Below are 48,324 nucleotides of genomic sequence, written 5' to 3'. Positions count from 1 at the left end.
GAGCAGGCTGCGCAACTTTGCGTAGCACGTGACAAGACCGGGGCAGGATGCGCGAGCGCCATCGCGGCTGCCACATACTTCGACAACTGCCCAAACTGCAAGCGCGAAGACTGTGAGGGGCACGGCTACTGGTGCACCCAGCACTTAGAAGCCGCACGCGCGGGACGCTTCCGATGGCACCACAATGACTCCATTGTTCAGATTTCCCGCAGGTCAGAGCCAACCAACATGACCATCGAAGAGCCGGTCTTCTGATGGCCTGGGGACGCATGGACGACGGCTTCGACGACCACCCGAAAATCGTCGCTCTCCTCGACGAGGACGACCTCACCACAGCGGGCGTCGCAGTTGGGCTTTGGACCCTGTGCTGGACGTGGGCGCACCGGAACACGCGCAAGCGCGGTAAGAAGCCTGGCCTTATCCCTGCCGGCCTGCCGCGGCGCTTCTTCGGCCAGGCCGGCAAGGACGCCGTTCAGCTTCTCGTGAAGCACCGGCTGTGGGATCCGAGCGAAGACGGCGGGTGGCTCATCCACGACTTCGAAGACTTCCTGCCCACAGAGGAGACGCGGGAGGCGCGCGCTGAGGCTGGTCGCCGCGGGGCCGCTGCCCGCTGGGCGGGACACCAAAAAGCTACAGAAGCGGACGAAGTGGCCTGCGGCGATGGCAATTTGCCATCCACTTGCCATGAGCCCGCTAGCAAAGCGGTGGCATGCGATGGCTCGCGCGCGCCGGCGCGCCGGGATTCCCACTCCCATACCCATACCCAGACCCAAGCCCAAGAAGAAGATCCTCCTTCGGAGGATCTGTTCGGCGACGCCGCTGAACCCGCCAAGAACCGCGCCAAGGCAAGGCAGACCAAGGCAACGAAGGTCGCCACCCGCATCCCGGACGACTTTCAAGTCCCTTCGGCGATGGTGCCGTGGGCCGCCGAGAACGCCCCCCTCGTCGACTGGCCTACAGAAACCGAGAACTTCCGCGACTACTGGCAGGCCAAAGCGAAAGACGACACCAAGAAGGACTGGATGGCCGCATGGCGAACCTGGATGCGACGCGCTCAGAAGGACCTTGAAGGGCGTGGGGTCACCCGACGGTGGAACCCGGACGCCAACGACCAGGGGCGATCAGGCACCAACCTTGCCCGCCGCTCTCCTCCTCCCCCCGAACAACGTTCAACGAGCTCCCAGCGCGCTGCGGACATCCTTGCCATCGGCGCCCAAATCCGAAACGAATCTCTCAACGGAGGGAACGTATGACCCCCGAAGACACCGCGAAGCTGCTCGCCGCAGCCGCGATGTTCGACTACCGAAAAGCTGATCGCGACGACATCCTCATGTGGCACAGCGTCATCGGTGACCTCGCCTACGACGACGCCATCGAGGCGGTCAGACGGCACTACGCCGAATCCACCGAGCGCATGATGCCCGCCCACATCCGGGCCGGCGTCCGGGCGATCCGCAACGAACGCGCCGAAAAGACGCCGTCGGAGGCGCGTGCACTGCCATCGCCGTTCGAGGACGACGCCGACCGGGCCGAGCGTGGCCGGCGTGGTTCGGCTCAGGTGCACGAGGTGCTGGCGGTGATCGCTAAGCGGATGAAGGACCGCGGCCAAGGCATCCCCGGCGACGCCCTGGAGCAGCTCCGCGAGCTCGCGGCGAGTGATGGGGGCGAGCAGTGAGCGACTGGGACACCGCGCCGCACGATGTGGAAGCTGAACAGGCGGCTCTCGGCGCGATGTTGTTGAGCGTCGACGCGTTGGACGCGGTGTCGGAGATCGTGCACGGGCGGGACTTCTACCGCCCGTGCCACACGACGATCTACGAGGCGGTGGTGAAGCTTCGCGACGGCGGGGAACCGGCCGACGTCCGCACGGTCACCGCGCACCTGGCGGAGACGGGTGAGCTTCAGCGGGTCGGCGGGGCGCCGTACCTGCACACCCTCATTGAGGCTGTTCCCACGATCGCGAATGGGGCGTTCTACGCGCGGATCGTTGCCGAGCGGGCGATATCCCGGCGTCTGGTCGAAGCAGGCCGGGAGATCACGCGGCTGGGCTTCAAGTCCGGCGGCCTCGACGGTGGCGGGGTTGACCTGTCGGCTGCGGTCGACTTGTCCCAGCAGGCGATCTTCGGAGTCAATCACCGCGGCGCCGACGACTACGCCTCCCTCGGCGAGATGCTTCAGCCGGCCTTGGACGAGATCGAAGCGTCGGCGGAGGCAGGGGACGGCATGATCGGCGTGCCGACGGGTTTCACAGACCTCGACCGGCTGTTGAACGGCCTGCACCCCGGGCAGCTGATCATCGTGGCGGGCCGGCCGGGTCTCGGTAAGTCAACGGCGAGCATGGACTTCGCCCGGCACGCGGCGATCCGGGCGAACGCACCTACGGCGATTTTCTCGCTGGAGATGTCCCGGGTCGAAATGACCATGCGGTTACTGTCGGCGGAGGCCCGGATTCCGCTGCACGCGATGCGGTCGGGGCAGCTCACCGACGACGAGTGGTCGAGGCTGGCTCGCCGGATGGGTGCGATCTCCGACGCGCCGATCTTCCTGGACGACACCCCGAGCATGACGTTGGCCGACATCCGGTCGAAGGCGCGCCGGTTGAAGCAGAAGCACGGGCTGAAGCTGCTGGTGGTGGACTACCTGCAGCTGATGAGTTCTTCGACGAAGTCCGAGTCCCGTCAGCAGGAGGTTTCGGACCTGTCTCGTGGTCTGAAACTGCTGGCGAAGGAGATCGAGTGCCCGGTGATCGGGGTGTCGCAGCTCAACCGCGGCCCGGAGCAGCGGACCGATAAGCGTCCGCAGAAGTCTGACCTGCGGGAGAGCGGCAGCTTGGAGCAGGACGCGGACGTGATCATCCTGCTGTACCGGGAGGACGAGTACGACAAGGAATCACCGCGCGCTGGCGAGGCCGATTTCATCGTGGCCAAGCACCGAAACGGACCGACCGACACGATCACCGTCGCCGCCCAGCTGCACCTGTCCCGCTTCGTGGACATGGCCATCGCGTAAGACCTGGACGGGGAGCGGAACGCCGGTAACGCTCCGCTCCCCCGCCTTATCCTCCCCCACCGCCCGAACGGAGATCCGCATGACCGCCGAACTGCTCGACGCCATCGCCGAGATGCGCAAGAACATCAACACCGCCCAAATGCAGCTCGCCGCCATGGTGATGACGGCCTGCCCCGGCCCACACCGGCCGACCCAGCACCGGGATCGGAAGCCGCCGTGGTGTTCTGCCTGCGGCAGGACCGCTGACGGTGTGCAGATCCAGGACGTCAACACGGCCGGCGCTGACGCCACCCGCACCCAGCTCGCCGAGGAGGCATAGTGACCCAACTGACCGACCATGCCGATCAGGAAATCGCCCAACTGATCCGCATCGCCGAGGATGTTCAGCGCGACCCGGCGGAGCGCGCGATAGCGCTACTTACGGCGCACCAGCGATGGGATGTCGGCGGATGCCTTTGCGGCTGGGCCAAGCTCGGCAAGTCGCACGCTGGACACCTGGTGGATGTGCTCGCGCAAGCGGGCTTGCTCGCCGAGGCTGACCATGATGCGACCCGGTGCCAGGCGGAGACCTGGTCGTGGCGGCACTTCAACACCGAGCTGGCCGACGGCTACTGGATCCGATGCTCGCTCGCCGGCCAGCACGACCGGCACAAGGACTCGCACACCGGGCTCACCTGGGTTGAGGGGCCAAGGTGATGGCGCTGTGACCACCTGGCCGACCGTGATGGTGACCGGTCACCGCCCGCAGCACTTGAAGCCTGCGGTCCACGCGTGGGTGCGTTCCGAGCTCGACCGGCTGGCGGTGAAGCTGCGCGACGAGCACGGCATGGCCGTCGGGGTGTCAGGGATGGCGATCGGCGCCGACCTGTGGTGGGCGGACGCCGTGATCTGTGCCGGGGTGAAGCTCGACGCGCACGTGCCGTTCCCGCAGCAGCCCGACAAGTGGCAGAAGGAGGACCGCGACGAGTGGATGCGCCTGTGCCGGGCGGCGTGGACGTTGAAGACCTACGGCGGCTACTTCGACGTGAAGACGCTGCACGCCCGGAACGACGGAATGATCAAGGCGGCGGATGTGGCCATCGCCGTTCACCTGCCCTGGAAGGCATCCGGTGGGACGGCGTCGGCGGTGGAGAAACTGACCGGTCTCGGCAAGCCGATCATCCACGTCAACCCGGCGGCGAGGGTCACGACGATCCGGATGCCGCAACCCACGGCGGCATGAACCGGGCACCCCGCGGTGAACTACAACGCTGTTCTTCGCGCGAAGATCTTCCGTCTGACCTGCAACAACGTCACGCTTGAACACGAAGACGGGTCGCCCGGGACTGCGGAAGCCATGAGTCACTGAAGGTCATCACTCACCCACCGGCCGGGCGCCCGTCACGGCACAGTGCCGTCGCCTTGCCCGATCTGCTGCTGCGGGTTTTGAAGCGGGTTGCTCGGCGGATTCCCCGCTCCGATGGCGGGCAGGTTCGTTGAGGGCAGTTGCGCCGGCGGAACCTGAAGCAGCCGCTTCTTACGCTTACGTCGTCCCGGCTGCTTGTGCGTTTCCCTGATCACCGTGGCCCGGCCGGTCTCGGCGGTGTTGATGGTGGCAATGCCACCGAAGAGCAGCGTGGCAGTGAGCGCCACAAGGGCGATGCTCAGGCTGATTACGCTAGGATCCTCGACGCCCGCCAACCGCTCGATGATGATCGCAGCTATTCCGACGGCCAGCGCCGACACCAGGATGGTCTTCCCGATTCGTCGCTGGATGACGACCCGCCGGTACAGGTGCTGCTCGTGTTTACGCATCCTGAGTTTGCAGGTGCCGCATGGGCATCTCCGCGAGCTCCTACTCACCGGCCGATCGTCGCAGGCGGTCATGCACCGTGCTGGCAGTTCAGCCGAACCCGAAATTGCGGCCCCTGAGGACCACCCACAGCGCTTAAAACGCCCTTCCGGGTGTCCATGTGTGCGCAGACGCCAGTCGGGCGGTAGAAACGACGCTGTGACCGGGATCCTCGACCTCACCGACCGACCCACCGACGGACTGTGCCCATGCGGAGCCGACCCGCGACCCGGCTCCCCGTACTGCTCGTGGGATTGCGAGCCCACCCACATTCCGCGGCATTCGCACCTCCCCGTCGCATCGCGGTTCACGCTGACCCCAGAGCAGGTGAGCCGGCTGACTCACACCGCGCGCACTCTGACCGACGCATTCGCGGCGCTCACCTCAGAGTTCAAGAGGGCCGCCGAGTCGCTAACGAGGTTGCGCCTACCTGGCGTGCCGCCCGCATCCGAGCCCGATCACCCTCTGGCCCGGATGAACGCCCGCCGCCAGAACGTCACCCACGGCCCGCAGCGAGCCCAGCGACCACCGAGACAGTTGCGCAGATGAGACGACGGCGCCGAACCACCCCGACCCGGCGCCGCCCCGATCCTCGACAGATCGCCATGCACGGTACCCGCTACCAGCACAAAGGGCGATCGACTGATGGTGGAAACACGCGAACAGCCCGGCCACTGCATCAACGGCACCACCTGCAAAGCCGCCGACCCGGCCACCAGACAGGGCTACCCGACCAGCGACCCCTACTGCTGGACCTGCCTGCAAGACGCCGAACGCGACATCCGAGGCCTCGTCTACGACTACCTCGACCTGGCCCAACTGCAAGAACCCGCCATGTCACAGGCCATCAACGAGAAAACCCGCGGCAGCAAAGAACCACCCATGCCCCTGGCCGCCCAGGTCGACGAACTCCAAGCCGAAATCGTCCACGCCGTCAGCCTGTGGGAACACGCCCTCCGCGCCGTCACCCACCTGCACAACCCGCACACCTTCGCCCCGCTGTGGCGCACCACCGTCTACGACCACCTCAACCTCACCACCGGGCGAGTCGGGCTCCTCAAAGCCCGCGGCGGCGCCACCGTCCAACGCGCCGTCGGGGTCATCGCACCCCGCCTCGAACGCCTCGCCAACCTGCCCGCCGCTACCGTCTGCCCCACCGGCATCGAATCCGAACCCGTCCCCATGTGCGGGTGGGAAGCCGTTCAGCAACTCCAGAACCTGCACCGCCGGGCCCGCGCCGCCCTCGGCCGCACCACCCGCAAGTTCTGGATCGGCGGGAACTGCTGGACCTGCCACGCCCGGCAAACCGCCGGCGAAGACGGGCCACTGTGGCGTTCCGAACCGAAACGGCCCGAGGACCCCATGGAAGTGCGCTGCTCAGCGTGCGGCGCCGCCCGCCCCTACCCCGACTACGAGGCCTTCATGACCACGCTGGAATGGCCCGAACTCGAGGTGGCGGCATGAAACACCGCGGCATCTACCGCATCGACGAAGAGCAACTCGCACGCCTACTCAAGCTACCCGCGGGGCAGCACGTCACCAGCGTCACCACCAGTTTCGAACGCCTCTCCGTCCTGATCATGGTGGAGGGTGAAGGCCTCCCCGAAGTCCACCCCGGAACCGAACCGCCCATCGTCGGCACCCTCGACGGGCCGTACCCCGCATGAACCCCGACCTCAACCAGCAGCCCCGCCGCGGCATCTGGCCCTGGCCCGTCGACACCCCCCTCGACCGGGCCCGCCGCATCGCCGGCCTCTACCGGGCCCGCCTGAACCTCGCCGCCCCCGACAACTGCGCCGAAGCCGACCAACTCATGCGCGACTACGGCGAAACGTGGATGCTCGACAAACCCGACATCATCGACCCCGACACCGCCCTGACCACGGCGCAGGCCGCCGAACTGGTCAACGTGCCCGTCGCCCGCATCCGCAAATGGGCTGGCCTCAACCATCCGGAGAAACCCGGCGAACCTTTGCTGCCCCGGTTCAAGATGCGCGGCCGGGACCGCACCTACCTCGCCGAACACGTCCTCGCAGCCGCCGCGGCGATGCGCCGCTACCGACACGCGCACGGTGGTTCTTGACCGACGTGTACCGCGCGGATAAGGTTCGTCCTGAGCCACTGTCTTGATCGCCCGCCTGAGCCCTTCGGTTCGGCGGGCGTTTTCGTGTACCCAGTTCCTCCCAGCACCATCGGAGGAACCATGACCGACGAACCGTTGCCGTTCCCCCTGAACTGGCTGAGCGAAGCCGCCCGCACCAGCAAGCCGCTGAGCGTCTGCCCCGACGGGCATCTGCTCGTCCGGGAACGCTCCTGCTGGGCGCCGCTCAAGTTCTCCGCCGACCTGCGTTCGCTGTACTGCCTGCCGGTCGAACATGAACGTGAGGCAGCCGATGGGCACTGACGCAACCGACGCCCTACGCCAGGCATTGCTCGAACTGAACGAGCAGGTCAAGCCAATGCACGAATGGCTCGCCGGTCAGCGCAGCTACTTCCTCGCCCAGGGATACACCGACGACGAAGCCCGCGCCATGTCGGCCGCCGAGTTCGTCACCATGTTCGGCACCCCGATCAACCGGCGGCCCGCCGACGGGTAAGCCTCCCGCCGCATAGGACACCAGAGGCATCTACGGTGCGTCACTGAATGGGCCCTTGGTGATCTCTGTTGCGGGGTCTACACCGGCCAGCATCAACAATCCGTGACGACTGGCGGTGATCGCGACCATGGCAACTACCCCCAGCCAGCCCGGCCATGACAAGCCCAAGTGCGGCGGCAAACGCCGAGCAGCGGAAAGCAACGGTGCCCCCTGCACCCGCCCCGCCGGTTGGGGCACGGACCACCCCGGCACTGGCAGGTGCAAGTTGCACGGTGGGGCCACGCCCAGCCACGTCGCCGCTGGCAAGAAGGCCCTAGCCCTAGCAGCGGTGAACACCTTCGGCCTACCCCGCGAGGTCGACCCCCGCGACGCGCTCCTTGAGGAGATCTACCGGACCGCCGGGGCCGTCGACTGGCTACACCAGCAGGTCGTGAAACTCGAGGCCGAGCAGGTCACCTGGGGCAAAGCGGAAGAGGTCGAGAAGCAGGCCGGTGAGTTCCCCGGCGTCGACACCACCCACAAAGCCTCGGTGAACGTGTGGGTGGAACTGTGGCAGAAGGAACGCAAGCACCTCGTCGACGTTTCCAAGGCGGCAATCGCGGCCGGGCTCGAGGAGCGCAAGGTGCGCCTAGCCGAACAGCAAGGCGCGATGCTCGCCGGCGTCATCAAGAACATCCTCGGCGATCTGGACCTGACCCAGGAGCAGCAGGCGAAGGTGGGCACTGTCGTGCCTCGCCACCTGCGAGCGGTGGCCTAACGGGCAGCCCTGACTGGAGCCAGCGGGCAGTCCTCATCACAGTCGACCTCTTCGCACATCGGGCAGCACATGTCCTGGGCTGCCGTAAGCCCTTCGACCTGTTGGGCGATCTGAATCAGCTCACCGCTGGCAGGTCCGTTGTCGAAAGCTAGGCCCCATCCGGCGAGTTGGCGAAGGGTTGCCGCCACCGTGTTGAGGATCAGAGTGCGTTGGCTTTCCATGTCGCTCATGCTTCCATCGGAGGCGCACGGTGACTATCGCGCCGTCCCCGTGGGAAGCAGCAGCCCGGCTGTTCGAGCCGACCCCGGAGTCCGTCTACCTCGCCGACCCGGTGGGTTGGTGCCGCCATCGGCTAGGTGAGCACCTGTGGAGCAAGCAACGTGCCATCGCCGAGTCCGTCCGTGACCACCGTCGGACTGCGGTGAAGTCGTGCCACAACGCCGGCAAGTCGTGGATCGCATCCCGTATCGCCGCGTGGTGGCTGGACGTTCACCCGCCCGGTGAGGCGATCGTCGTGTCGACGGCACCCACCTACAAACAGGTCCACGCGATCCTGTGGGAGGAGATCCGCGGGGCGGCGAAGAAAGCCGCCGGGCGCGGTGACCCGCTACCGGGCAGGGTGTTGCAGTCGGATGAGTGGAAACTCGACGACGGCACCCTGATCGGGTTCGGTCGCAAGCCCGCCGACACGGACGTGCACGGCTTCCAGGGCATCCACCGCCGCTACGTCCTGGTCGTCATCGACGAGGCGTGCGGTGTACCCGCTCAGTTGTGGACCGCTATCGAGGCGATCACCACGAACGCGGACTGCCGCATCCTGGCAATCGGGAACCCGGACGACCCTGCCACCGAGTTCGCGTCCGTTTGCAAGCCTGGCTCCGGGTGGAACATCATCCGGATCAACGGTTTGGAGACGCCGAACTTCACCCCCGAGCAGGTCGCCGCCCACCCAGAACTGGGTGAGCTGTTCACCAAGCTTGGGCTTGGCCCCACCACTGAGTTCGTACCGGACGCGTTGCGCCCGCTCATGCTCGACCCCGAGTGGGTTGCGGACAAGATCCGCCGCTGGGGTGTCGAATCACCGCGCTTCCTGTCAAAGGTGCTCGGCGACTTCCCCGACATCGGCGAGGACATCCTGTTCCCACCGAGCCTGATCACCGCCGCGCAGGAACGCACCCGTGAACCCGGCCCGCGATCGATCCTCGGCGTGGACGTGGCCCGGTTCGGTTCCGACCGCACCATCCTGGCATTGCGCCGCGGCCCGGTGATGAGGATCGTCGGCGACGGGCAGAAACAAGCCACCACCGCCACGACCGGACAGGTCGTCTCCGCCATCAGCGAGCACCTCGTCGATGAGGTACGCGTCGACGGTGTTGGCGTTGGTGGCGGCGTGGTCGACCAATTGGTGGAACTCGCCAGCCTCGGTGAGGCTTCCGTCGAGATCGTCGACATGCAGGCCGGCGGTGCAGCAACCGATTCGGAGCACTTCGCAAACGCCCGAGCCGAGTGGACGTGGGGTTTGAAGCAGCGCTTCGAGGACGGCGACGCTGACCTAGACCCTGACGACGACGACCTTGCAGCCCAGCTCGGTTCGCTGCGCTACCGGTTCAACTCGCGCGGCCAGGTGGTCATCGAGTCCAAGGAGGACATGCGCAAGCGTGGGCTCCCGTCCCCGGACCGGGCCGATGCCTTGGTGCTGACCTCCGCTGCGGAACCACCTGTTGAACAGCTCGTCGAAGACCCTGACCACGACGAATACGAGATCAGCGCCTACTGATCGCCGGGGGTGCTCGTGTCCCGCACCCGTCTCCGGCATGCCGTCAACGCGGTCTCGGTTGCTGAGGTGTCGCGGCTGCGGGAGCAGGTCCGCCAGCGTGACGACACCATCGACCTGATCCTGGCCGAGTCGTTCGCGGACCTCGAGCGGAACCTGTCGGACCCTGGCTGGATTCGCCTGTCGGCGCAGTTCGAGCAGGAGTTCACCGCAGAGGGCTTACGTCAGATCCGCGCGATCTGCCGGCTCTTCTCCATCAAGAACAGCCTGATCCGCCGGGCAATATCGTTGCGGACCGCGTACGTGTGGGGCAAGGGCGTGGAGATCACCGCCCGCTCCAACGGCAGGAAGCGGCGCGAGCAGGACGTTCAAGCCGTCGTCGAGGCGTTCCTCACCGACTCCGGTAACCAGCGGGCGTTCACCTCCGGCGCCGCCCGGGAGCGGCTCGAACGCTGCCTGGGCACCGACGGGGAGTTCTTCCCGGTGCTGTTCACCCGCCCCACCACTGGTGAGGTGCAGGTCCGCATTGTGATCGCCGACGAAATCACGGAGATCATCTGCAATCCGCAGGACCGATCCGAACCCTGGTACTACCGCAGGGTTTGGGTTCAGCGCACCCTCAACGCCGACGGGCAGACCGTCGACGAACAGGTGGAGCAGCTGCACCCGGACATCGACTACCGACCCAAAACCAAACCCCAATCGTTCGGCCGGATCAAGGTCGCCTGGAACGCGCCGATGATGCACATCAAAGTCGGCGACCTCGAAGGCTGGCAGCGTGGCGTGCCCGACGCGTACGCCGCCATCGACTGGGCGAAGGCGTACACCGTCTTCCTCGAGGACTGGGCGCGGCTGGTCAAGTCACTGTCCCGGTTCGCGTGGAAACTGACCGCAAAGGGCGCCGCGAAACAACGCACCGCACAAACACGACTGTCGGCCCCGGCGCCGCGCAGCGCCGACGGATCCCGCAACGACGTCGGCGCGACCGCGGTGCTGCCCACCGACCAGGCCATCGAGGCGATCCCGAAAACCGGCGCCACCATCGACTCCGAGTCGGGCCGGCCCATCGCCGCCATGGTCGCCGCCGCCATGGACGTGCCGATCACGATGCTGCTCACCGACCCGGGTGTCACCGGGGCCAGGGCAACAGCGGAAACCCTCGACAAACCAACCGAACTGGTCATGGGGCAGCGTCGCGGACTGTGGACCGGTGTGTACAAGCGGATCCTGCAGTTCGCCATCCTCGAGTCGGTGCGCGCCCCCGACGGCCTGCTCAAAGGCACGGTCGTCGTAGACGTGTACGGCCGCGAGTCGGTGAAGCTGAACACCGCCACCGACCCCACGATCGACATCAACTTCCCCGACCTGGACAACGACATGACCGCGGTCGTACAGGCCGTCGCCGCGGCTGCCGACACCGGTGTGCTGCCGCCGGAGCAGATCGCCCGACTGCTGCTGACCGCCCTCGGGGTGCGTGACGTCGACACGATCCTCGAGGCGATGCACGACGACGACGGCAACTTCGTGTGGCCGGACGGCCCGACCCTGCCGCCCTCCCCCGGGCCGCCGTCGATGCAACCCGACGACCAGCCGACCGTCACGGACCCGTCGGCGGGCCCCGATGACGCCCCGGTCGATCCCGAGGACGAACCCGCCGACCCGCGCGACGACAAGGAGCCGGCGTGAACGACCTGTGGCAGCACCTCGCCGACCGGGCCGGCATCACCCACCTGCACGACCACCTGCAACGACTGGAGAAGACCATGGCCAAGCAGTCCGAAGAGCTCGCCGACATCGCCCGCCGGGTGGACGCCCTGCGTGACGCGCAGAGCACCTCCGCCACCGGCTACGAGCCGCCGGTCGTGGAGCCGTCGCCGTTCCCGGAGGGCGCGGACGGCTCCATCGAGAACACCGAGCGCGGCTCGGTCTGAGCGTCGAGGGGGCGTCGTGGCGTTGACCCGGCGCTCCCTCACCCTGCTGCGCCGTCTGCGCCAGGACGTGGGCAGGGTCGCCGATGAGGCGGTCGCGTCGATCGAGCAGACATGGACGTCGGCGTGGCAGCAACTGGCCCCGGCGTGGCTGTCCGCCGCCGACGCCGCCCTCGCTGAGGCGGACCGCAACAGCCGGTGGCCGGCGCCGTGGCGTATCGCCCGACTCCCGCAGGTCGCCTCCGCTGTCCTACGGACCCGGCAGGGGTCCGGGCAGGCGTCCATCGCGTCAGCGCGGCACGTCACCCTCGCCACTACCGCGGCAATCGCCACCGTAGTGGCCGCCGAACCGCACATCGTCGCCGCCCAACTGCGCCGGGCCGCCGCTGAGGACTTCGCCCGCGGTATCCAGCGGGCACGCGTCGATGCTCTCACCGCCGACACCCGCAGACGGGTAACAGTGCTCACCCGGCCGCTCGGCGCGGACGTGGCCCGCAGCGTGGAGCAGGCGTTCGTCCGACGGCCCGCCGACCTCGACGCCGCCCGGGTCGTCGCCCGCATCCAGGTGGTGTTCCAGCAGGGACGACAACGGGCGGTCGCCGCCGCGCAAACCGAAACGCTGGACGCGGCCCGCGCCGCGTCCGCGTACGTCGGGCAGGTCAACGCCGACACTGTCGCCGGTTGGCAATGGCGTTCCGATCTGGGACCGCGAACGTGTCCGGCCTGCTGGTCGATGCACGGCACCCTGCACCCGCTGCGCGAGAACGGCCCGTCCGGGCACGTGTCGTGCCGCTGCACCCGGATGCTGCTCGCCCGCGACCCCGACGGTGGTGTCACCGCGCCGGACGGGCTGGCCCTGTTCCGGCGCATGTCCCGCCCCGACCAACTGACCGTCATGGGCCCTACCCGGCTGCAGCTGCTCGACGACGGCCACATCGGCTGGGCCGATCTCGCGGTGCGGCAGAACAACACCGGCTGGCGCCCCTCGTACGTCCCGCGCACCGTCGCCGACCTGCTCCGCCTTGCCGGACACCGGCAGACCTGAACAGGAGGGCCAATGGTCGAACCCACCGACCTCGCGAAGATTGCCTACCGCGCGTACGGCGAAAGTACCGACTTCAAGAACTTCCGCGGCGAGCCCATGCCCGCCTGGGACGAACTCGGCCCACGCATCCAGAACGCATGGGTTGCCGCTGCTTCCGCTATCACTGACGCCTCCAAGGAGGTGCCGTGACCAGGCCAATTCTGTACGCAGGCGCCAACCCCCTCGGCCTTGACCGCTCCGTCCGCGCCGAGGTGCGCAACGCGCTTCAGCGTTTCGGTCGCAAGGTCGCCGAGTCCACCGCAACCCTCGACCCGCCCGCGCAGCGGACCGCGGTTCGGGAAGCCAACGTCGGCACGGCCAGCACCGCCGGGCCGGGTCGCATGCAACTGCGCCTCATCAAGGCCGGCTGGTCACTCAACGGCAACATGTACCCGGCCGAGGTGCTCCGCAAGGCCGCCACCGACCGGGCCTGGGCCGCCGGTACCCGCTGCTACGTCGACCACGCCTCCGACGAGGAGGAACAGCAGCACCCATCCGGGTCGGTGAAGAACCTCGCCGCCGTCCTCACCGAGGACGCCCGCTGGGACGAAGCATCGCAGTCGCTGATCGCCGAAGCCCGCCTGTTCGAACCGTGGCGGGGCCCGCTCACCGAGATGGCCGACGCGAAAGCGATCGGCATGTCTATCCGCGCCTGGGTGACCGGGCAGCACGGTGAGGCGGGCGGCCGAGAAGGGTTCATCGTCGACTGGGTTGAAGGCCGCTCAGTGGACTTCGTGACCGTGCCCGCCGCCGGCGGTGAGGTCATGTCCGTCCTCGAAGCCGTCGGTGAGAAACCGGTCGTCGAGGCGGCGAACCTGGGTGCGTGGCTGGAGTCCCGGCTGCACCTGGCGCTGACCACGTACGCCGACGAGATGTACGGGGACGGCCGGCTCACCCGCCCGGAACGGATCGTCCTGTCGAACGCGATCGGTGACGGCCTGCAGGCATGGACGGCCCGGGTGGAGCAGGACGCCCCGCAGCTGTTCCAGCGCTCGAGATGGGAAGAGCCCCCCGACCCCGAGCCTGCCGCAACCGACGGCGCCGGGACGGAAGCAGCCGAGGCGACCCAACCGATCGAACCGGAAGCGGCATCCGCACAGCCGCCCACCACAGACGTGCCGGACGGCCCCCCGCCGCCCGCACCCGCACCACCCACCGATGAACAGGAGGAGCCCGTGTCGGGTTCTCAGACCGGCGCACCGCCGGTACAGGCGGGGACGGCAACGGCCCCCGGCAACGCGGCTCCCGTCGCCACCCCAGCAACGACCACTGAGTCCGCGACGTTCGACGCGTCGGCGTTCCAGCAGGCGATGACCGCGGCCATCGAGGCGGCCACCGGTCCCCTGTCGGCGCAGATCGCGCAGATGGCGGCCCGCGAGTCCGAGCGTGACACGCTGATGCGGGCCGCGCAGCACCGCCAGACCGCCACCGAAGCGGTCACCGCAGCCCTGGCCGCGGCCGAGCACGGCGACGTGCGTGAGTCCATTCGTGCTCGGGTGACCAGCCGGGTGACTGCGGCGGTCCCGGCCACCGCCGAGGGCGTCGTCGACACCACTGGTCTCGGTGAGCTCATCACCGCCACGATCGCCGACGAAGCCACTCACGTGCGCCGGGAGCGGGCCAACGCCCTCGCCGAAGCCGGCGTGGGAATGCCCTACGGCATGGGCGGCACGCCCGCGCAGGAGTCGGTCGAGGACGACGGTCTTGAGGACGAGCTGAACGGCCTGTTCAGCAACCTGGGTATGACCTCCGAGGCTGCCAAGATCGCTGCTGCGGGACGGGGGCGCTGACATGGCCAAGAACACCGTGATCATGTGGACGAAGAGCCGGGCGATGGCCTTCACCGACCCTGCCATCCCGCAGTCCGGCGACCCCGGCCGCACCGGCCAGATCCCCGCCGTGGCGCTGACCAACGAAGACAGCAACGGACTCGTCACCGGCGCCGAGGACGGCACCTTCAACCTGTCGGTGAAGGGCGTCGACGGCTCCGGCAACCAGGCCGTCGCCGACGGCGACATCCTCTACTACGTCGACGCCGACACCCCGAAGCTGTCGAAGAAGACCACCGGCGTGCGCTTCGGCTACGCCCGCGCCGCGGTTTCGTCCGGCGCCACCACCGTCATTCCCGTCGAAGTCGGCTACTGAGGAGATCACCTTGACTAGCGCACTCATGGACGCTGGCCTGAGCTCCCTCGGCCAGCTTGACACGTACACCGCCGGGCAGGAGACCGCCTCCACGGAGCGGATCCTCGGCACCGAGGGTGTGTCTCTGTCGCGGCGCACCCGCCGCGCGGCGACCCGCGAATACCGGCAGCGTCTCGGTCAACTGTCGCGCCTCTACAACGGGGTCATGGAGGGCGACCGGCGGGCCATGTTCGCCTTCCAGGAGGCGATGACCCGCGCGGACTTCTCCTACCTGTTCGGCGACATCATCGACCGGCAGCTGCTCGCCGCCTACCAGACCCAGCCGGTGCAGTGGCCCACCTACGCCAAGCGGGGCCGGGTCCGTGACTTCCGCACGGTGCGCCGGTACACCCTCGACGGCGGCGAGGGCGTCCTCGACCCGGTGAAGGAACTCGCCCCGTACCCGGTGCGGGCCGTCAGCGACAACTTCTTCGAGTACGCGGTCGGTAAGTACGGTGACCAGATCGCCGTGTCGTGGGAGACGATCGTCAACGACGACCTCGACGCGATGGCCACCCTCCCGACCCGCCTGGGTAACGCCGCCCGGCGCACCGAGGAGCGGTTCGCCGCGGCCCTGTTCTCCGGAGCGTCCGGCCCGAACTCGACGTTCTTCTCGAACGCCAACCGCAACGTCATCAACTCGACGGTGACCGGTGCCGGTGCCCCGACGAACCCGGCGCTGACCATCACCGGCCTGCAGTACGCGATGCAGACCCTCGGCCAGCAGAAGGACGCCGACGGCGGCCCCATCTACGTCGAGGGCATCACCCTGGTGGTTCCGCCGGCGTTGGAGGTGGCGGCGAACAACATCGTCAACGCCACCGAGATCCTCGCCGCGACGGGCGGCGGCAGCGGTACCGGCAACGACCAGTTGCGGGTGACGAACTGGATGCGCAACCGGGTGTCGGTGGTCGTCAACCCGTGGCTGCCGATCATCAACACCACGAACGGCAACTCGGCGTGGTACGTGTTCGCGAACCCGAACGTCGGCCGCCCGGCGATGGAGCTCGGTTTCCTCATCGGTCACGAGACGCCGGAGCTGTGGGTGAAGTCCCCCAACGCGACCCGGGTCGGTGGCGGTGCAGTGGCGCCGGAGGACGGCGACTTCGAGCACGACGCCGTGCAGTACAGGGTTCGTATGGTCCTCGGTGGAACGCTGATGGACCCGAAGTCCTCGATCGCCAGCACCGGCCTGGGGAGCTGACGTTGGTGCGTGAGCGCCCGTCGCTCGGCACCCCGTTCGGCACTGACGGGCCGTGGCTCGGGGCGATCCTCGACGTCCTGGCGGATCTGCATGACCTACTGGACGAGCGGCTGCCGCGGGCCGGGGAGGGGCGTCCGGTGAAGGTCAACGAACCCGCACCGGAGGTACCCGCGCAGGGGGCGGTGCCGGTTTCCGAACCGGCACCGGACCTGCCGACGCGTCCTGCGGAACCGGTGGCCGAACCGGCACCGGATGAGCCGGACGAGGACGTGCCCGCCGACCTGCCGGAACCTCCCCCGCGCGCCGGGAAGGGTTCCGGGCTCAACGCGTGGCGGGCGTTCGCCGACGCCACCGGGGTCGGCTACGAGCCGGACGCGGACCGCGGCGACATCATCGCCGCCTGCGTGGACGCCGGTGTGATCCCGGCCGAATAGCGGTAGGGGCCGGTCCCGGGGAACGGCCGGCCCCTCACCTTCCTCATCTTTCTTGCCGCTTCGGGCGGCCATGTCTTGCTGCCCGAGGAGGGCTGATGAGTAGTACCACTTTGATCGGTGACGGCAGGGAGCTGCGCATCTGCGATGCGTGCGGCGGCGTCGACGACCACCCGCGTCACGTGATCGACGGCCAGCAGCCTTCCGGGATCGCAATCCCGGAACTGCTGGTTGACGCGATCATCGACAGCTCCCCCCAGGGGGAACGCAGCCGCCTGCTGGCGGATCTGTACGACCGGACGACGTTGCAGCTGCACCGGGACTGCTGCCGTTCGCTGGGTTGCCCGAACGGTGACTGCGACGAACTCACCCAAGGCGCCGAGGAGCTTCGCGGCTCCGATCTCCTCGCCCACCTCGCCGGCCTGCAGGCGAAGGAGGCTCAGCGATGACTGTCGGCCTGGCCGCAACCTCATACGCGAACAAAGTTCTCGATCACATTCACCGGGCGCAGGCCTCGACCGCGCCGGCCGGTAACTACCTGGCGCTGCACACCGGTGACCCCGGTGCGGCCGGGACGTCGAACGCAGCGTCGGTGACCACCCGCGCGCAGGTGACCTTCGCCGCGGCGTCGGGCGGGTCGATCGCGTCGAACAACACGCCGACCTGGTCGAACTGGGCCGGCACCTCCCCGACGACGGTCACCCATTTCTCCAACTGGGATGCGTCGACGACGGGCACGTTCCTCAACAGCTTCGCGCTGACGTCCTCCAAGACGGTCCAGACCGGTGACAGCCTGACCAGTGCTTCTGGCGCCATCGTTGTCAGCCTCGCCCCGATCGCTGCCTGACTGAAGCCTCGTCGCTGCAACCCATCGTGGAGGCGGGGCGGCGGTGACGATCGCGTTCGTCGGCGGAACCGGTGTCTCGACAACCGCGGTCGCTGCCGGCACCACATCGGGCACGGTCGCCTACAACAACGTGGCCGCGGGCCGACGGGCCATCCTTACGTTGACCGCCAAGCCGTCCACCGCCACGATCGCGACGCCGTCCGGCGGCTGGCAGAAGATCGGCGAGGCGACGGGTGGCACCGGCACCAACGCGGCGGACACGGGCACCACAAAAGTTGCGGTCTACTGGCTCGACCTGACCGGCGGCGAGTCCGGCACCGTCGCTGTGTCGGCCACGTCGAGCAACTCGCTGGTCGGCTCGATGGACGTCTACTCGAAGACCCGCTCGTCCTGGGACACCCCGGTCTTCGTCACCGGCGCCGACACCACGCACGGCACCAACTACAGCGCGGTGTGCGGCGCCTGGTCGGCCGGGGGGATTTTCCCCGGCGACTGGGTGCACGTCTCCACCTCGGGCGACACCGACGACGGCGCCACCGCCACCAGCACGCCGACGATCACCCAAAGCGGCATGACGTTCGGTACGGTCACCGGCCGCAGCCAGGTCCGCAACAGCAGCGGCAACCAGGGCATGGTCTACACCTGGTCGGCTGCCGTCAGTTCCGCGACCACGCCGGGCACCTCGAACACCAACGCGCCGACGGTGGGGTTCACCTGGAGTGTGTCCAACTGCGGGGCGTCGATGGCCGTACGGCTACGCGAGTACGACCCGATCACCGCGCTGGTCGACACGTTCTCGACGGGCTCGGCGCCGAACAGCACCACCTGGCCGAACATCTCCGGGACGGTCACCGTCTCCGGCGGAACCATGCGCGTCGACGGCAACGCGGGCACCTACGGCGGGGCGTTCTCCGCACCGGTCTACCAGCTCAAGGGCAGCCGGCTCATCTTCCAGGTGCCCTCGCCGCAAAGTGGTGCAGGCTCGTACGGTGGCATCCGGGTCACGCCCGGCTTCGACTCGTTCCAGAACTTCCTCGGCTTCTACTTCAACCCGAGCACCTCCAAGACGTCGTTCGAGGCGCCCGCCGCCGGATCAGACGCCGGCCTCATCGAGATTCCCTACACGCCGGGCTCGGTCACCTGGCGGTGCATCGACTACACCGGCGCGAACATCCTGGAACAAACGTCCTCGGACGGCTCGACCTGGACGACCCAGCGGACCATCACCCCGGTCGCCTGGCATGACTACACGAACCTGATGGTCGTCGTCGAGGCCGGATCATCACCTACCGCCGGTGACGTCCTGCAGGTCGACAACTTCGGCAGCGCCACCACCACCCAGTCGGCCGCCGCGACCTTGGCTGTCACCGCCACCCTGACCTCGGCAGCAGTGGTCACCGACAGTGCTGCTGCGGCCATGTCGGTGACGGCAACCTTGACGGCCGCTGCCGTGATCATCGACCTTGCGGCTACCGCGCTGCCAGTGACCGCGACGTTGGCGGCGGGCGCGGACCGTGCCGCGCCCGTACAGGCGGCATTGTCGGCAACCGCGACCCTGACGGCCGCTGGCACCTCGGCACCCTCCGCGGGCGCGTCTCTCTCGGTGTCCGCATCGCTGGTGACAGATGCGACCCGCGCAGCTACGGCCGCGGCGTCTCTTCCTGTCACGGCAACCCTGACGGCCGACTCGAACCGAACCGCCGCTTCTTCCGCAACCCTCGCAGCGACGGCCTCCCCCACCGCAGGTGCAGGCCTGACAGCAGCTCCGGCGGCATCGCTGACGGCGACGGCCACGATGACGGCATCTGCCACCCGAACCGCATTCCCCGCAGCGGCCCTGCCGATCACCGCGGCGTTCACGGCGGACGGAACCAGGACGGCGACGCCGGCTGCGGCGCTACCGGTCACCGTCGGTCTGACCGCGGCGGTCTCGTCAGCGCAACTCGCCGCTGCGGCTTTGACCACAACGGCAACGGTCACTGCCGGCGGCACAGCATCCCGGTCCGCCTCCGCCTCCCTGGCGGTGACCGCCGGTCTGACCGCGGTGGCAGCCGGCACCCGTCCCGCCTCAGCTGCGTTGCCGATCGCGGCTGCTCTGATTGCGGACACAAGCGGAACCTGGACGTCTACCGCCACGCTGCCCGTCGCTGTCACCTTGACGGCTGCGGGCACTGTCACCAGCCTCTCAAGCGCCACAGCAGCGCTCGTCGTCACCGCAGCCCTCACCGCGGCGACGACGGCAATCCGTGCGGCTGCGGCATCCCTGCCGGTGACCGCCACCCTCGCCGCAGCCCCGGTCAGCGCACAGCTGACGACGGCAACGCTCGCCGTGACGACGACGCTGGCCGTTGCAGCCACCCGTACCGGGGGTGGCTCGGCGGCCTTGCCGGTGACCGCAGTCCTCACCGCCGCGGCCGTGACGAGCCAAGTCGCAGCCGCCATCTTGCCGACCCTCGTGACGTTGACCGCCGGGCTCGACCGGACAGCTCAGGCCGTTGCGGGACTCGCCGTCACCGCCACCTTGTCGGCAACCGGGGCGGTTGTCGGATCGGGCGCGAACGCCGAGCTACCGATCACCGCCGGTCTGGTAGCCGGTGCGACGTTGACCGGCGCGGCGGGGTCCACCCTGGCCATCGCCGCCGGTCTGGTGGCCGCAGCAACAGGGCAAAGGCCGGCGGGTTCGCTGCTGGCCATCACTTCTGGTCTCGCCGCAGACCCGGCTCGAGTTGCACCCGTCACCTCGGCGCTCGCCATCACCGCGACACTGCCCTCGGCTGCCGTCGTCAGCGGGTCCGGGGCGGGTGCTTCCCTGGCAGTCGTCGCGACACTCGCCGCCACGGGCATGGCGAACCGGTCTGCGGTGGCGGCACTCGCCGTCACCACGAGTCTGACCGCAGGGGTCGCCCTGGCGGCAGCCTTCACTGCCAACCTGCCCATCGTCGCGTCGATGACGGCGGTAGCAACAACCACCGACACGGCCACGGCGGCGCTGGCCGTCACCGTGACGTCGACGGCGACGAGCTCGAGGACCGCGGGCACCGGCTCCACGCTGACCATCACGGTGGGCTTGGTGGCGGGACCCACCACAACCGCCCGGCCGGCGGCCGTTCTCACCGCTACGGCCGCCCTGTCCGCAGGTGGCACGATCGCCTCCCAGGTGGCGGCGGCACTTGCCATCACCGTCGGCCTGCTCGCCGCAGCCACCTCGGCGCATGCGGCCGAGTTCAAGCCGGGCCGCCTCGCCGCCGATTCGGGCCGGCGGCCACGGCTGACCCCCGGCGCCGTCCGCGTGACATTCACACCCGCCTCGACGTCGCCCGCGCTCGTTGACGGCGGCAACCCCGCCACGTTCACGACAGGCTCGGCCCGGCCCGCGTTGACCGCTGGCGGAGCTCGAGGACCAAGCAACTAAGGGGGTGCCGTGCCCTCCGACCTCGGGGTAGGCGACAGCGAAACCGTCACACTCAACGTGGCGCCGGCCGACAACACCACCTCCGCCACGTTGACGGCGACCACCCCCGGTGGCACGTCGAGCTCCGTAACGGTCGCCGGTGGAGCCTTGGCCGAAATCCCCGGAAGCAACCCGGTCGAGTACACCCAGACGTGGACCTCAACCACCCCGGTCACGTTCACCCAGGCCGGACGGTGGGTCCTGCGTTGGGTGGTCACCGGCACCGGCGGTGGGGCCGAGGACTTCGAACGCTACGTCCTACCCGCCCGGACCGCGGGCGGGCCGACATGGTGGCCGGGCCGCACCCAGGTTGCCGCGTACGTGCCGTGGCTGACGGTCAGCCTGTCGAAACCTGGCGACCAGACCTACCAGGGCACGTTCTCCGACGACACCAGCCCCGACGGGGCCGTCGCCGACCGGCACATCGCCGACGCCGGCGCACTGGTGGCGCCTCTGGCCACAGTCATGCCGGCCGCCTTGTACGAGCTCGCCGGCACGGTCACCGCCCTGCACGCCGCCGCGTCCTTGGCCGCCGCCTACGCGCGCACCGACGAGGATGCCCGGCGAGCCGAAAACCTGCTGGCCCGTGCCGTGACCGCCTATCAGCGGCTCACCACGGCCGTTGACGACGCAGGTGTCGACGCGGACGCCGACGAACCGATCCTGATCGCCAACTATCCGGGCTGCGAGCCCGGGTATCTCTTCTTCTAGGGCAGGAGCGCATGGCCGACTACACCGCCGACTCGGCGAACAGCATCACCGGGGCGGCGCTGACCAAACGCACCGGGACGACATCCGGTGACACCGTCGCCGTGGGTTCCTACGCGGTGTGGGTCAACTCGGGTGCCAGCCCGCACACGGTGACCTTGACGAACAACAAGACCGATCAGGGTTTGACCATCAACCCGCGGGTCATCACGATCCCCGCCGGTGGGGCGTGGGGTGGCCGGATCGACCCGCTGGTCGGTGATTCGTCGGGCCGGGTCGCAGTGGCGATCAACGGCACCGCGAGCGAGGTCACTTTCTACCTGCTCAACGTCTGACGGCGTACCGACAACCTGAGGAGATTCGGTGACTGTGTACACCGCCCTGCACGGCATTTCCGCCCCCGGCACCAGCGTGTTCGGCTACCAGCGCGGGCACGAAGTACCCGAAGTCGTCGTCGCCAACTGGAACCTGATCGTCGGTGACGACGGCAGCGACGCCGACGTCACCGAAGGCCCCCTCGCCGACCTCACGCCTGCGACGGTGGTCGTCGTACGCCCCGATGACGGCGCGAACCGGGCCGCGTGGGAGGCGTACGCCGTCGCCGCCGGCATGACGGAGAAAGACGCCGCGCAGGCTCCGCTCGAGGAGCTCCAAGCCGAACGGGACGCCAAGGGTAAGCCTGTCGAACGGCCTGCCGACAACGCGAAGAAGGCCGACTGGGTGGCCTACGTGAAGAAGCTCGGCGCTGACAAGGCGTGGGCCGACGACGACACGACCACCCGCGCCGACCTGCAAGCGTGGACGCCGGACCATGTTGTCCCGGTCGCCGACCCTGCTGCTGCCCCTGCTGTCGGTGACCCGATCGCGGTGGCCGCGACCGCGGCGAACCAGGCCGATGGCCCGCGATAGCTTCGTGCAGTTCGAGCCGTTGTGGGAACAGCAGGTGCTCGGCCTTTCCGAACCGTTCCTCGAAGAGGCAGCGGCGATCGTCGAGGAAGGCCAGAAGCGGCGCATCCCGGTGTCCCGCGACGGCTCCCACGGCCGGGAACGGGGCTACGCCCGCGACCAGATCCACGTCGAGCGGGGCCGTGACGCTATAGGCCCGTACCGCGACATCGGTTCGGACGCCGAATCGCCCGACGGCTACCCGTACCCGCTGGGCCTCGAGACCGGAACCGTGCCCCACGACATCACCGCCAAGGGCGACTATCCGCTGCGTTCCAAGGACGGCCGGGTGTTCGGCAAGACCGTCCACCATCCGGGTACCAAACCTATGCCGTGGTGTGTGCCCGCCCTCGCCGACCTGGCCGGAAGGGTATTCCAGTAGTGGCGACGTACACCGATGCGCTCGGCGCCACCCGCGCCTGGATCAACTCCCGCACCGACACCCTGGTCGGCCCGAACAAGCCGCTGTGGCTGGGCGCCTACTTGAAGAAGGTGCAGGGCGGCACCCCGGCCTGCTACGCCTACCTCGAGGAAGGCTTCTCGGTCCGGACTGGGGACTCACCGGAGGACCCGGACTTGGTCGCGCAACTGTCCGCGCAGGTGTACGGAGGCAACGGCGCCACCCGGGAAGCGGTCACCGACGCGGCAGTTGCGCTCGCCGAGGAGATCTCCACCGGGCTGTGCGGCGTCCCCGCCCTGGTGGAGTTCGGCGACAAGCGGGCGTGGCTGTTCGTCGCCGACGACCTGGCCGGCCCGTCGTGGTTCCCGGACGGGGACCTGCCGCGCATGCTGCTGAACTTCACTGTCCGGGTCAGGCCAGCATGATCAGACGTGTGGTGCTGGTGGCCTGCGCAGTCCTGCTGATCCTGGTTGCGCTCGGTGTTCTCACCGACCTGCTAGCCGGGTGAGTCCGTCCAGGCCCTCATCGATGGCGTGGCGGCACCACTCCCACCCGTCGTGGCCGATCTCGCAGTAGCAGTACGGCTGGGCCAGATGCCACATCAAGGCCGGCGACCAGCCGAACTTCTCCCCCAGTGAACTCAAATCCGGTGCGCGCTCGTCGGCACGCTGCCGTTGCACCGCTCGCAGCTGGGTGGCCTGCCTGGCATAGCCGACCCGCTCACCCGTCTGGTTGGTGAACCTGCGGGACTCGTTGTACAAGTCCTGCTCCAACTGCCGCAGCTCGTCGTCGGAGTCCGGTACACGCAGGTCGCCCTCGTCGGTCACCTACCGATTCTCCCACCCCCCAACAGCCCCGCCCTGCACGAGCAGGAGCGGGTCTTCAGCGTGCCCACGAGGGCGAAACCTGAGGAGTGATCAATGCCCGGGATAACCGTTTTAAAGGACGGCCTCGCATTTGGAGCAGGTTTTCTTTTCAGCTCCGATCTCGGTGTCTCGGCACCCACCTGCACCGTCGTTGGTGGCGTGTACACCGACACGTGGCCGGTCGGCTGGAACCAGTGGGGTGTCACCAAGGAAGGCCACACCCTCAACGTCGACATCGACATGGACCAGGTCGAAGCGGCCGAGTACGTCGACGCCCTGCTGAACCTGGTGACCGGCCGGACCATCACCGTCGAGTTCGAGCCGATGCGGATCAACCTCACCAACTTCAAACGGATCTTCAACGGTGGCACGAAGAGCACCAGCGGATCCGGCTCCACTCTGCGCACCTCGTACACGCTGCCCCAGCCCGGTCAGGAAGTCCGCGCCCAGATCGGCTGGGAGTCGGTGGACGGGACCGAACGGTGGTGGGCGATGCAGGCCTTCCAGACCGGTTCGGTCGGTATCCAGCGGCAGAAGGGCGCCAACAACGCCACCCTGCCGGTGAAGTTCACGTTCGAGCCGGACGCGGCCGGTCAGCCTGTCTACTTCGACGGCGCGGGAACGACCCGTGGCTGACGTGGTCATGGCCGACTTTCCGGAGTACCCACCGCGACCCGCTGTGGACCGGCCGCTGCACGCCGTCGCCGCCGAACCGGTCCTGGACACCCATGCGGTGCAGGCCGCAGCGGAGGGTGTGGTGCTCGACGACGCCAACTCGGCGGAGTTCCTCGGGCGACGGTTCCGGCTGGCGGAGAAGATCGGCCTGATGCCGATGCTGGCGTTCGCGAACGCGTCGAAGAAGGGTCTGGACTCCGACGACATGGAGGGCTTGGCCGCCATGTACGCGCTGATCCGCGATGTCGTCGACCAGACCCGGCCACCGAAGCTCGACCCCGACACCGGCCGGCAGGTAGTCGACCCGGCGACTGGTGAACCCGTGTGGGACGGGCTGTCACAGTGGCAGCAGTTCGAGCAGCACGCCATCGATCAGCAAGCCGACGGCGAAGACCTCATGGGTTTCGTCGGCGACGCCATGGCGGTGGTCGCGGCCCGCCCCCGCAAGCGGCGAGAAATCTCCTCGGATGGCTCGCCGCGAACATCGCAGAGGTCGAGGGGCGCCTCATCCTCGCCGGAGTCGGCTCCGGATGGCTGGGTGAACGTGGCCGATCTGGGCCACTAGACGTCCTCCCGCCGCGGGTGGCGCTGAACGTCGTGTACGCGATGCTCGTCGAGGATTTGGACGCGAAGCAGCGCGAGAAGTTCGACTCCGACCTGCACGGCTGGGGCGAGCTCAACGAGCGCGGCGACGCCGCCCTTTGGCAGGCGATGGACAGCGTCGAGGACAGCCCTGGGGGGTGATCCCCCGATGGTGGCTTTGGCCAGCGCGTTCGTCCGTATCCGCCCGTCCACTGACAAGCGGGAGTTCCAGAAGACCGGCGGCGACGTCGGGAAGGCTGCCGGTGACGCCGCGGCGAAGGGGTTCAACGACCAGTTCACCAAAGGCACCGACGGCAGGATCCGCGACTCCAAGGGCCGTTTCGTCAAGGACGGGGAGGACGCGGGTAGGGGCGCAGGGGAGGGTTTCGGGGAGCAGTTCACCCGCGGCTCCGACGGCAGGCTGCGGGACTCTCGGGGCAAGTTTGTCAAGGACTCTGAGGCTGCGGGCCGGTCCGGTGGGTCAAAGGCTGGAGACGCGTTCTCGTTCGGGTTCGGTGACCGCACCAAGAAACTCGCCTCCCAGCTCGGCGCAAACCTGAAGTTGGCCGCCGGCGTATTCGTCCCCCTCGGTCTTGCGGGCGCGGTGGCGCAGATCGGGAAGATCGGCATCGCGTACGAGGACAACCTCAACATTTTCAAAACCGTCAGCAAGGCGACCGGTAAGCAGATGGATGAGGTCGCCGACAAGGCCCGCGCCCTCGGTGCGGATGTGACCCTGCCGGGCGTGTCGGCGGCCGGGGCCGCGGCGGCGATGACGGAACTGGCCAAGGCCGGTTTCACCGTGCAGGAGTCGATGGACGCTGCGCAGGGCACTCTGCAGCTTGCCCGGATCGCGAACATCAGCGAGGCCGACGCGGCGGAGATCGCAGCGAACGCGGTCAACGCGTTCGGCATTGAGGCGAAAGACACCGGCAAGGTCGTCGACCAGTTGGCGGCTGCCGCCAACTCTTCGTCGATCGAGGTTACCGAGGCGTCCGCTTCGTTCAAGCAGGCGGCAGCGGTGTTCTCGGGGTTGCAGGGTGCGGCGGTCGGTCCGCAGGAGGCGATCACCGAACTCAACACGGCGATCGCGATCCTGGGCAACAACGGCATCAAGGGCTCCGACGCCGGTACCTCGCTGAAGCAGGCGCTGCTTCAGCTGACCGGCCCGTCCGGTCCAGCCAAGGCGGCGATGATTTCGATCGCTCAGGCCGCGCAGGGCGCCAACATCACCTTGGATCAACAGAAGGCGATCCTGTACGGCAACGCCAATGCGCGCGAAAAGGCGATCAACGCCATCGACAAGATGAACCCGAAGCTTGCCAATTCGGGTGACATCGCCTACGACGCGGCCGGCAAGATGCGCCCCCTCAAGGACATCATCGACCTGGTCACGCGCGGCACGAAGGACATGACGCAAGAGGATCGCAACATGGCGATCACCAAGATTTTCGGTGCTGACGCCACCCGGTCAATCCTGGCCCTGATGAAGGGCGGCCTGCCCGTCTACGAGCAGCAGCGTCAGGCGATCCTGCAGCAGGGTGCGGCAGCGGATGTCGCGAAGGCGAAGAACGCCGGGCTCGGCGGCGCCATCGATAACGTGAAGTCCCAGTTCGAGAACGCGGCCATCGCCATCTACAACCAGGTCAAGGGTCCGTTGACGTCGGGGTTGAACGCGATCGCGGGGCAACTCCCGACGATCTTCGGGTACATCGGGACGTTCGCGAGTTTCATCCGCGACAACATCGGCACCATCCGCGACTGGGCACTGGCCATCGGGGCCGTCACGATCGCCCTGAAAATCAACTCGACGATGCTCGCGATCCAGGCCGCCGGCGGTGTCGTGAAGGCCATCCAGGGCATCGGGATCATCACCCGGATCACGCAGGGGTGGGCGGCGGCGCAGGCGCTGCTGAACGCCACCCTGATCGCCAACCCTATCGGTGTGGTGATCGTCGCCATCACGGCACTCATCGCCGGGCTGGTTCTGCTGTACCGGCACAACCAGGCGTTCCGCAACATCGTGCAAGCGGTGTGGGCTGCGATCAAGTCGGCGATCGCGGCGACCGTCAACTGGATCACCGGGACGGCGTGGCCGGCCATCGTCAGTGCCTGGAACGCGATCGCGGCGGCGGCGAAGTGGCTGTACCAGAACGTGATCCTGCCGGTCTGGAATGCAATCAAGGCGGTCATCGATTTCGTCGTCAAGGCGGTCACGCTCTACATCCAGGCGTTGATCACCGAGTGGAAGATCCTGTCGGGTGCCGCCATGTGGTTGTGGCACAACATCTTCCAGCCCGTGTTCGGTGCCATTCAGAAGATCGTCGAGATTTGGTGGCTCGCTGTCCGGGTGGCGTTCGCCGCGTTCGTGAAGATCGTGCAGGCCGTTCTCGGCCCGGTGATCACGTGGCTCGGCAACATGTTCTCGTCGGTGTTCGCCTGGATCCAGGCTCGGGTCGCTCAGTGGTGGCAGGGCATGAAAATCCTGTTCGACCTGTTCAAAGCGTATGTTCTCGGGCCCGTGGTCGGCGCGATCCAGACGACGCTCGGGTTCTTCCAGCGCATCTTCGCCGCGATCGGCGTGGTTGTCGCGAACTGGTGGAGCGCCCACGTCCGGCCCTACATCGAACTGTTCAAGATCGGGTGGGCGGAGCTGTCGGCGCGGATCTCCGGCGTGTGGAACAACGGCATCAAACCGATCTTCGCCGCGTTCATCTCGTTCGTGCGGGACAAGGTCGTTGGCGGGTTCAGCACCGCCGTGTCAGCCATCACCGGGTCGTGGGACAAGGTCAAGGAAGCCGCCCGTAAACCGGTCGCGTTCGTCGTCAACCAGGTCATCAACCCGTTCATCAACGGCCTCAACAAGGCGGCGTCGGTCGTCGGCGTCAAGGACCGCGTCGAACCGATCAAAGGGTTCGCAACCGGCGGCCAGATTCCCGGCAGGCCATCACTGTCGGACAACATGCTTGCCAGCATCACCGGGACTGGACGGCCGCTCGCTGTCGCCTCGGGTGAGTTCATCACCAACACCCGCAGCACCCTGGCGAACCTGCCGCTCGTCAAGGCGATCAACGCGAAGCGCGGCAAGGTGACCCGGGCGGATATCGACCCCTACCTCGACGGGAACGACGGCCCAGGCGTGGGTGATGGCATCGGCGACTCGTGGAACCGGATCGTCGGAGGGGCGAAGGGCGCGCTGTCGTTCGTCACCAACCCGGCCGCGGCTCTACGTAAGGCAGCCGAGGCGGTCATCGCTCGTGTGCCCGGCGCCGGGATGCTACGTGACACCGTGGTCGGCTCGGCCCGCCGAACCATCAACGGTGCGGTCGACTTCATCAAGGACAAGCTCAGCTTCGGCGGCGGCATCGGCGGCGAGGGGGTGTTCGGCGGCTGGCAGGGCATGCGCCAGCTGATCCACAACCGGTTCCCCGACCTGAACATGATCTCCGGTTTTCGGCAGGGTGCCACAACCTTGACCGGGAATCGGTCGTACCACGCGATCGGGCGGGCGGTCGACTACCCGCCGGTGCGCGCCCTGGCCGAGTGGATCCGCTCGACGTTCGGCTCGAAGACGAAGGAACTGATCACCCCCTGGCAGGACCTCAATCTGAACAACGGGCAGCCGCACACCTACACCGGCGCGGTATGGAACCAGCACAATTTCCCCGGCGGTAACGCCCACGTGCACTGGGCCGCGAAGCACGGCGGGCTGGTCAGCGCCATGTCCGGCATGCCGATCCGCTTGTTCGACCAAGGCGGTTTCTGGCCGTCGGGGACCCTCGGCGCGAACCTGTCCGGCCGCACCGAATACGTCAACCCCGACGGGGCCGGCGCCGCGGGGATCACGGTGATCGTTCAACCCGGCGCGTTCAACGGCGCGGTGATCGCCAACGAGAAGCAGGCGGAGGACATGGTGGTGAAAGGCTTCACCTCAGCTGTCCGCTCCCGGCGCATCACCGCCGCGTCCATTGGGGCCAGAGCGCGGTGAGCGTCCGCGGTTACCTGCTCGGTATCGACTGGTCGGGGGGCGGCAACTACACGGGCACCCTCGAGGACGTGTCGTCATACGTCGACCGGGGCGACATCACCTTCGGGTGGGGTCGGTCGGTCGACAACCCGACCAGTCTCGCGGCGCCGAGCACCGAGATGGCGTTCACCTTACGCAACCGGGACCGTGCGTGGGACCGCTGGTTCAGCCCGGAGAACACGTCCTCGCCTATCAGCGGGCTGATCACGTTCGGGAAGGGTGTGCAGCTCACCCGCACAGTCACCGGTCAGCAGACCACCCGGTACAGCGAAACGTGGGCGACCGGTACCGCCGGGTGGACCGCGGCCGGGGGCGGCACGATCAGCAGGGTCGCCACCCCGACCGAGGACGGCGACGGTTCGCTGCAGTACGTTCCGCCCGGCGCGGTCGCCTCCGTCGCTGCGGTCGGTGGTACCCGCACCCCTATCTGGGCGCTACCCGAGGGCAGCATCACCGCCTCGTTCCGGGTCCGCTCGTCGGCGGGCTGGGCCACGATCGTGCCCGCCGTCGACTGGTACACCGCGGCCGGCGCGTTCATCTCCACGGCGAGCGGGGCAGCGTTGCCCGCCACCGCGACGGTGTGGACAACCGTGCAGGCCACGTTCACCCCACCCGGCACGGCCGCGTACGCGACACCCCGGCTGACAATCACGGGGACACCACCGAACACGAACACGTTCAACGTCGACAACGTCCTGCTGCTGCATGTTGCAGCGGATGCGGGCAAAACGTATCTGCTACGGCAGGACGCCCTCGACGACTACGAAGTCGATTCTCTGTCACCGGCGCGGACGTTCAGCGGGAAATCCCAGGACGCGTGGGGACGCACCGACGCGCCGGCACTGTCCACCCCCGTGTACACGGGTGTGCGCACCGGGGACGCGATCGGCCTGATCCTCGACGCGATCGGCTGGCCCGCCGACAAGCGGGCCCTCGACCCGGGCGCCACCTATATCCGCTACTGGTGGGAAGAAGGCACCGACCCGGCTGCGGCGATCGACAAACTGGTCAACTCGGAAGGCCCGCCGGCGATCGCCTACGTCGAAGCTGGGATCTTCGTGTTCAGGGACCGGCACCACCGGGTCCGTTCGGCCGCCTCCAACACTTCCCAAGGGCTGATCACGCACACGTGGCCGGCCGGTGCGCAGGGCCCCGACTACAAGGTGAAAAAGGACTCGTTCCTCTACAACCACGGTGTGAAAGACATCGTCAACACGGTGTCGTTCACGGTGGACATCCGCAACCCGGACGCCGCCCAGGAAGTGTGGGTCACCGAAGACCCGATCGCCATGACCGTCGGCGAAACCCGGATCTTCACCGCCCAACCGTCCGACCCGGTGATCCAGGCGGTCGCACCCAACGACGTCGACGGGTCGCTGCAGGTTTCCTCGGGCACCTTCACCACGACGATCAGCCGTGACTCCGGGCAGACGATCACCATTTTCCTGACCGCGGTGACCGGCGGGACGGTCAGTCGGATGGCGCTCAACGCCGTCCCCCTGCCGGTTACCCGCACCGTGCAGATCACCGCCGGCGACCCGGCCAGCCAGGGAAAGGCCCGCAAGGCGTGGCCGGCCGACGCGCCGTGGTGCACCCCGTACGACGCGCAGGCGATCGCCAACCGGATCGTCGCGGTGTACAGCATCGAACGGCCGAGGGTGACGTTCACGTTGACCAACTTCAACGACCGCTACCTGTCGAAAATCCTTTCGCTGCGGATCTCCGACCGGATCACGGTGAAGAACGACGTACTCGGCGTCAACCGGGACTTCTACGTGGAACGTCTCGAGCACCGCATCGCCCGGCTGCAGGTGCATGAGGTCACCGTAACCGCCGTGGCCACCGAACCCGTTCAGGCCGCCAACGCGTTCACGTTCAACGTTGCCGGGCGCGGATTCAACGACGGGGCGTTCGCCGTCGACGGCATCGACAACGCCGCAACCATGTTCGTTTTCGACCAGGCCGGCCAGGGCTTCGACCAAGGCCTTCTCGCCAACTGAGGAGATGAGATGACAGATCTGCTTGTCTCCGGGGCGATCCAGGCCAGGCATAACTGGAACCGGTGGGTCGTCGACTGTGGGAACTGCCCGAGCGCGCTGACCGTGCCACCGGGCACGCCTCACACGCAGTGCTGGGATTGCGGGTTCCTGATCGGCCCGATCGTCTGGCCGCGCGACCCCGACGGGATCGTGGCGATCCTGTCGTATCGGCCCGACCCGAACACCCGCAACTGGGATCCCGGCGAAACGATGGAAGACCTCCTCGCGCAGAACGCCGAGGCGGGCGACATCCCCGCCGAATGGTTGGAACTCAAGAACACCCACGGTCAGTTGGTGGTCATGGACGTCGTCGACGGGTTCATGACGGGCGGTGTGCTCATGGAACGTCGTGCCCTACTTGCCGGCGACCGGCCTCAGCATGTGATCGGAGCCTGAGGTGGCGTACACGACCGCCCTCACCGCTGTGGCGAACGCCAGCTTGACGGCGGCGCAGTGGAACGCCTCGGTCCGCGACAACCTCGCCGAGACCGCTCCGGCGAAAGCAACCACGGCTGGTTCCTTCTTTGTCGCTACTGCCGCGAACACGATCGCCGAGCGCATCCCGAAAGCCCACACGGTCGGCACGACCCAGAACACGACGCTGACGTCGTACACGAACCTGGCCACCGTGGGCCCGACGGTCACGGTCACCTCGGGCGCGAACGCGCTGATCATGTGGGGTGCGCAGCTGTACTCCGGGACCACCGGTCAAAGCATCTACATGTCGTACGCCATTTCCGGTGCGACATCGGTGGCGGCGACGGACGCGTCGGCGGTGGTGTCGACGAACACGCTGAACTATCCAATCCAGATGTCGCGGGTGGTGTTGCAGAGCACCACCGCCGGATCGAACGTGATCACCTGCCAGTACCGGGTTGACGGCGGCACCGGTAACTACGGGCAGCGCAACCTCAACGTCGTCCCGTTCTAGGAGGCCCTGATGGCCAATCGTCCTTATGAGTTCGTGTCGGCGTTGCTGAAGGCCGAACACGCGATCGCCCCGGATCTGGGTACCGATGTGATGTCTTCGGACAAGCAGTCGTACAACATCAATTTGCTGACGTTGTCGCTGGTCGCCATGACCCTGAAAATCGTGCAGGATCTGCACCCGGATCTGGTCACCGACGCGGCCCTGCTCGACCGGTTGAACACCGCCATCGACACGGGCCCGAACGGTGACCGGTCGGGGTGGCCGGGGTGGATCCTGCTGCAGGTGCGCCCGGAGCAGCTGGCTAGGTACGGCGCCACCGAGACGGACACTGTGCCCCAGCTTCAGGCCAAGATCGACGCCTTCAACAACGCGCTCAACGTGCAGGGGAAGAAGGCCTGATGTCTGGCTGGGTCGCGATCCCCTGCCTCCTGGCGCTGCGAGGCGAGTTCAACGCCGTCTCGCCCGGCCGCGACAAGGGCGCCGACGGCACGATCGGCGACACCGAGCACGCGAAGAAGGCCACGCCGAACACGGCCAGCGACCACATGCCCGACGAGGACTTCACGGCGCTGCGCCGCAAAGACGCCGACGGCACCAATGAGGTCCACGCCCTCGACATCGACTCGTCCGGGCCGTGGCCGGCACCCGGCTGGTTCGACCGGACAGTCAAGGCGATCGTCGCCGAGGAACGGCGCCGGTGGCTCAACCCGGACGACATGTGCCGGCTCGACTACGTGATCTGGGACCGGGTCATCTACTCCCGCTCCCGGGGTTTCGCACCCCACCCGTACGGCGGCACAGACCCGCACACCAACCACGCCCACTTCTCCGGCAGGTACGAGACCCGCGCCGAGAAAGACACTCGCCCCTGGGGCGTTCTGGAGGCCGACATGGCGCTGGACGAGAACGACAAGAAGTGGCTACTCGCCAACCTCGGCTGGACCGGCCCCCGGCTCGAGAACCCCTACACCAAGGCCTTGCAGGCACCTTCCGAGTTCCTGCGCTACGCCCCGTCGGCGAGTTGGCACCAGGCCACCCAGCAGCAGATCACGGCGCTGTCGACGACACTCAACAGCTTCATCGCCCGCGAGTCCGCCGACGACGCCACCAAGATGCAGGCCCTGCAGGCGATCTACGACAGCATCACCGCGGTGGCGCCCGGCGTCGCCGCCCAGGTCATTGCCGCCTTGCCCGCCGGCTCGGACCCGGTCACCCAGGACGAGGTCACCGCCGCCGTTGAGGCCGCGTTCCGGCGCGCGTTCGCCCCCGCGACCGCATGACCGGCCGACCCGACACGATGCCGATTGTGGTGGTGGTCGGCCGGGACCGCCCGCACGAGGTCGCGCTGAACGTGTGGGCCCTTGTCCTGGGTGTGTTGCTGACCGTCGGCGCACCTCGACCCGGTTCGATGGCCGCGCTGGTCGGCGGCGGCACCTTCTACGTGTTCTCCGTCGGCCTCGGCCTGGGCGGGATGATCGCGCTGGTCGGCTCGCACTGGGGCCGGCACGTCGAACGGTCGCTGGAGATCGAGCGGGCCGGGCTGGTCATCCTGTCCGGTGCGCTGCTGGTCTACGCGGTCGCGGTGACGGTCACGTTCCGGGGTCAGGCGCTGGTCGCGGGTGGCTTGGTGGCGGCGTGGGTGTGGGCGAACATCCGCAGATCGGTAATCATCACCCGTGATCTACGCCGTGTGCGGCGGAAGGTGGATGGGTGAACGCCGACCAGTGGGTGACGCTCGCGCAGATCGTCGGCGGGGCCATGGGAACCGGCGGCCTGGCAGCCGTCGCCCGGTCGATGTTGAAGCGCCGCCCGGCTCGGGTGGCCGCGCACGTGCAGTTGAACCAGGCCACCCTGGAATGGGCGGAGAAGCTGGAAGCCTCAGCGGACCGGGCGTGGAAGCGGGCCGAGGAAGCCGAAGCGAAAGCTGAGCAGGCGAACGAGCGGGCCGAGGAAGCCGACCACCGCGCCGACCGGGCGGAACAGACCGCACGCCGCGTGCAGGTCCAGGTCGACGAGCTGGCCCGGTACCTCGAGATGGTGCTGCGGCTGATCCACGACCCGGACATGACAATGGATCGGCTTAGGCGGTCGGTGGGAGACGGGCCGGCGCACCTCAGCTAGAAGGACGCTCGAGTTCCGTCCACGCGTCGCTGCCGCCCCGCCGACGCATCCACGATTCCGCTGCGAGGGTCGCGGACCGTTCACAGTCGGCGATCCATGAACCGTTCCAGCCGCGGCCGAGGCGTTGGGCGATCCAGCCGGGCTGCCCGCTCAACGGCCCGATCCGCACCATCGCCTGCCGGGGCGTGTCGACCTCGGTAACCCACACGCGGGTGACCTGCCACGCGGTCCCGGCCGGGTTGACAGCCTGCATGCCCGCATTGTCGGCGCCCCGTATGACACTTTCCGCCCTCGCGGCGGACCCATCCCACCGCAAGGAGAACCGCCATGCCCGTAACCGCCAAGGTGACCTGCCAGCACAAGAACGAGTCCGGCGACGGCGAACAGCGGCAGGTCATCGTGACCTTCGTGCCCGACTACGCCGACGGGCGGAACAAGGAGTGGTCGCTATACACGCCCAGCCTGTCGCTGTCGATGACGCTGAAGGGCGCCGTCGCTGATCAGTTCGAGGCCGGCAAGGCGTACACACTCACGTTCGAGCCGGAGGACTGAGCCGTGAAGATCTTCGGGCGAGAGCCAGCCCTCATCGCGGCGTTCTTCGCTGCCGTGATCAACCTGGTGGCGGCGTTCTGGGTCGATCTCACCGCCGACCAGCAGACCTACCTCAACGCAGTCGTCGCAGCAGTTCTTGGCCTTATCGTCGCGTTCACCGTCGGCGACGGCATCCAGGCGGCCGTGCTCGGTTTCGCCCAGGCTGCTCTGTCCCTGGCGGTCGGGTTCGGTCTGCACATGGACGCCACGGACCAGGCCACCCTGATGTCGTTCGCCGCGATCGCGGTCGGAATGTTCGTCCGCACGCAGGTCACGGCTCCGGCGCCCGCACAGGACAGCCCGGCCGGGTCCCGCGCCTGAGGCCCTGCAAGCTGCCGTGAGGGCAATGCCCCCACCATGCCTGATCGGTACACGCCCCGTCATCGCCCCGCCAGGCGATGACGGGGCCTTTCCTTGTTGCACTCGAACGAGGGACGCGAATACCACCGGGGCGCCCATAGCCTCGGACGGTCGAGCCCGCCGCCAGGGGCCATTATCGAAGGAGACCAGTGAGAAGATCCCTCGCCGTCGGGTTCGCCGCCGCCGTGATTGCCGCTGTCAGTGTCCCGGTCGCCGCGAACGCCACCGACCATCACACCCCGCCGTGCACGGTCCCGGCGGGCTGGTACGTGAACCCGGACGAGCAGGACCGGTTGCCCACCCCCACCCGGTTGGGTTTGCGGTTCGCCGGCAACGACCTGATCCACCACGCCGCCGACACGACCGTTGAAACCCTCACGCCGGGTTCGTTCCGCGCCCACCCGGCACCGGACCAGTCGTCGTTCTTCTCCGTCGAGGTGGCGGGTTCGGACGGCAAGTACGGCACCCTGCGCTGGAACACGTCGACCGGCAAGTGGAATGTCACCACGCAGGGCGGGTTCTACGAGAACACCAACCCGGCCGTCCTGGTCGACATGCCCCCGGCCCACCTGAGTCACAAGGTGGTCAGCTTCGGGGTCGGGTACACGGCGAACCCGCCCGGGACGGTGACGACGACCGTGTTCTCGGTGTCGTTCGCCCACAAGACCTACCCGCTGGGCTGCCTCCCGCCGAAGCCGACCCACACCCCGTCGCACACGGCTTCCGCGTCGGCGAGCGCTTCCGCGTCGGCGAGTGCGAGCGTGTCGGTGTCCGCCACGACCAGCAAGCCGGCCACCACCACGTCGGCCAGCAAGTCCCCGTCGCAGACCGCGGTCGGGGTGCCCGTCACCACCAGTCCCGTCAGCAGCGACACCGGTCTCCCGCTGACCGGCCCGTCCGGGCTGGTGCTCGCTGGCGCTGCTGGCCTGTTCCTCGCGGGTGGGGTCGGGGTGTTCGTGCTGGCCCGCCGCCGCCGGACCCGGTTCACCGCCTGACCTCAGCCACACGACAGCGCCCCCTGCTTCCTCACGGAGGCAGGGGGCGCTTCTTGCTGTTCCTGGCGGGCCCTACTCGACGTTCTGGCCGGTGACCGGGTCCACTCCGGCCGTCTCCAGCAGCGTCCCGAGCTGCCGCCAAAACATGGCCGCGTCCCCCACACTGATCTCCACCGTGGCGGACGCCATGTGCGCGGCACCCACACCCACCCACAACGGCGACTCGGCACTGTGCGCAGACTGCTGCAACCAGGCGAACACCTGCCCGCGGCCGGTGTGCCTCGGTTCCGGACCGACCCGGATGCGTCCCGAGCAGTGCAGGTGCCGCTGATCGTCGTGGCGGGTACACCACCGCGGGCAGGTCACCGGCGCCGCCTGGTCTTCTTACGCCACTGCCGGCGCCAGGTCCGCGGACGCAGAGGGAAGCCCAGCCACGACCACACGCGAACGAACCCGGTCAGCTCTGCTGCGACCGCGGGCGCGATCCACCAGCGGACATCCTCGGGCCGGAACAGCTCCACAACCCACAGGGCAACCGTGGTCACCGCCCACCCGGCCGCCCACCCGGCCAGTTGCTTCTGCCCCCGCGTCCACCCGCGACCGCGCACCTGACGGTCACGGACGACGGAAACTGACACCCTCGGGGCGCGGTAGCCGTACGCCTCCGGCCGGTACGGGGTCGGCTCCCAGCGCGGCACACCGTTACGGTCGTCGCGGGCGTGTCGCTGCTCCACCAGCCTCCACTTCTCGATCCGCCTGGGGTTGTCGTCGTTCAGCATGTAGTTCAGCCGCGGCCTCTGCTCGAGGGGCACATCCTGGATGAACTGGCGTTCCCTCTCGTCGAGCTCGTCGTCAGTGCACCAGCCCTCCCACAACACTCGCGGTGACCCGACGATCAGGTCCGAGAACGCTTGGGTGTCGCGGTGCTGGTTCTCCCGGGCGCGGAGCTTCTGCCGTGACTGACCGACGTAGTCGTTAGGGACGATGACCGGGGTGCCGGCCATCCACGACTCGTGGTCGATGACGTCAACGCCGTAGATCTGCCCCCACCGCATGTCGGACTTGAGCCGGGCAGGCGCAACCTGCGTCATGACTGGACCATCAGCGACAGATCCGTCACCATGAGCTGATGAAGGTCACGCTGTACGACGTCGACCAGCCCGATCGCAAGATCGACGGCCAGTACTCGATCGACGCCACCCTCGGAGCGCCCGTCGTCGGTGACGAACTGCTCATCGGTGAACGCGACTACAACCCCGACCGGCACTACGTGACCGCGACCGTCCGCCGCCGCACCTGGCTGCTCTACGACAACCGCAGTGGCGGCGGCGAACTGCGCCTGTGGGTGCAAAGAACACGCTGACCTCATGCCGGGACCCCCGGCGATTGGCTACGGGTCACACCCGGCACGGCGTACACACCGTTCGTGACCCTCAGAATCGCGCTCGAGGCGAGCAGATCCGTCAACGCTGACGTCACCGTGTTCGCCGCGACCACACCGTCCAGGCGAGCAACCACCGCCTTCTTCTCCGCCGAGCCGCGCTCCACGGTCAGGTCACGGACGGCGGACAGCACCTTGTCCTTCGCCGACTGCGCCACCGGAGGCGGCGCAACGGGAGCATCGCCGGCAGCGTCCACGAAAGTCGCCGACGCCTGCTCGATCAGCTCCACCGCCCGGCCGCCGGGGAGGATGTCCGCGTCGCTGCGGCCCTGCCGTAGCAGCCGGATCGCGCGTTCCTTACGGTCACCCCACAACACCCCCGACTCCTGCTGCGCTTCCGGCCCGAACACACCCGGGCACACCGACGGGTCACCGTTCGGGTCGACCAGCCACTTCTCCATCTTGTCGCCGGTGTAGTCGGAGCGGCCGTACACGTCCCGGCCGTTCACGCCCTGCAGGAACATCAGCCCCGCGGTGCCCTCCCCCGCCGCGCACGTGTTCTTACCCCACACCAAAGGCAGCATCGTCGGGTCCACGGGAACATCGCCGTCGACCGCGGACCGGCCGGCGACGTCGGTCATCGCCCGGAAGATCACGGTCTGGCCGGCCTTCAGCTGCTCCTTGATGTACGTGGAGCCGCCCAGGTTGTAGGCCGCGGGCACCTGCGTGATGAGGCGCATTTTGATGCCGCACTTGCGGGCCTGACCGACCAGCATCTCCACCAAGGTCAGGATATCGGGGTCGTCGATGTACGACTGGACCTCGTCGAGGGTGATGACGAGCAGCGGCATCGCCTTCGTCGCGAACCACGTCTTGATGTTGTTGCGGGACAGTTCGTCGTTGCGGCGCTGCATCTCCTTCACCGCGGCCAGCAACATCAGCTTGATCTCGGACTTGTCGCGGGCGAACCAGTCCACCGCGTCCTTGAGCGCCCCGTACGACTGGCCGCCCTGCGGGTCACCCACCCAGTCCAGGACCAGGCCGTTGGAGTGCAGCGACGCCAGGATCAGCTGCACCACGAACTCGGACTTACCGGAGCCGGTACACCCGGAGATCAGGTCGTGGGCGGCGCCCGTCTTCGTCCACCACTGGTAGATGATCTGCTGGCCGTCGTCGAACCGCCCGGCGATCGACGTGCCACGCTTCCAATCCGACGCCGCCGGGCCCGTCCACATGCGCGTTTCAGCGAGCGGGTTGTCCGGCTGCACCCGCAACCATCCAACGGACAGATCCGACTCGTCGGCGGAGAACGACACATCCGCGTACGTACACCGGTAGGCGGCGGCGATCCGGCCCAGCAGGTTCGGCCGACTCTCGCGCATGTTGATGGAACCTTCGACCTTCGCAACCACCTTCGCCGACCAGTTCGGCAGCTGGGTGCGTTCCGACGCGCCCACCTCACAGGCGGGCAGGCGCTGAAAATCGACCAGTTCGGTACCGGCGAGCGGCCCAGCGGTGCAACCGATCAGGGCAGCCCAGGTGGTGACGGCGCGGAGGCGAACCGGGTCGGGTGCCTCCACCAAGGTCGCCTCAGCAGCTTCGTCGGGGACCGCGACCTTGACATCACCGCGTTCACGGCGCTGCTCGGCGGACTGCCACCACAACCGCGACGCGAACCCCCACCGCAGCATGCCCGCCCCCGCGACCAGCACACCCGGCAGATGCGTGATGTCCGTGCCGGCCAACGCTGCCAGCCACAACCCGGCCTCACCCGCATACCAGGCGTACCGGCGGGACTCGACCTTCAGGGCAGCGATCCGGCGGCCCGTCTTCTGCCCGCGCTCGATCCGGCCCCGCTTCAACGCCCGCTTCGTCAGGGTGCGCTTTGCCACCAGGTAGGCGCCGCCAGTCAGGACCGGCGCGATGGCGCCGGTTTCGAGGGCGCCGACTTCGGCGAGGTGCGCGCCCGCGTCGAGGACCCCGGCGGCCAGTGGGGCCAGCCACGGGGCGGCCGACCGGCCGTGCAGACGCAACGCCTCCTGAATGGTTCGTTGCGCCGCGGACGGACCGGACTTGTCCGCCTCGAGCTGCTTACCGTGCCGCGGGCAGAACGGTTTCTCCTCCTCGGGCAGAAGCCACTCGGCGGTACCGCAGCGTTCCTTCCCACCGCCGTTGACGGTGCGCAACTGCGGGCACCGGTACTGCAGGTGCGCGGTGCGGTGCTCATTCTCGTCCACCGGCACCGGCGTCACCGAGCGCTGCGGGATACCTCTTTCGTCGAGGTAGATCTTCGACATTTTCGTGGCCCCGGCCGGCGGCTTGGTGTTCATGGGCGGCGCCGCCGGGCGCGGGGCAGTCGTCGGCGCTGCCATCATCGGTTCCTTCCTGTCCAAGGGGGTGGGGTGCGGGGTTAGCTGGCGCGGCGGTCGAACTCGCGGGCGACGTTGCCGAGCAGTGGGATCGTCTCCGCTTTGCAGGTGCTGGCACCGGCCTGCGCGACGGCGATCGACTCGGCTGCCTGCGCGGTCAGGCTCACCACCGTGGAGCGGGTGCCCATCTGCACGGTGCCGACGGTCTGCTCGCCGAGGGCGTGGATGCGGCCGCGGGCAGACCTCATCGCCGCTTCGTACGCCTCGGTGGCAGCCTCGAGGTACCTCAGGATGGAGCGGGCTTCGGCGGCGCCGGATGCCATGCCGGTGACGGCGGTTCCGCGGCGGGCAAGGTCGGTCATGGTGGATCCTTCCGGGTCGGTGGTGCTGGACGGTTCGGTGCTGTGGTTGACGGGTTCACCCCAGGCGCCGTCGACGTGTACCGGCGGGTCTTCCTGCTCGGGGCGGGGGTCGGGGTGTGCGGGTCCGTCGTCGGGGTCCGGTCGGTGGTCGGGCTCTGGCCCACGGTCGGGGTCCCGGAAGTCCGCAGCAGGCTCCGGATCGGGGTTGCGCCGCCCGCTGCGGGCGTCTTCCTCGTTTTCCTGCCAACCGGGGTTGAACTCTTCGCCGTTGCTGCGGTCGGGTTCGGTGTCGTCAAGGCGAGACCGGTGCGGCGACAGGTCCGGGTCGGTTTCGCCGTCCGGCTTCACCCGGCGGCCCCGCCACGCGTCTGCCCGCTTGCCGACCTCGGCGTCCCACCGGTCCCGGATCCGGGCGAACGGGCCGGGCTTCGGTGCGGTTGCCTTATGGGGCCGGCTGCGACGGGACCGGTCCTGGTCGATCCAGAAGTCCCGCCACAAGTTGCCCACGTACTGGCCGAACGCACCACCAGCGGACGGGTCCACCCCGGCGTCGTCGAGACGTTTACGGCGGGCGGCCACACGCGGGGATTCCTCGCCCTTCCACGCCGCCGCGATCGCCTCGGTGGTGTCCGCCGCGATCTCCGGCAGGTGTTTGGCCAGCCAGTAGGCGAACACGCAGCAGACGAGGAATCCCACGGCTACTTGCCCTTCGGCGCGGGCTTCGCGTCAGCCTGCTTCGGCCCGTCGCCCATCTTCTGCAGCTGATTGCTGACCTGCTTGCCGCCGTCACCGATCTGGTCACCGATGGAGTCGAGGTTCGATGCACCGAGGATGACCATCATCCCGAACGCGAAGGCTGCGTACATGGCTGGGCGGTCGGGCTTCTTGTCGACCAGCCAGTCCACGATGATGATCGCCGTGCAGACGATCAGGCCTGCCGCGGCGAAGAGCCCGAGCCAGTCCATGTCCGTCATCCAGTCCCCGACGATCGTGGCAAGCGCAGCGAGGCCGGCGATGAACGCGATGACGATGGACGTGTTCTTGGCGCCCTTCTTGGATGACTTGTTGAGTTTGATCGCCACGAACAGGATCGCGGCGGCGGCGGCGAGCATCCCAGCTCGCGCGAGGAATCCCATGGTCAGTGTTTCCTTCCGTACAGGTAGGCGCCCGTGAGCGCGGCGAGGGTGAGGTACAGGCCGTAGCGGCGGGTGGGCCGGACGGCGATCCAGCGCAGGGCGCCGGTGGCGAACGTGGGCGCCACCGCGATGACCGCGAACATGACGATCCGGTCCGACCAGTTCGACACGTGCCACAGGGCACGCAGGACACCATTGCCGGCCGGCACACGCTTCCTGTCGACCTTGGAGGCGTTCCACAGGGCGAGCAGCGTCATCGGTTCGGAGGTCAGCAGCCACCACGAGGTGACCGCCTGCCGCAGCCGATCACCGAACTTGATGTCACCGTCGGCTACCGGTACTCTCGCGCGCGCACGTGCGCGCACGGCCGGGCTGTCGACCTCCGCGACCCCCCGGGTCTGATCTGATCTCATGTCACGCTGCGTTGCCGTCACGGCGGTTCGCCTCCTTCCGAATCTCGTGGACCTTGTCGATGACCCAGCCGTGGATCTCGCCGACGATGCCGGCCTCCCACGCCTCAGTGATCAGCCAGTCGCAGGCGGCGGACAGTTTCTTGCGGCTGGAGTCCGCCCCGGCGATCTTTCCCTCGTAGTGGTCCTTGCGGCGGCGTCCCCGTCGCCGCTCCCGGACGGTGTTTTCCCAGCTCACGCGGCCTTCTCGAACCGGGTCGGGTGCAGCTCGGTGTGCTCGTAGCCGCCCAGCACCCACGCGTACACGAACGCTGCCCCCAGGGTGGTGAACGTGGCCGGGTAGAAAACGTCCTGGTCGATGACGATGCTGGTGATCGCGGCGAGGGCCACACCCAGGGAGCCGCCGCCGACCCGGAACAGCCACGGCCGCCACGGGTTCACCGCCTTCAGGTAGACGGGCAGGTCGCCGTCGTCGCCGGCCCGCTCCACCATGGCGGACTGGGTGGCAGTGAGAGCGGCGTGGACTTCCTCGACGGTGGAGTAGGTCGGGTTGATGTCGGTGATGGTCATCGGGTCTCCTCGGTGGGGGTCGGGTGGGTGCCGTTGACGCCCGCGGTAAGCGGTGATCCGGCTGGCTTGGTTAGGGGGTTCCGGTTCACTCGCCGACCGCCTTCCGGTTGGCCTTCTCGGTGGCGGCGGTATGCCACAAACCGATCAGCTTCTCGGCCCGGCCGAGACCCACACCGGTGAGCGTCCGCACGCCGTTTTTCGACCATGGGTGGGCCGGGTCGTCGTGGGCGGTAAGCATCATCTGAACTGCGTCTTCGTCGGTCAGCTCGGCCTTACCGGAGGTCGCCGGACGGGGGTTGCCGGTGGCCCGGTTGCGGTAGGCGGTGAGGCTTACCGCGCCCTTCTCGGCACGGGCGGCGGTGAGGGCTTCCCGGTGCTTGTCCTTGATCGCCCGGACCGCGTTTTCGTGGTCGGCGGTAAGTCGCTGCTCCAGCTCTGCGAGGTCACCGGTTCGCCGGTTTTCCGCTTCCCGAGCGTCGGCGGTACGGCCTTCCCGTTCGGCGGTTAGGGCGATCCGAAGTTCACCGATCTCCGCTTCCCGGTGCTCGGCGGTACGGGTCGCTTCGGCCTTATCGGCGTCCGCTTTCTCGGTTACCGCGGCGAGGCGACCGACGAGCGATTCGACCTCCGCACGGGCGGCGGTTAGCTCCGCGGCCGTTGACCGCAGCTTCGCGTCGGCCTCCGCACGGTGAGCGCGGGCGTCGGCGTCGTCCTGTTCGGCGCCCGCGAGCTCGAGGCGTTTCTTGGTGAGCGCCCCACCGAGCTTGCGCATATAGGAGGAGGCGCCTTCAGCGGTAAGGAACAGCAGCAGCGGCGGCAGTGAGTGCAGACCGACGCCGGCCCAGTCCACTCCCCCGTCGGCGAGCCACGGCCCGGCGGTCTGCAGCGCCCAAGTGGTGAAGGCGGCTCCAACGCGGAGGGCGGAGATCCAACCTGCGGTGAGGTCGAACGCGGCGAGCACGGGTCCGGCGATGATCGCTACGCACATGGCGGCGTCGGCTGCTAGGGACGGCATCCAGGCGACGCCTTCAGGGACGCCGTGGTTCTTGAGTGGCCCGAAGGACACGAAGATCCCGTAGATCATGACGAGCACGGCGGCGCTCCACACGAACCAGGTGACGCGCTTGAGGGAGGTTGTGCCCCGCGCGATCTCCGTCTCGAGGTACTGGCGGCTGTTCACGCGTCCACCCCCGAGGTGTCCACCCACGTCTGCCCGGCCGGCGCGGCGCCGGTCGGGGCGGGGGCGAAAACGGGGCGGGTGATCGGGTTGGGCATGGAAGCAACGTAACACAGCGAATAAGAGATCTCTAGAGATTTCGTTGCCGATTTAGTACTGTGCGTTCCATGACCACCGAGACCCAGCAGTTCGGCCGCGTTGCCGAAGCAGCTCATGAGACATGCGATCTACCGCCGCCGAAGCTCCGACGCGAGCTCCGCCAACTCGCCGGCCTGACCCAGGAAGACGTTGCCCACGACTTGGGCGTCAGCGACGGGGCGGTGTCCTACTGGGAGCGCCGAGGACCGGGCCGGCGACACCGGCGCCAATACCTTGTCCTGCTGATCCGCTGGGCCACAGACGCCCGCGCCCTGGGGCTGCCCGTTCTCTGGCCAGCCCCACCGTCGGAAACAGAGCTCCAGAAATGACGATGGCCGCGGCGCCCTACGCCACGGCCTTTCGTCACGCCCCGCCCTTGACTACGGAGCACAACACCTTGACGGTAAGCCATCCCCCACCACTGACGGGAGGTGTCGCATGACACTCCCCCGCCAGGAGCGCAGGGACAAGCCGAAGAACGGCCCACCGGCCGCAGCTGGCGATCCGGTCGTGCCATCCCCCGCGATGTTGCGCATCCACGAACAAACGGTCCTCGGGTGGATGCTCAGCGCCGCCAACCACGCCGAGGCCGCGAAACACATCGGCGATATCGAGATCAAGCACTTCTACCTGCAGGCGCACCGCGAGATCTACGCAGCCATCATGGTTCACGCCGGCGCGCCGAACGTCTCCACCCTTGTCGCCGTCGACCTGGCGGCGGAGAACACGCACCGATCCGTGCGAATGCTCGACGGTGGGGTCATCGGCTACCTGTCGGAGTGCAAGGAACACGCCGACCTGCTCGGGGTCCGCGAGTTCACCTACCACGTGCGGATGGTCCGCGAGGAGTACGTACGTCTGCGTCGTCTCGAGGTCCATGCGCGAGCCGGCCAGGCCCTTGCCGCGGGTGACATGGACGGGTATTCGGCGGCGACCGACGAGATGGTGGGGCTGTTGGAGGACCATCCGTCAGCGGTTGACGGCGAGGAGCGGTTCCCGGAGATCGACTGGGATGAGGCGTTCGCGCAGGACTTCACGCAGATGGACTGGCTTCCGGGACGGTTCCTTGAGCGAGGCCAGCAGATCACGCTTGTCGGTGACGGCAAGGTCGGCAAGTCGCTGTTTGTCCTCGACTGGGTGTACCGGGCCGTGACCGGCCGCGCCTTCATCGGCGACGACCGCCGGCCTCCGATCACGGTGTTGTACTTCGACCGGGAGAACAGCCTCCGCGACGTGATCACCCGTGCCCAGGCGTTCGGCGCGAGCCCGGACGACCTCCGCGGACGTGTCTCCTACCGGCAGTTTCCCCAGTTCTCGGGTGCGCTCGACGAGTCGGAGCGGGCGGCGCAGGAGTGCTTGGGCATCGTGGCCAGCGTTTCACCGGATGTCGTCGTTCTCGATACCGCGTCCCGATTCATCGGCGGCAAGGAGAACGAGTCCGACACGTGGCTGCAGCTCTACCAAAAGATCCACGGCCCGTTGAAGTCTCTGGGAGTGGCGTGTATCCGCCTCGATCATTTTGGCAAGGACACCGACCGCGGATCCCGGGGGTCGTCGGCGAAAACGCAGGACGTTGACCATGTTTGGGAGATGCGGCGCGTAGATGAGCGTAAGCAGGTCGCGAACGGCATCGAGCGAGTGGTGACAACGATCCGCATGCACCGCACCCATTCTCGAACGGGGCTGGGTGACGACGAGTTTGTTGTGGTTCGCTGCGGCGAGAAGTACGTCGGCGGCATGTGGCTTGCCGGCCGTACCGCGCACGAGCTCGCCGATCCGCTGGCGTTGGAGAGGGTTCAAGGGGAAGTGGATCGCATCGTTGACGATTTGCTGTCCGCTGGCGTTCCTGTGGGTCTTGGCCGCGACAAGTTGAAGGCGTGGATGGCGTTGAAGGCGATGTCGACGTTCAGCAACGACGTGATGGCTGCTGTGGTGAAGGAACTGCGGGTCCGCCAGGGGTCGAAACCATGATCAAAACCTGTCCTGAGACCTGTCCTGACAAGATCTGTCCCCAGAGTCGTCCCGACCTGTCCTGCCTTTCGGCGTCTTCGCAGGTAAGAGCTGTCCTGATCTTGTCCTGCGTCTGTCCCCGCAACTCCAATGTGGCACCTGTCCTCTCCCCTCCTCTCTAAGGAGAGGACAGGGGACAGGTCAGGACAGCGAGGCGGGGGACAGGAAAACGCGAAGACCTCGCCGATCCCCCATGTCCGACACGCAACCCCTACGGATGGAGCAATGATGACCAACCCCCAGCCCACCCCGATCAAGAGTGACGACGTCGATACTCGTCGTAGTGGCAACAGCTCAGGCGGACCGACCCCCATCCCCCCTACGACGTACCCGCCGATCAGTCACAACCCGCCGCCGAACAGCCCATCCCGCCCTACCGGAGCCGGTCGCTACGTTGCGCCGATGACCGCCAGCGTTGCCACCGTTATCGCCGCCATAGACGTTCGCCGCCCAGGACTGTCCGACACCAAACGCAACCTGCTCCTGTTCTTCTGCCAAGGACACCAGCTCGCCCACAGCGGGAACCCGCTGTTCGCGGAACCGATCTACGCCACCGACCACAGCATCGAACTCGGCGACTTCGATGAGAAGCCCGCAGGTGACCCCTTGACCGCCGGTGAGCTCAACACCGTCGCCGACACCATCGACCGTTACGGGGACCTCAAGCCCGCCGACCTGCGCTGCCTGGTCCAGTCGTCGACGCCGTGGCAGCTCGCCATCAAGTCGACGCTCGGCCCGCGTGTCGAGGGGGCGTGGCTGAGGGACTGGTTCCGCCGGCCCGACGAAACCGAAGACCCTGAAGACGACCGCCCCACCCAGTCGCAGATCGCCGCGTGGCGCTCGCGTAGCGCAGCGAGGTAGCACCTGTCGCCTGGACCTCATCAGGGAGGCCCTATGGATCACGCAACCAGCTCGTGGAAACTCGAGCGTTTCCCGGCGCTAGCTTCCTGCCGGTCCGGTATTCCCATCCCTGATGAGGTCCAGAAGGCGTACACCTCGTGGCTGGAAACACGAAAGATCCACCCGAAGCGCGGGGCCCTGCGGCTCCAGGAAGACGACATCCGCTATTCGGCGAGGATCCCCGGCGGGGACTTCGCCCACGAGGGCTGCGGCTGGCAGTTGATGTGCGACTTCGACGTCATCGAAGGCAACTGGGCGACCGGCTCACCCGGTGAGGTGGTTTTCACCGACATGGGCGTGATCCAGGCCGACTCCGTTCGCGAGTAGCCGCCGCCGGGGAATGACACGACACGGCGTAGTGCATTTTCGGCCGGTCGAAGTAATCTGAGGGTATGGACCACGACGCCAGCGTGCAGGAAGACGGGACCTTCGACCCGCTCGTCGGTGCGGTGGTGACCTCCGCCGGTAAGGCCCGCTGGCGTGACCGGCTCAAGGATGCCCGCGCCGGTCGCGACAACGACGGCCTGGCCGCTCTGCGTGAGCAGCTGCGCCGCGGTGAAGTCCCGGCGTGAGTGATGACGCGCGGCTGATCTGCCTGGTCTTCGACACCACTGCGATCACCGCGTGGGTGCGTGAGGCTGTCTCCGTTGTCGAACTGATCTCCGAGATCAACGACGAGGACGGTGCGGTGCTGATTCCGCTGCCGTGCCTGATCGAGGCCGGTCACTTGACGGGCATGCTGCAGCAGGAGCGCCTGCAGCTGCTCCTCGACCACCCGGCAACGTTCCTGATCGTCGACGACCCGGACGATTGGAAAGCCCTCGCCGGCCTCCGTTCCCTGACCGACCGGCATGATCTGGCTTCGGCGGCGTGGTTGGCGCTGGAGAACGACGTGCTCGTGATGACCCGTGATCCGCGCTGGTATTCGTCGGTGCACGGCGGCCGGGTGGCCCTTCACTTCGACGACTGAGGCCGCCCGACTGATGCCCGGATGTCCGATCATCGGTGGGCTGCGGACCGTCTGGGCGACTGTGTGTGCCCGCGATTTGGCGTTGGGTGGCGGGGCGGCCGGGTATAGGGCAGGTGCCCGACTGCAACCACCTGCCCCTTGACCTGCCGCCGTGGAGCCACCCGCATGACCTACGGTCAGAACCCACCGCAATGGCAGCCGCCTACCGGCGCTCCCCCACCCGGGCAGTACCCGCCGCAGCAGTACGTCCCGCAGCAGCCTTGGCCGCAGCAGGCTCCCCCGTCGAAGAAGGTGGGTGTCGGGAAGATCCTGCTGATCGTGGGTGGGGTGTTCGTGCTGTTCTGCGCCGGGATGGGCGGCCTGATCGCGTTGACCGGCGGCGACTCCGACGACACGAACTCGAGCAACAAACCCGCGGCCGGCCTGAATGAGCCGGTGACGGACGGGAAGTTCCGGTTCACCGTCACCAAGGTCGCCTGCGGTACGGCGAAGATCGGGTCGGGGATTCTGGAGAACAAAGCCCAAGGGCAGTACTGCCTGGTGTCGATGACCATTGTCAACGTC

The 48,324-nt window shown here is 67.9% G+C and carries 65 protein-coding genes; 52 read left to right on the top strand and 13 right to left on the bottom strand.

What is annotated here, in order from left to right; translation table 11 throughout:
- The 7 genes from Afe05nite_RS40570 to Afe05nite_RS40540 form a co-directional block, all read left to right on the top strand.
- The coding region (locus tag Afe05nite_RS40570; protein WP_203822668.1) for a hypothetical protein at positions 1–255 on the top strand (255 nt) is incomplete at its 5' end.
- Positions 256–269: 14 nt separating this feature from the next.
- A complete protein-coding gene (locus tag Afe05nite_RS40565; RefSeq protein WP_203822667.1) occupies positions 270–1,253 on the top strand; it encodes a hypothetical protein in 984 nt (327 codons plus the stop codon).
- Positions 1,250–1,675: a hypothetical protein gene (locus tag Afe05nite_RS40560; RefSeq protein ID WP_203822666.1), complete on the top strand. Its 426-nt coding sequence runs from the start codon at positions 1,250–1,252 to the stop codon at positions 1,673–1,675. The genes Afe05nite_RS40565 and Afe05nite_RS40560 overlap by 4 nt, the downstream gene beginning before the upstream one ends.
- Complete coding sequence (gene dnaB, locus Afe05nite_RS40555; protein ID WP_203822665.1) at positions 1,672–3,009, top strand: replicative DNA helicase; 1,338 nt, start codon at positions 1,672–1,674, stop codon at positions 3,007–3,009. The genes Afe05nite_RS40560 and dnaB overlap by 4 nt, the downstream gene beginning before the upstream one ends.
- A 79-nt stretch (positions 3,010–3,088) precedes the next feature.
- Positions 3,089–3,328: a hypothetical protein gene (locus Afe05nite_RS40550; RefSeq protein WP_203822664.1), complete on the top strand. Its 240-nt coding sequence runs from the start codon at positions 3,089–3,091 to the stop codon at positions 3,326–3,328.
- On the top strand, positions 3,328–3,705 hold the full coding sequence (locus tag Afe05nite_RS40545; protein ID WP_203822663.1) for a hypothetical protein: 378 nt from the start codon (positions 3,328–3,330) through the stop codon (positions 3,703–3,705). The genes Afe05nite_RS40550 and Afe05nite_RS40545 overlap by 1 nt, the downstream gene beginning before the upstream one ends.
- Before the next feature lie 7 nt (positions 3,706–3,712).
- The gene (locus tag Afe05nite_RS40540) at positions 3,713–4,231 is read left to right on the top strand and encodes a TIR domain-containing protein (protein ID WP_203822662.1); all 519 of its coding nucleotides are present in this window, start codon (positions 3,713–3,715) and stop codon (positions 4,229–4,231) included.
- Positions 4,232–4,389: 158 nt separating this feature from the next.
- Here the strand turns inward: Afe05nite_RS40540 and Afe05nite_RS40535 are convergent, their stop codons facing one another.
- Positions 4,390–4,803, bottom strand: a complete 414-nt coding sequence (locus tag Afe05nite_RS40535) for a hypothetical protein (protein ID WP_203822661.1) — start codon at positions 4,801–4,803, stop codon at positions 4,390–4,392.
- A 682-nt stretch (positions 4,804–5,485) separates the two neighbouring features.
- Between Afe05nite_RS40535 and Afe05nite_RS40530 the strand changes: the two genes are divergently transcribed.
- The 6 genes from Afe05nite_RS40530 to Afe05nite_RS40505 all read left to right on the top strand — a co-directional run bounded on the left by Afe05nite_RS40530 (position 5,486) and on the right by Afe05nite_RS40505 (position 8,194).
- Positions 5,486–6,304, top strand: coding sequence for a hypothetical protein (locus Afe05nite_RS40530; protein ID WP_203822660.1), 819 nt, complete (start codon positions 5,486–5,488; stop codon positions 6,302–6,304).
- Positions 6,301–6,507, top strand: coding sequence for a hypothetical protein (locus Afe05nite_RS40525; protein ID WP_203822659.1), 207 nt, complete (start codon positions 6,301–6,303; stop codon positions 6,505–6,507). Before Afe05nite_RS40530 ends, Afe05nite_RS40525 begins: the two co-directional genes overlap by 4 nt.
- Positions 6,504–6,923 carry a hypothetical protein gene (locus tag Afe05nite_RS40520; RefSeq protein WP_203822658.1) on the top strand — a complete coding sequence of 140 codons (420 nt, stop codon included), beginning with the start codon at positions 6,504–6,506 and terminating at the stop codon, positions 6,921–6,923. The genes Afe05nite_RS40525 and Afe05nite_RS40520 overlap by 4 nt, the downstream gene beginning before the upstream one ends.
- A gap of 120 nt (positions 6,924–7,043) precedes the next feature.
- Positions 7,044–7,244 carry a hypothetical protein gene (locus Afe05nite_RS40515; RefSeq protein WP_203822657.1) on the top strand — a complete coding sequence of 67 codons (201 nt, stop codon included), beginning with the start codon at positions 7,044–7,046 and terminating at the stop codon, positions 7,242–7,244.
- Entirely contained in the window at positions 7,234–7,437 is a 204-nt protein-coding gene (locus Afe05nite_RS40510; RefSeq protein WP_203822656.1) for a hypothetical protein, read from the top strand. The genes Afe05nite_RS40515 and Afe05nite_RS40510 overlap by 11 nt, the downstream gene beginning before the upstream one ends.
- Positions 7,438–7,765: 328 nt before the next feature.
- Positions 7,766–8,194: a hypothetical protein gene (locus tag Afe05nite_RS40505; protein ID WP_203822655.1), complete on the top strand. Its 429-nt coding sequence runs from the start codon at positions 7,766–7,768 to the stop codon at positions 8,192–8,194.
- Here the strand turns inward: Afe05nite_RS40505 and Afe05nite_RS40500 are convergent.
- A complete protein-coding gene (locus Afe05nite_RS40500) occupies positions 8,191–8,424 on the bottom strand; it encodes a hypothetical protein (RefSeq protein WP_203822654.1) in 234 nt (77 codons plus the stop codon). The two genes, Afe05nite_RS40505 and Afe05nite_RS40500, sit on opposite strands and share 4 nt — an antisense overlap.
- Before the next feature lie 191 nt (positions 8,425–8,615).
- Between Afe05nite_RS40500 and Afe05nite_RS40495 the strand changes: the two genes are divergently transcribed.
- The 17 genes from Afe05nite_RS40495 to Afe05nite_RS40415 all read left to right on the top strand — a co-directional run bounded on the left by Afe05nite_RS40495 (position 8,616) and on the right by Afe05nite_RS40415 (position 23,575).
- On the top strand, positions 8,616–9,971 hold the full coding sequence (locus Afe05nite_RS40495; RefSeq protein ID WP_203822653.1) for a hypothetical protein: 1,356 nt from the start codon (positions 8,616–8,618) through the stop codon (positions 9,969–9,971).
- A 15-nt stretch (positions 9,972–9,986) separates the two neighbouring features.
- Entirely contained in the window at positions 9,987–11,654 is a 1,668-nt protein-coding gene (locus tag Afe05nite_RS40490; protein WP_203822652.1) for a hypothetical protein, read from the top strand.
- Positions 11,651–11,899: a hypothetical protein gene (locus Afe05nite_RS40485; protein WP_203822651.1), complete on the top strand. Its 249-nt coding sequence runs from the start codon at positions 11,651–11,653 to the stop codon at positions 11,897–11,899. The genes Afe05nite_RS40490 and Afe05nite_RS40485 overlap by 4 nt, the downstream gene beginning before the upstream one ends.
- 16 nt (positions 11,900–11,915) lie before the next feature.
- Complete coding sequence (locus Afe05nite_RS40480) at positions 11,916–12,941, top strand: structural protein (protein WP_203822650.1); 1,026 nt, start codon at positions 11,916–11,918, stop codon at positions 12,939–12,941.
- 12 nt (positions 12,942–12,953) lie between these two features.
- On the top strand, positions 12,954–13,130 hold the full coding sequence (locus Afe05nite_RS40475) for a hypothetical protein (protein WP_203822649.1): 177 nt from the start codon (positions 12,954–12,956) through the stop codon (positions 13,128–13,130).
- Positions 13,127–14,770 carry a hypothetical protein gene (locus tag Afe05nite_RS40470; RefSeq protein WP_203822648.1) on the top strand — a complete coding sequence of 548 codons (1,644 nt, stop codon included), beginning with the start codon at positions 13,127–13,129 and terminating at the stop codon, positions 14,768–14,770. Before Afe05nite_RS40475 ends, Afe05nite_RS40470 begins: the two co-directional genes overlap by 4 nt.
- Before the next feature lies 1 nt (position 14,771).
- Complete coding sequence (locus Afe05nite_RS40465) at positions 14,772–15,125, top strand: capsid cement protein (RefSeq protein ID WP_203822647.1); 354 nt, start codon at positions 14,772–14,774, stop codon at positions 15,123–15,125.
- A gap of 10 nt (positions 15,126–15,135) precedes the next feature.
- Positions 15,136–16,368, top strand: a complete 1,233-nt coding sequence (locus Afe05nite_RS40460; RefSeq protein ID WP_203822646.1) for a phage major capsid protein — start codon at positions 15,136–15,138, stop codon at positions 16,366–16,368.
- Positions 16,369–16,373: 5 nt separating this feature from the next.
- Positions 16,374–16,802, top strand: coding sequence for a hypothetical protein (locus Afe05nite_RS40455; protein WP_203822645.1), 429 nt, complete (start codon positions 16,374–16,376; stop codon positions 16,800–16,802).
- 95 nt (positions 16,803–16,897) lie between these two features.
- Positions 16,898–17,248, top strand: a complete 351-nt coding sequence (locus Afe05nite_RS40450) for a hypothetical protein (RefSeq protein ID WP_203822644.1) — start codon at positions 16,898–16,900, stop codon at positions 17,246–17,248.
- Positions 17,245–17,646, top strand: a complete 402-nt coding sequence (locus tag Afe05nite_RS40445) for a phage tail fiber protein (RefSeq protein WP_203822643.1) — start codon at positions 17,245–17,247, stop codon at positions 17,644–17,646. The genes Afe05nite_RS40450 and Afe05nite_RS40445 overlap by 4 nt, the downstream gene beginning before the upstream one ends.
- A 43-nt stretch (positions 17,647–17,689) precedes the next feature.
- Positions 17,690–21,058: a beta strand repeat-containing protein gene (locus Afe05nite_RS40440; protein WP_203822642.1), complete on the top strand. Its 3,369-nt coding sequence runs from the start codon at positions 17,690–17,692 to the stop codon at positions 21,056–21,058.
- A 9-nt stretch (positions 21,059–21,067) separates the two neighbouring features.
- Entirely contained in the window at positions 21,068–21,808 is a 741-nt protein-coding gene (locus Afe05nite_RS40435; protein WP_203822641.1) for a hypothetical protein, read from the top strand.
- An 11-nt stretch (positions 21,809–21,819) separates the two neighbouring features.
- Positions 21,820–22,140 carry a hypothetical protein gene (locus tag Afe05nite_RS40430; RefSeq protein WP_203822640.1) on the top strand — a complete coding sequence of 107 codons (321 nt, stop codon included), beginning with the start codon at positions 21,820–21,822 and terminating at the stop codon, positions 22,138–22,140.
- Positions 22,141–22,168: 28 nt separating this feature from the next.
- Positions 22,169–22,714, top strand: a complete 546-nt coding sequence (locus Afe05nite_RS40425) for a hypothetical protein (RefSeq protein WP_203822639.1) — start codon at positions 22,169–22,171, stop codon at positions 22,712–22,714.
- The gene (locus Afe05nite_RS40420) at positions 22,701–23,132 is read left to right on the top strand and encodes a hypothetical protein (RefSeq protein ID WP_203822638.1); all 432 of its coding nucleotides are present in this window, start codon (positions 22,701–22,703) and stop codon (positions 23,130–23,132) included. The genes Afe05nite_RS40425 and Afe05nite_RS40420 overlap by 14 nt, the downstream gene beginning before the upstream one ends.
- Positions 23,132–23,575, top strand: coding sequence for a hypothetical protein (locus Afe05nite_RS40415; protein ID WP_203822637.1), 444 nt, complete (start codon positions 23,132–23,134; stop codon positions 23,573–23,575). The genes Afe05nite_RS40420 and Afe05nite_RS40415 overlap by 1 nt, the downstream gene beginning before the upstream one ends.
- A gap of 60 nt (positions 23,576–23,635) precedes the next feature.
- Here the strand turns inward: Afe05nite_RS40415 and Afe05nite_RS40410 are convergent, their stop codons facing one another.
- The gene (locus Afe05nite_RS40410; protein ID WP_203822636.1) at positions 23,636–23,977 is read right to left on the bottom strand and encodes a hypothetical protein; all 342 of its coding nucleotides are present in this window, start codon (positions 23,975–23,977) and stop codon (positions 23,636–23,638) included.
- 93 nt (positions 23,978–24,070) lie between these two features.
- On the opposite strand from Afe05nite_RS40410, the gene Afe05nite_RS40405 reads away from it, so the two are divergent.
- Genes Afe05nite_RS40405 through Afe05nite_RS40355 form a run of 11 tightly spaced genes read left to right on the top strand, consistent with a single transcriptional unit; the run spans position 24,071 to position 34,391 of the window.
- Entirely contained in the window at positions 24,071–24,652 is a 582-nt protein-coding gene (locus tag Afe05nite_RS40405) for a phage tail tube protein (RefSeq protein ID WP_498371349.1), read from the top strand.
- Complete coding sequence (locus tag Afe05nite_RS40400) at positions 24,645–25,256, top strand: hypothetical protein (RefSeq protein WP_203822634.1); 612 nt, start codon at positions 24,645–24,647, stop codon at positions 25,254–25,256. The genes Afe05nite_RS40405 and Afe05nite_RS40400 overlap by 8 nt, the downstream gene beginning before the upstream one ends.
- A gap of 17 nt (positions 25,257–25,273) precedes the next feature.
- On the top strand, positions 25,274–25,435 hold the full coding sequence (locus Afe05nite_RS40395; protein WP_203822633.1) for a hypothetical protein: 162 nt from the start codon (positions 25,274–25,276) through the stop codon (positions 25,433–25,435).
- Positions 25,436–25,442: 7 nt separating this feature from the next.
- Positions 25,443–29,261 (top strand): phage tail tape measure protein, encoded by a 3,819-nt coding sequence (locus tag Afe05nite_RS40390; RefSeq protein WP_203822632.1) that lies wholly within the window; start codon positions 25,443–25,445, stop codon positions 29,259–29,261.
- On the top strand, positions 29,258–31,300 hold the full coding sequence (locus tag Afe05nite_RS40385; protein WP_203822631.1) for a hypothetical protein: 2,043 nt from the start codon (positions 29,258–29,260) through the stop codon (positions 31,298–31,300). Before Afe05nite_RS40390 ends, Afe05nite_RS40385 begins: the two co-directional genes overlap by 4 nt.
- A 9-nt stretch (positions 31,301–31,309) precedes the next feature.
- Positions 31,310–31,735, top strand: coding sequence for a hypothetical protein (locus Afe05nite_RS40380; protein WP_203822630.1), 426 nt, complete (start codon positions 31,310–31,312; stop codon positions 31,733–31,735).
- A 1-nt stretch (position 31,736) separates the two neighbouring features.
- On the top strand, positions 31,737–32,270 hold the full coding sequence (locus tag Afe05nite_RS40375) for a hypothetical protein (protein WP_203822629.1): 534 nt from the start codon (positions 31,737–31,739) through the stop codon (positions 32,268–32,270).
- Positions 32,271–32,279: 9 nt separating this feature from the next.
- Positions 32,280–32,669 (top strand): hypothetical protein, encoded by a 390-nt coding sequence (locus Afe05nite_RS40370; protein ID WP_203822628.1) that lies wholly within the window; start codon positions 32,280–32,282, stop codon positions 32,667–32,669.
- Positions 32,669–33,550 carry a hypothetical protein gene (locus Afe05nite_RS40365; protein ID WP_203822627.1) on the top strand — a complete coding sequence of 294 codons (882 nt, stop codon included), beginning with the start codon at positions 32,669–32,671 and terminating at the stop codon, positions 33,548–33,550. Before Afe05nite_RS40370 ends, Afe05nite_RS40365 begins: the two co-directional genes overlap by 1 nt.
- On the top strand, positions 33,547–33,984 hold the full coding sequence (locus tag Afe05nite_RS40360) for a hypothetical protein (protein ID WP_203822626.1): 438 nt from the start codon (positions 33,547–33,549) through the stop codon (positions 33,982–33,984). The genes Afe05nite_RS40365 and Afe05nite_RS40360 overlap by 4 nt, the downstream gene beginning before the upstream one ends.
- The gene (locus Afe05nite_RS40355; RefSeq protein ID WP_203822625.1) at positions 33,981–34,391 is read left to right on the top strand and encodes an alanine-zipper protein; all 411 of its coding nucleotides are present in this window, start codon (positions 33,981–33,983) and stop codon (positions 34,389–34,391) included. The genes Afe05nite_RS40360 and Afe05nite_RS40355 overlap by 4 nt, the downstream gene beginning before the upstream one ends.
- Here Afe05nite_RS40355 and Afe05nite_RS40350 read toward each other — a convergent pair.
- Positions 34,384–34,644, bottom strand: a complete 261-nt coding sequence (locus Afe05nite_RS40350) for a hypothetical protein (RefSeq protein WP_203822624.1) — start codon at positions 34,642–34,644, stop codon at positions 34,384–34,386. The two genes, Afe05nite_RS40355 and Afe05nite_RS40350, sit on opposite strands and share 8 nt — an antisense overlap.
- A gap of 74 nt (positions 34,645–34,718) precedes the next feature.
- Here Afe05nite_RS40350 and Afe05nite_RS40345 point away from each other — a divergent pair, with 74 nt between their 5' ends.
- From Afe05nite_RS40345 to Afe05nite_RS40335, 3 genes are all read left to right on the top strand, one after another.
- Positions 34,719–34,943: a hypothetical protein gene (locus Afe05nite_RS40345; RefSeq protein WP_203822623.1), complete on the top strand. Its 225-nt coding sequence runs from the start codon at positions 34,719–34,721 to the stop codon at positions 34,941–34,943.
- 3 nt (positions 34,944–34,946) lie between these two features.
- Positions 34,947–35,303, top strand: coding sequence for a hypothetical protein (locus tag Afe05nite_RS40340; RefSeq protein WP_203822622.1), 357 nt, complete (start codon positions 34,947–34,949; stop codon positions 35,301–35,303).
- Positions 35,304–35,491: 188 nt separating this feature from the next.
- Positions 35,492–36,337: an LPXTG cell wall anchor domain-containing protein gene (locus tag Afe05nite_RS40335; protein WP_203822621.1), complete on the top strand. Its 846-nt coding sequence runs from the start codon at positions 35,492–35,494 to the stop codon at positions 36,335–36,337.
- 72 nt (positions 36,338–36,409) lie between these two features.
- Here Afe05nite_RS40335 and Afe05nite_RS40330 read toward each other — a convergent pair whose 3' ends face one another.
- Both Afe05nite_RS40330 and Afe05nite_RS40325 read right to left on the bottom strand, forming a co-directional pair.
- Positions 36,410–36,703, bottom strand: a complete 294-nt coding sequence (locus Afe05nite_RS40330) for a hypothetical protein (protein ID WP_203822620.1) — start codon at positions 36,701–36,703, stop codon at positions 36,410–36,412.
- Positions 36,700–37,428, bottom strand: a complete 729-nt coding sequence (locus Afe05nite_RS40325; RefSeq protein ID WP_203822619.1) for a hypothetical protein — start codon at positions 37,426–37,428, stop codon at positions 36,700–36,702. The genes Afe05nite_RS40330 and Afe05nite_RS40325 overlap by 4 nt, the downstream gene beginning before the upstream one ends.
- A 38-nt stretch (positions 37,429–37,466) precedes the next feature.
- On the opposite strand from Afe05nite_RS40325, the gene Afe05nite_RS40320 reads away from it, so the two are divergent.
- Complete coding sequence (locus Afe05nite_RS40320) at positions 37,467–37,700, top strand: hypothetical protein (protein WP_203822618.1); 234 nt, start codon at positions 37,467–37,469, stop codon at positions 37,698–37,700.
- 2 nt (positions 37,701–37,702) lie between these two features.
- Here Afe05nite_RS40320 and Afe05nite_RS40315 read toward each other — a convergent pair whose 3' ends face one another.
- The 7 genes from Afe05nite_RS40315 to Afe05nite_RS40285 form a co-directional block, all read right to left on the bottom strand.
- The gene (locus Afe05nite_RS40315) at positions 37,703–40,048 is read right to left on the bottom strand and encodes a P-loop NTPase family protein (RefSeq protein ID WP_239118574.1); all 2,346 of its coding nucleotides are present in this window, start codon (positions 40,046–40,048) and stop codon (positions 37,703–37,705) included.
- Positions 40,049–40,128: 80 nt separating this feature from the next.
- Positions 40,129–41,145, bottom strand: a complete 1,017-nt coding sequence (locus Afe05nite_RS40310) for a hypothetical protein (RefSeq protein WP_203822617.1) — start codon at positions 41,143–41,145, stop codon at positions 40,129–40,131.
- Positions 41,146–41,147: 2 nt separating this feature from the next.
- Complete coding sequence (locus Afe05nite_RS40305) at positions 41,148–41,585, bottom strand: hypothetical protein (protein WP_203822616.1); 438 nt, start codon at positions 41,583–41,585, stop codon at positions 41,148–41,150.
- A 2-nt stretch (positions 41,586–41,587) separates the two neighbouring features.
- Positions 41,588–41,998, bottom strand: a complete 411-nt coding sequence (locus Afe05nite_RS40300) for a hypothetical protein (RefSeq protein WP_203822615.1) — start codon at positions 41,996–41,998, stop codon at positions 41,588–41,590.
- Position 41,999: 1 nt separating this feature from the next.
- The gene (locus tag Afe05nite_RS40295; protein WP_203822614.1) at positions 42,000–42,233 is read right to left on the bottom strand and encodes a hypothetical protein; all 234 of its coding nucleotides are present in this window, start codon (positions 42,231–42,233) and stop codon (positions 42,000–42,002) included.
- Positions 42,230–42,565, bottom strand: coding sequence for a hypothetical protein (locus Afe05nite_RS40290; RefSeq protein ID WP_203822613.1), 336 nt, complete (start codon positions 42,563–42,565; stop codon positions 42,230–42,232). The genes Afe05nite_RS40295 and Afe05nite_RS40290 overlap by 4 nt, the downstream gene beginning before the upstream one ends.
- Positions 42,566–42,650: 85 nt before the next feature.
- Entirely contained in the window at positions 42,651–43,745 is a 1,095-nt protein-coding gene (locus Afe05nite_RS40285; protein ID WP_203822612.1) for a hypothetical protein, read from the bottom strand.
- Positions 43,746–43,909: 164 nt separating this feature from the next.
- Here Afe05nite_RS40285 and Afe05nite_RS40280 point away from each other — a divergent pair, with 164 nt between their 5' ends.
- From Afe05nite_RS40280 to Afe05nite_RS40250, 7 genes are all read left to right on the top strand, one after another.
- Positions 43,910–44,209: a helix-turn-helix transcriptional regulator gene (locus Afe05nite_RS40280; protein WP_203822611.1), complete on the top strand. Its 300-nt coding sequence runs from the start codon at positions 43,910–43,912 to the stop codon at positions 44,207–44,209.
- Positions 44,210–44,318: 109 nt separating this feature from the next.
- The gene (locus Afe05nite_RS40275; protein ID WP_203822610.1) at positions 44,319–45,851 is read left to right on the top strand and encodes an AAA family ATPase; all 1,533 of its coding nucleotides are present in this window, start codon (positions 44,319–44,321) and stop codon (positions 45,849–45,851) included.
- Between the two features lie 441 nt (positions 45,852–46,292).
- Positions 46,293–46,751 carry a Panacea domain-containing protein gene (locus Afe05nite_RS40270; protein ID WP_203822609.1) on the top strand — a complete coding sequence of 153 codons (459 nt, stop codon included), beginning with the start codon at positions 46,293–46,295 and terminating at the stop codon, positions 46,749–46,751.
- 33 nt (positions 46,752–46,784) lie between these two features.
- Positions 46,785–47,117 (top strand): hypothetical protein, encoded by a 333-nt coding sequence (locus Afe05nite_RS40265; protein ID WP_203822608.1) that lies wholly within the window; start codon positions 46,785–46,787, stop codon positions 47,115–47,117.
- A 65-nt stretch (positions 47,118–47,182) separates the two neighbouring features.
- Positions 47,183–47,362 (top strand): hypothetical protein, encoded by a 180-nt coding sequence (locus tag Afe05nite_RS40260; RefSeq protein WP_203822607.1) that lies wholly within the window; start codon positions 47,183–47,185, stop codon positions 47,360–47,362.
- Positions 47,359–47,760, top strand: a complete 402-nt coding sequence (locus tag Afe05nite_RS40255) for a hypothetical protein (RefSeq protein ID WP_203822606.1) — start codon at positions 47,359–47,361, stop codon at positions 47,758–47,760. Before Afe05nite_RS40260 ends, Afe05nite_RS40255 begins: the two co-directional genes overlap by 4 nt.
- 165 nt (positions 47,761–47,925) lie before the next feature.
- Positions 47,926–48,324 (top strand): DUF4352 domain-containing protein (locus Afe05nite_RS40250; RefSeq protein WP_203822605.1); only part of this gene is annotated, 399 nt, incomplete at its 3' end.

The organism is Paractinoplanes ferrugineus (assembly GCF_016862195.1).
Classification (GTDB): domain Bacteria; phylum Actinomycetota; class Actinomycetes; order Mycobacteriales; family Micromonosporaceae; genus Actinoplanes; species Actinoplanes ferrugineus.
Note: the sequence above shows the minus strand (reverse complement) of the source record. Positions and strands in the feature narration are given on the sequence as shown.

Coding starts and splice junctions, on each gene's coding strand:
- Afe05nite_RS40430 (WP_203822640.1), top strand. CDS start 21,820: ATGGCCGACTACACCGCCGACTCGGCGAACAGCATCACCGGGGCGGCG.
- Afe05nite_RS40420 (WP_203822638.1), top strand. CDS start 22,701: ATGGCCCGCGATAGCTTCGTGCAGTTCGAGCCGTTGTGGGAACAGCAG.
- Afe05nite_RS40305 (WP_203822616.1), bottom strand. CDS start 41,585: ATGGGATTCCTCGCGCGAGCTGGGATGCTCGCCGCCGCCGCCGCGATC.
- Afe05nite_RS40405 (WP_498371349.1), top strand. CDS start 24,071: ATGCCCGGGATAACCGTTTTAAAGGACGGCCTCGCATTTGGAGCAGGT.
- Afe05nite_RS40550 (WP_203822664.1), top strand. CDS start 3,089: ATGACCGCCGAACTGCTCGACGCCATCGCCGAGATGCGCAAGAACATC.
- Afe05nite_RS40290 (WP_203822613.1), bottom strand. CDS start 42,565: ATGACCATCACCGACATCAACCCGACCTACTCCACCGTCGAGGAAGTC.
- Afe05nite_RS40390 (WP_203822632.1), top strand. CDS start 25,443: ATGGTGGCTTTGGCCAGCGCGTTCGTCCGTATCCGCCCGTCCACTGAC.
- Afe05nite_RS40510 (WP_203822656.1), top strand. CDS start 7,234: ATGGGCACTGACGCAACCGACGCCCTACGCCAGGCATTGCTCGAACTG.
- Afe05nite_RS40325 (WP_203822619.1), bottom strand. CDS start 37,428: ATGACGCAGGTTGCGCCTGCCCGGCTCAAGTCCGACATGCGGTGGGGG.
- Afe05nite_RS40380 (WP_203822630.1), top strand. CDS start 31,310: ATGACAGATCTGCTTGTCTCCGGGGCGATCCAGGCCAGGCATAACTGG.
- Afe05nite_RS40345 (WP_203822623.1), top strand. CDS start 34,719: ATGCCCGTAACCGCCAAGGTGACCTGCCAGCACAAGAACGAGTCCGGC.
- Afe05nite_RS40565 (WP_203822667.1), top strand. CDS start 270: ATGGACGACGGCTTCGACGACCACCCGAAAATCGTCGCTCTCCTCGAC.
- Afe05nite_RS40500 (WP_203822654.1), bottom strand. CDS start 8,424: ATGAGCGACATGGAAAGCCAACGCACTCTGATCCTCAACACGGTGGCG.
- Afe05nite_RS40270 (WP_203822609.1), top strand. CDS start 46,293: ATGACCGCCAGCGTTGCCACCGTTATCGCCGCCATAGACGTTCGCCGC.
- Afe05nite_RS40360 (WP_203822626.1), top strand. CDS start 33,547: ATGACCGGCCGACCCGACACGATGCCGATTGTGGTGGTGGTCGGCCGG.
- Afe05nite_RS40315 (WP_239118574.1), bottom strand. CDS start 40,048: ATGAACACCAAGCCGCCGGCCGGGGCCACGAAAATGTCGAAGATCTAC.
- Afe05nite_RS40350 (WP_203822624.1), bottom strand. CDS start 34,644: ATGCAGGCTGTCAACCCGGCCGGGACCGCGTGGCAGGTCACCCGCGTG.
- Afe05nite_RS40365 (WP_203822627.1), top strand. CDS start 32,669: ATGTCTGGCTGGGTCGCGATCCCCTGCCTCCTGGCGCTGCGAGGCGAG.
- Afe05nite_RS40560 (WP_203822666.1), top strand. CDS start 1,250: ATGACCCCCGAAGACACCGCGAAGCTGCTCGCCGCAGCCGCGATGTTC.
- Afe05nite_RS40370 (WP_203822628.1), top strand. CDS start 32,280: ATGGCCAATCGTCCTTATGAGTTCGTGTCGGCGTTGCTGAAGGCCGAA.
- Afe05nite_RS40520 (WP_203822658.1), top strand. CDS start 6,504: ATGAACCCCGACCTCAACCAGCAGCCCCGCCGCGGCATCTGGCCCTGG.
- Afe05nite_RS40530 (WP_203822660.1), top strand. CDS start 5,486: ATGGTGGAAACACGCGAACAGCCCGGCCACTGCATCAACGGCACCACC.
- Afe05nite_RS40320 (WP_203822618.1), top strand. CDS start 37,467: ATGAAGGTCACGCTGTACGACGTCGACCAGCCCGATCGCAAGATCGAC.
- Afe05nite_RS40260 (WP_203822607.1), top strand. CDS start 47,183: ATGGACCACGACGCCAGCGTGCAGGAAGACGGGACCTTCGACCCGCTC.
- Afe05nite_RS40535 (WP_203822661.1), bottom strand. CDS start 4,803: ATGCGTAAACACGAGCAGCACCTGTACCGGCGGGTCGTCATCCAGCGA.
- Afe05nite_RS40300 (WP_203822615.1), bottom strand. CDS start 41,998: ATGAGATCAGATCAGACCCGGGGGGTCGCGGAGGTCGACAGCCCGGCC.
- Afe05nite_RS40475 (WP_203822649.1), top strand. CDS start 12,954: ATGGTCGAACCCACCGACCTCGCGAAGATTGCCTACCGCGCGTACGGC.
- Afe05nite_RS40275 (WP_203822610.1), top strand. CDS start 44,319: ATGACACTCCCCCGCCAGGAGCGCAGGGACAAGCCGAAGAACGGCCCA.
- Afe05nite_RS40465 (WP_203822647.1), top strand. CDS start 14,772: ATGGCCAAGAACACCGTGATCATGTGGACGAAGAGCCGGGCGATGGCC.
- Afe05nite_RS40445 (WP_203822643.1), top strand. CDS start 17,245: ATGACTGTCGGCCTGGCCGCAACCTCATACGCGAACAAAGTTCTCGAT.
- Afe05nite_RS40515 (WP_203822657.1), top strand. CDS start 7,044: ATGACCGACGAACCGTTGCCGTTCCCCCTGAACTGGCTGAGCGAAGCC.
- Afe05nite_RS40525 (WP_203822659.1), top strand. CDS start 6,301: ATGAAACACCGCGGCATCTACCGCATCGACGAAGAGCAACTCGCACGC.
- Afe05nite_RS40265 (WP_203822608.1), top strand. CDS start 46,785: ATGGATCACGCAACCAGCTCGTGGAAACTCGAGCGTTTCCCGGCGCTA.
- Afe05nite_RS40450 (WP_203822644.1), top strand. CDS start 16,898: ATGAGTAGTACCACTTTGATCGGTGACGGCAGGGAGCTGCGCATCTGC.
- Afe05nite_RS40280 (WP_203822611.1), top strand. CDS start 43,910: ATGACCACCGAGACCCAGCAGTTCGGCCGCGTTGCCGAAGCAGCTCAT.